45 protein-coding genes and 2 pseudogenes are annotated in these 41,433 nt (G+C 67.8%); 28 read left to right on the forward strand and 19 right to left on the reverse strand.

All coding sequences use genetic code 11. From position 1 onward, the window contains the following. Positions 1 to 50: 50 nt before the first annotated feature. The 3 genes from cysT to P3W75_RS01445 are packed head-to-tail and all read left to right on the forward strand — an operon-like array spanning position 51 to position 2,756. Positions 51 to 869 carry a sulfate ABC transporter permease subunit CysT gene (gene cysT / locus P3W75_RS01435; RefSeq protein WP_276225587.1) on the forward strand — a complete coding sequence of 273 codons (819 nt, stop codon included), beginning with the start codon at positions 51 to 53 and terminating at the stop codon, positions 867 to 869. A gap of 10 nt (positions 870 to 879) precedes the next feature. Then, a complete protein-coding gene (gene cysW / locus P3W75_RS01440) occupies positions 880 to 1,752 on the forward strand; it encodes a sulfate ABC transporter permease subunit CysW (protein WP_276225588.1) in 873 nt (290 codons plus the stop codon). A gap of 14 nt (positions 1,753 to 1,766) precedes the next feature. After that, positions 1,767 to 2,756 carry a sulfate/molybdate ABC transporter ATP-binding protein gene (locus P3W75_RS01445; protein ID WP_276225589.1) on the forward strand — a complete coding sequence of 330 codons (990 nt, stop codon included), beginning with the start codon at positions 1,767 to 1,769 and terminating at the stop codon, positions 2,754 to 2,756. A 116-nt stretch (positions 2,757 to 2,872) separates the two neighbouring features. Here the strand turns inward: P3W75_RS01445 and P3W75_RS01450 are convergent, their stop codons facing one another. Beyond that, positions 2,873 to 3,433 (reverse strand): TetR/AcrR family transcriptional regulator, encoded by a 561-nt coding sequence (locus P3W75_RS01450; RefSeq protein WP_276225590.1) that lies wholly within the window; start codon positions 3,431 to 3,433, stop codon positions 2,873 to 2,875. A gap of 99 nt (positions 3,434 to 3,532) precedes the next feature. Between P3W75_RS01450 and P3W75_RS01455 the strand changes: the two genes are divergently transcribed. Together P3W75_RS01455 and P3W75_RS01460 are read left to right on the forward strand one after the other, a co-directional pair. Next, entirely contained in the window at positions 3,533 to 4,276 is a 744-nt protein-coding gene (locus P3W75_RS01455) for an SDR family oxidoreductase (protein ID WP_276225591.1), read from the forward strand. A gap of 82 nt (positions 4,277 to 4,358) precedes the next feature. Continuing rightward, entirely contained in the window at positions 4,359 to 4,949 is a 591-nt protein-coding gene (locus P3W75_RS01460) for a 2-hydroxychromene-2-carboxylate isomerase (protein ID WP_276225592.1), read from the forward strand. Between the two features lie 35 nt (positions 4,950 to 4,984). On the opposite strand, the gene P3W75_RS01465 is transcribed toward P3W75_RS01460, so the two are convergent. Then, positions 4,985 to 5,386, reverse strand: a complete 402-nt coding sequence (locus P3W75_RS01465; protein WP_276225593.1) for a hypothetical protein — start codon at positions 5,384 to 5,386, stop codon at positions 4,985 to 4,987. A gap of 129 nt (positions 5,387 to 5,515) precedes the next feature. Here P3W75_RS01465 and P3W75_RS01470 point away from each other — a divergent pair, with 129 nt between their 5' ends. Then, positions 5,516 to 6,307, forward strand: coding sequence for a helix-turn-helix domain-containing protein (locus tag P3W75_RS01470; RefSeq protein WP_276225594.1), 792 nt, complete (start codon positions 5,516 to 5,518; stop codon positions 6,305 to 6,307). Positions 6,308 to 6,313: 6 nt separating this feature from the next. Here the strand turns inward: P3W75_RS01470 and P3W75_RS01475 are convergent, their stop codons facing one another. Continuing rightward, a complete protein-coding gene (locus P3W75_RS01475) occupies positions 6,314 to 6,838 on the reverse strand; it encodes a DUF962 domain-containing protein (RefSeq protein WP_276225595.1) in 525 nt (174 codons plus the stop codon). Positions 6,839 to 6,917: 79 nt separating this feature from the next. On the opposite strand from P3W75_RS01475, the gene P3W75_RS01480 reads away from it, so the two are divergent. Both P3W75_RS01480 and P3W75_RS01485 read left to right on the forward strand, forming a co-directional pair. Then, the gene (locus P3W75_RS01480; RefSeq protein ID WP_276225596.1) at positions 6,918 to 7,613 is read left to right on the forward strand and encodes a Crp/Fnr family transcriptional regulator; all 696 of its coding nucleotides are present in this window, start codon (positions 6,918 to 6,920) and stop codon (positions 7,611 to 7,613) included. Between the two features lie 198 nt (positions 7,614 to 7,811). After that, entirely contained in the window at positions 7,812 to 8,579 is a 768-nt protein-coding gene (locus tag P3W75_RS01485; RefSeq protein WP_276225597.1) for a hypothetical protein, read from the forward strand. Between the two features lie 30 nt (positions 8,580 to 8,609). Here the strand turns inward: P3W75_RS01485 and P3W75_RS01490 are convergent, their stop codons facing one another. Continuing rightward, on the reverse strand, positions 8,610 to 9,599 hold the full coding sequence (locus tag P3W75_RS01490) for a magnesium transporter CorA family protein (protein WP_276225598.1): 990 nt from the start codon (positions 9,597 to 9,599) through the stop codon (positions 8,610 to 8,612). Positions 9,600 to 9,681: 82 nt separating this feature from the next. Between P3W75_RS01490 and P3W75_RS01495 the strand changes: the two genes are divergently transcribed. The 3 genes from P3W75_RS01495 (at position 9,682) to P3W75_RS01505 (ending at position 13,233) form a co-directional block, all read left to right on the forward strand. Continuing rightward, positions 9,682 to 9,954: a hypothetical protein gene (locus P3W75_RS01495; RefSeq protein WP_276225599.1), complete on the forward strand. Its 273-nt coding sequence runs from the start codon at positions 9,682 to 9,684 to the stop codon at positions 9,952 to 9,954. Positions 9,955 to 10,015: 61 nt separating this feature from the next. Beyond that, positions 10,016 to 10,252 carry a TIGR02647 family protein gene (locus P3W75_RS01500; protein WP_276225600.1) on the forward strand — a complete coding sequence of 79 codons (237 nt, stop codon included), beginning with the start codon at positions 10,016 to 10,018 and terminating at the stop codon, positions 10,250 to 10,252. Positions 10,253 to 10,386: 134 nt separating this feature from the next. Continuing rightward, positions 10,387 to 13,233, forward strand: a complete 2,847-nt coding sequence (locus P3W75_RS01505) for a class I adenylate cyclase (protein WP_276225601.1) — start codon at positions 10,387 to 10,389, stop codon at positions 13,231 to 13,233. A 3-nt stretch (positions 13,234 to 13,236) separates the two neighbouring features. Here the strand turns inward: P3W75_RS01505 and rnk are convergent, their stop codons facing one another. From rnk to P3W75_RS01525, 4 genes are all read right to left on the reverse strand, one after another. Continuing rightward, positions 13,237 to 13,641 carry a nucleoside diphosphate kinase regulator gene (rnk, locus tag P3W75_RS01510; protein ID WP_276225602.1) on the reverse strand — a complete coding sequence of 135 codons (405 nt, stop codon included), beginning with the start codon at positions 13,639 to 13,641 and terminating at the stop codon, positions 13,237 to 13,239. Positions 13,642 to 13,749: 108 nt separating this feature from the next. Then, positions 13,750 to 13,950: a DUF1289 domain-containing protein gene (locus tag P3W75_RS01515; RefSeq protein ID WP_276225603.1), complete on the reverse strand. Its 201-nt coding sequence runs from the start codon at positions 13,948 to 13,950 to the stop codon at positions 13,750 to 13,752. Next, on the reverse strand, positions 13,928 to 14,263 hold the full coding sequence (gene cyaY / locus P3W75_RS01520; protein ID WP_276225604.1) for an iron donor protein CyaY: 336 nt from the start codon (positions 14,261 to 14,263) through the stop codon (positions 13,928 to 13,930). The genes P3W75_RS01515 and cyaY overlap by 23 nt, the downstream gene beginning before the upstream one ends. 9 nt (positions 14,264 to 14,272) lie before the next feature. Beyond that, positions 14,273 to 15,322 carry an AraC family transcriptional regulator gene (locus tag P3W75_RS01525; protein WP_276225605.1) on the reverse strand — a complete coding sequence of 350 codons (1,050 nt, stop codon included), beginning with the start codon at positions 15,320 to 15,322 and terminating at the stop codon, positions 14,273 to 14,275. 128 nt (positions 15,323 to 15,450) lie between these two features. On the opposite strand from P3W75_RS01525, the gene lptM reads away from it, so the two are divergent. From lptM to P3W75_RS01555, 6 genes are read left to right on the forward strand one after another with little or no spacing between them, the layout of a single operon-like run. Beyond that, positions 15,451 to 15,591, forward strand: a complete 141-nt coding sequence (gene lptM / locus P3W75_RS01530) for an LPS translocon maturation chaperone LptM (RefSeq protein ID WP_009614052.1) — start codon at positions 15,451 to 15,453, stop codon at positions 15,589 to 15,591. 11 nt (positions 15,592 to 15,602) lie between these two features. Further along, positions 15,603 to 16,850 (forward strand): diaminopimelate decarboxylase, encoded by a 1,248-nt coding sequence (gene lysA / locus P3W75_RS01535; protein WP_276225606.1) that lies wholly within the window; start codon positions 15,603 to 15,605, stop codon positions 16,848 to 16,850. 10 nt (positions 16,851 to 16,860) lie between these two features. After that, positions 16,861 to 17,691, forward strand: a complete 831-nt coding sequence (gene dapF / locus P3W75_RS01540) for a diaminopimelate epimerase (RefSeq protein ID WP_276225607.1) — start codon at positions 16,861 to 16,863, stop codon at positions 17,689 to 17,691. An 11-nt stretch (positions 17,692 to 17,702) separates the two neighbouring features. Continuing rightward, a complete protein-coding gene (locus tag P3W75_RS01545) occupies positions 17,703 to 18,404 on the forward strand; it encodes a DUF484 family protein (protein WP_276225608.1) in 702 nt (233 codons plus the stop codon). A 60-nt stretch (positions 18,405 to 18,464) separates the two neighbouring features. Then, a complete protein-coding gene (gene xerC, locus P3W75_RS01550) occupies positions 18,465 to 19,385 on the forward strand; it encodes a tyrosine recombinase XerC (protein ID WP_276225609.1) in 921 nt (306 codons plus the stop codon). After that, positions 19,382 to 20,074 (forward strand): HAD family hydrolase, encoded by a 693-nt coding sequence (locus tag P3W75_RS01555; protein ID WP_276225610.1) that lies wholly within the window; start codon positions 19,382 to 19,384, stop codon positions 20,072 to 20,074. The genes xerC and P3W75_RS01555 overlap by 4 nt, the downstream gene beginning before the upstream one ends. Positions 20,075 to 20,153: 79 nt before the next feature. Here P3W75_RS01555 and sutA read toward each other — a convergent pair whose 3' ends face one another. The 4 genes from sutA to glnK all read right to left on the reverse strand — a co-directional run bounded on the left by sutA (position 20,154) and on the right by glnK (position 22,795). Beyond that, complete coding sequence (gene sutA, locus P3W75_RS01560) at positions 20,154 to 20,477, reverse strand: transcriptional regulator SutA (protein WP_276225611.1); 324 nt, start codon at positions 20,475 to 20,477, stop codon at positions 20,154 to 20,156. 77 nt (positions 20,478 to 20,554) lie between these two features. After that, positions 20,555 to 20,980 (reverse strand): secondary thiamine-phosphate synthase enzyme YjbQ, encoded by a 426-nt coding sequence (locus P3W75_RS01565; protein WP_276225612.1) that lies wholly within the window; start codon positions 20,978 to 20,980, stop codon positions 20,555 to 20,557. A gap of 100 nt (positions 20,981 to 21,080) precedes the next feature. Beyond that, positions 21,081 to 22,415, reverse strand: a complete 1,335-nt coding sequence (locus tag P3W75_RS01570; protein ID WP_276225613.1) for an ammonium transporter — start codon at positions 22,413 to 22,415, stop codon at positions 21,081 to 21,083. Positions 22,416 to 22,456: 41 nt separating this feature from the next. Beyond that, on the reverse strand, positions 22,457 to 22,795 hold the full coding sequence (gene glnK, locus P3W75_RS01575; RefSeq protein WP_003457590.1) for a P-II family nitrogen regulator: 339 nt from the start codon (positions 22,793 to 22,795) through the stop codon (positions 22,457 to 22,459). A gap of 423 nt (positions 22,796 to 23,218) precedes the next feature. Here glnK and P3W75_RS01580 point away from each other — a divergent pair, with 423 nt between their 5' ends. Together P3W75_RS01580 and P3W75_RS01585 are read left to right on the forward strand one after the other, a co-directional pair. Next, positions 23,219 to 23,482: an accessory factor UbiK family protein gene (locus P3W75_RS01580; protein ID WP_276225614.1), complete on the forward strand. Its 264-nt coding sequence runs from the start codon at positions 23,219 to 23,221 to the stop codon at positions 23,480 to 23,482. A 36-nt stretch (positions 23,483 to 23,518) separates the two neighbouring features. Continuing rightward, positions 23,519 to 25,006 carry a YifB family Mg chelatase-like AAA ATPase gene (locus tag P3W75_RS01585; RefSeq protein ID WP_276225615.1) on the forward strand — a complete coding sequence of 496 codons (1,488 nt, stop codon included), beginning with the start codon at positions 23,519 to 23,521 and terminating at the stop codon, positions 25,004 to 25,006. Positions 25,007 to 25,009: 3 nt separating this feature from the next. Here the strand turns inward: P3W75_RS01585 and P3W75_RS01590 are convergent, their stop codons facing one another. Beyond that, positions 25,010 to 25,240 carry a DUF1127 domain-containing protein gene (locus P3W75_RS01590; RefSeq protein ID WP_276225616.1) on the reverse strand — a complete coding sequence of 77 codons (231 nt, stop codon included), beginning with the start codon at positions 25,238 to 25,240 and terminating at the stop codon, positions 25,010 to 25,012. Between the two features lie 174 nt (positions 25,241 to 25,414). Here P3W75_RS01590 and P3W75_RS01595 point away from each other — a divergent pair, with 174 nt between their 5' ends. Together P3W75_RS01595 and P3W75_RS01600 are read left to right on the forward strand one after the other, a co-directional pair. Further along, entirely contained in the window at positions 25,415 to 26,866 is a 1,452-nt protein-coding gene (locus P3W75_RS01595) for a PLP-dependent aminotransferase family protein (protein WP_276225617.1), read from the forward strand. Positions 26,867 to 27,031: 165 nt separating this feature from the next. Beyond that, complete coding sequence (locus tag P3W75_RS01600) at positions 27,032 to 27,835, forward strand: TlpA disulfide reductase family protein (protein ID WP_276225618.1); 804 nt, start codon at positions 27,032 to 27,034, stop codon at positions 27,833 to 27,835. 6 nt (positions 27,836 to 27,841) lie between these two features. Here the strand turns inward: P3W75_RS01600 and P3W75_RS31855 are convergent, their stop codons facing one another. Together P3W75_RS31855 and P3W75_RS31860 are read right to left on the reverse strand one after the other, a co-directional pair. Next, positions 27,842 to 28,702 (reverse strand): methyl-accepting chemotaxis protein, encoded by an 861-nt coding sequence (locus P3W75_RS31855; RefSeq protein ID WP_430765326.1) that lies wholly within the window; start codon positions 28,700 to 28,702, stop codon positions 27,842 to 27,844. Next, positions 28,700 to 29,818 (reverse strand): annotated as a pseudogene (locus tag P3W75_RS31860) (Cache 3/Cache 2 fusion domain-containing protein); the annotation flags it as partial. The gene P3W75_RS31855 and the pseudogene P3W75_RS31860, both read right to left, overlap by 3 nt. Here P3W75_RS31860 and P3W75_RS01610 point away from each other — a divergent pair. From P3W75_RS01610 to P3W75_RS01625, 4 genes and pseudogenes are all read left to right on the forward strand, one after another. Then, the gene (locus P3W75_RS01610; protein ID WP_276225620.1) at positions 29,809 to 30,246 is read left to right on the forward strand and encodes a TlpA family protein disulfide reductase; all 438 of its coding nucleotides are present in this window, start codon (positions 29,809 to 29,811) and stop codon (positions 30,244 to 30,246) included. The pseudogene P3W75_RS31860 and the gene P3W75_RS01610 overlap by 10 nt on opposite strands. Positions 30,247 to 30,373: 127 nt before the next feature. After that, a pseudogene (locus P3W75_RS01615) lies at positions 30,374 to 30,568 on the forward strand (Com family DNA-binding transcriptional regulator); the annotation flags it as partial. A 404-nt stretch (positions 30,569 to 30,972) separates the two neighbouring features. Next, complete coding sequence (locus P3W75_RS01620; RefSeq protein ID WP_276225621.1) at positions 30,973 to 31,266, forward strand: hypothetical protein; 294 nt, start codon at positions 30,973 to 30,975, stop codon at positions 31,264 to 31,266. A 38-nt stretch (positions 31,267 to 31,304) separates the two neighbouring features. After that, on the forward strand, positions 31,305 to 31,619 hold the full coding sequence (locus P3W75_RS01625) for a hypothetical protein (protein WP_276225622.1): 315 nt from the start codon (positions 31,305 to 31,307) through the stop codon (positions 31,617 to 31,619). Between the two features lie 31 nt (positions 31,620 to 31,650). Here the strand turns inward: P3W75_RS01625 and P3W75_RS01630 are convergent, their stop codons facing one another. From P3W75_RS01630 to P3W75_RS01640, 3 genes are all read right to left on the reverse strand, one after another. Continuing rightward, the gene (locus P3W75_RS01630; RefSeq protein WP_430765325.1) at positions 31,651 to 32,703 is read right to left on the reverse strand and encodes a haloacid dehalogenase-like hydrolase; all 1,053 of its coding nucleotides are present in this window, start codon (positions 32,701 to 32,703) and stop codon (positions 31,651 to 31,653) included. 198 nt (positions 32,704 to 32,901) lie between these two features. Continuing rightward, positions 32,902 to 33,954, reverse strand: coding sequence for a haloacid dehalogenase-like hydrolase (locus P3W75_RS01635; RefSeq protein WP_276225623.1), 1,053 nt, complete (start codon positions 33,952 to 33,954; stop codon positions 32,902 to 32,904). 191 nt (positions 33,955 to 34,145) lie between these two features. After that, positions 34,146 to 35,066: a LysR substrate-binding domain-containing protein gene (locus P3W75_RS01640; RefSeq protein ID WP_276225624.1), complete on the reverse strand. Its 921-nt coding sequence runs from the start codon at positions 35,064 to 35,066 to the stop codon at positions 34,146 to 34,148. Positions 35,067 to 35,209: 143 nt separating this feature from the next. Here P3W75_RS01640 and P3W75_RS01645 point away from each other — a divergent pair, with 143 nt between their 5' ends. Further along, positions 35,210 to 36,607 carry a NorM family multidrug efflux MATE transporter gene (locus tag P3W75_RS01645; protein ID WP_276225625.1) on the forward strand — a complete coding sequence of 466 codons (1,398 nt, stop codon included), beginning with the start codon at positions 35,210 to 35,212 and terminating at the stop codon, positions 36,605 to 36,607. On the opposite strand, the gene P3W75_RS01650 is transcribed toward P3W75_RS01645, so the two are convergent. After that, complete coding sequence (locus P3W75_RS01650) at positions 36,579 to 38,258, reverse strand: putative bifunctional diguanylate cyclase/phosphodiesterase (protein WP_276225626.1); 1,680 nt, start codon at positions 38,256 to 38,258, stop codon at positions 36,579 to 36,581. The two genes, P3W75_RS01645 and P3W75_RS01650, sit on opposite strands and share 29 nt — an antisense overlap. A gap of 285 nt (positions 38,259 to 38,543) precedes the next feature. Here P3W75_RS01650 and rep point away from each other — a divergent pair, with 285 nt between their 5' ends. Both rep and P3W75_RS01660 read left to right on the forward strand, forming a co-directional pair. After that, positions 38,544 to 40,553, forward strand: coding sequence for a DNA helicase Rep (gene rep / locus P3W75_RS01655; protein ID WP_276225627.1), 2,010 nt, complete (start codon positions 38,544 to 38,546; stop codon positions 40,551 to 40,553). Between the two features lie 227 nt (positions 40,554 to 40,780). Further along, positions 40,781 to 41,353 carry a xanthine phosphoribosyltransferase gene (locus P3W75_RS01660; protein ID WP_276225628.1) on the forward strand — a complete coding sequence of 191 codons (573 nt, stop codon included), beginning with the start codon at positions 40,781 to 40,783 and terminating at the stop codon, positions 41,351 to 41,353. The last annotated feature ends 80 nt before the right edge of the window (positions 41,354 to 41,433 follow it).

Here is a 41,433-nt window from a genome sequence, read left to right on the forward strand (position 1 = left end):
ACCCCCGCCCCATGGCGGGGGCTCAACGCGTTCATGAGAAAGGACAGACGATGTCACGACGCATCTCCCCGGTCATACCCGGCTTCGGGCTGACTCTGGGCTACACCCTGGTGTATCTCAGCCTGTTGGTGCTGATTCCGCTGGGGGCCATGTTCCTCAAGACGACCCAGCTCTCCTGGGACCAGTTCTGGACCATCATCACCGCGCCGCGCGTGCTCGCCGCGCTCAAGCTGAGCTTCGGCACCGCGCTGATCGCCGCCATCATCAACGGCGTGATCGGCACCCTGCTGGCCTGGGTGCTGGTGCGCTACCGCTTCCCCGGGCGCAAGATCATCGACGCGATGATCGACCTGCCCTTCGCCCTGCCCACCGCCGTCGCCGGCATCGCCCTCACCGCGCTCTACGCGCCGAACGGGATGGTCGGCCGCTTCGCCACCGAGCTCGGTTTCAAGATCGCCTACACCCCCCTGGGCATCACCCTGGCGCTGACCTTCGTGGTCCTGCCGTTCGTGGTGCGCACGGTGCAGCCGGTGCTGGCGGACATCCCCCGCGAAGTCGAGGAAGCCGCCGCCTGCCTGGGCGCCAAGCCGCTGCAGGTGTTCCGCCACGTGCTCCTGCCGGCGCTGCTGCCGGCCTGGCTGACCGGCTTCGCCCTGGCTTTCGCCCGCGGCGTCGGCGAGTACGGCTCGGTGATCTTCATCGCCGGCAACATGCCGATGAAGACCGAGATCCTGCCGCTGCTGATCATGGTCAAGCTGGACCAGTACGACTACACCGGCGCCACCGCCATCGGCGTGCTGATGCTGGTGGTGGCCTTCATCCTGCTGCTGCTGATCAACCTGCTGCAACGCCGCATCGAAACCCCGTAAGGAGCGCGCCATGAGTTCCGCAACGCTTTCCACCGCTCAAGCGGCGAACGCCGCCCGGCGCGGTAATCCCTGGGGTCGCCGGGCGCTGATCGGCCTGGCCTGGCTGGCCTTCGCGCTGTTCCTGCTGCTGCCGCTGTTCGTGGTCCTGAGCGAGGCGCTGAAGCAGGGCTTCGGCACCTTCTTCGAGGCCATCCTCGAACCCGACGCCCTCGCCGCGCTGCGGCTGACGCTGCTCGCCGTGGCCATCTCGGTGCCGCTGAACCTGGTGTTCGGCGTGGCCGCCGCCTGGTGCGTGAGCAAGTTCGAGTTCCCCGGCAAGAGCATCCTCGTGACCCTGATCGACCTGCCGTTCTCGGTCTCGCCGGTGATCGCCGGCCTGATCTACGTACTGCTGTTCGGCGCCCAGGGTTACTTCGGCCAGTGGCTCAGCGACCACGACATCCAGATCGTCTTCGCCGTGCCCGGCATCGTCCTGGCGACCATCTTCGTGACCTTCCCCTTCGTCGCTCGCGAACTGATCCCGCTGATGCAGGAACAGGGCACCCAGGAGGAAGAGGCCGCGCGCCTGCTCGGCGCCAACGGCTGGCAGATGTTCTGGCACGTGACCCTGCCGAACATCAAATGGGGCCTGATCTACGGCGTGGTGCTGTGCACCGCGCGGGCGATGGGCGAGTTCGGCGCGGTGTCGGTGGTTTCCGGGCACATCCGCGGCGTCACCAACACCCTGCCGCTGCACGTCGAGATCCTCTACAACGAATACAACCACGTCGCCGCGTTCAGCGTCGCCACCCTGCTGCTGCTGATGGCCCTGGTCATCCTGCTGCTGAAGCAGTGGAGCGAGTCGCGCCTGTCCCGTACCAAAGTCAAAGCTGACGATGAATAAGTGAGAGCCACGCCATGAGCATCGAGATCCGTAACGTCAGCAAGAACTTCAACGCCTTCAAGGCGCTGAACGACATCAACCTAGACATCCACAGCGGCGAGCTGGTGGCCCTGCTCGGCCCCTCCGGCTGCGGCAAGACCACCCTGCTGCGCATCATCGCCGGCCTGGAAACCCCGGACGCCGGCAACATCGTGTTCCACGGCGAGGACGTCTCGCAGCACGACGTGCGCGATCGCAACGTCGGCTTCGTGTTCCAGCACTACGCGCTGTTCCGCCACATGACGGTGTTCGACAACGTCGCCTTCGGCCTGCGCATGAAACCGAAGAAAGAGCGCCCGAGCGAGTCGCGCATCGCCGAGAAGGTTCACGAGTTGCTGAACATGGTGCAGCTGGACTGGCTCGCCGACCGCTACCCGGAACAACTTTCCGGCGGCCAGCGCCAACGTATCGCCCTGGCCCGCGCGTTGGCGGTGGAGCCGAAGATCCTGCTGCTAGACGAACCCTTCGGCGCCCTCGACGCCAAGGTGCGCAAGGAGCTGCGTCGCTGGCTGGCGCGCCTGCACGAGGAGATCAACCTGACCTCCGTGTTCGTCACCCACGACCAGGAAGAAGCGATGGAGGTCGCCGACCGCATCGTGGTGATGAACAAGGGCGTGATCGAGCAGATCGGCTCGCCAGGCGAGGTCTACGAGAAGCCGGCCAGCGACTTCGTCTACCACTTCCTCGGCGACTCCAACCGCCTGCACCTGGGCAACGACGAGCACCTGCTGTTCCGCCCGCACGAGGTCTCGCTGTCGCGCCAGGAGGTCGAGGAACACCGCGCCGCCGAAGTCCGCGACATCCGTCCGCTGGGCGCGATCACCCGGGTGACGCTGAAGGTCGATGGCCAGGACGAGCTGATCGAGGCCGAAGTGGTCAAGGACCACGACAGCCTGGTCGGCCTGGCCCGCGGCGAAACCCTGTACTTCAAGCCCAAGGCCTACCAGCAGGTGGCGAACATCTGAGCCGCCGGAACCAGCGGCGGATAACCGCGAACGGTTATCCGCCCTACGTCCCACCGCAGGGTGCATAACGCCTACGGCGTTATCCGCCGTCAGCCCCGTACCAGAGCACGAATGGCCTAGTCCTCCAGCTGGCGCAGGAGGAACGCCTTGCTCGATTCGACGATCGCCCGCTGGGTCTCCTCGCTGGTGGTCATACGCGCCAGCACCAGGGCGCCGACACACTGGCTGATCATCGCCCAGGCGTCCTCGGCATTGCCCAGCTCCTCCGCCCAGGCGCGCTGCAACTCGACCAGCGCCGTTTCCACGCGGCCGCGCAGCGCTTCATCGGCGCGGGCGATCTCGGCGCCCAAGGCGGGAATCGCGCAGCCGCCGTCCACGTTCTGCACGTGCGCCAAGGTCAGGTAGCGCTGCAGGCAGCGCTCCAGGCGCTGGCGGCCACGGCTGTCGCCGCCCCGGCCGAGGCGCTCGGCGCTGCGCGTCAGCTCGCGCTCGACGATGGCGGCGAACAGCGCATCCTTGGACGGGAAGTGGTTGTAGAAGGCGCCGCCGCTCAGCCCCACCGCCTTCATCAGCGCGTCCACACCGACGCTGGCGAAACCCTCGCGCTTGGCGATGGCGCCGCTGCTTTCCAGCAGGCGCTGGCGGGTTTCTTCCTTGTGGCTGGCTGAGTAGCGCATGGCGTGGGCTCCGCAAATGGCTTGACGACGACGGGAAGCATAACATAACGTCCGTTTACCAAACGATCGTTTACCCATAACAACCAGAGGAAACGAAGCATGAGCGCTGCCTCCCCCAACGAGAAGAAAGTGGTGCTGGTGATCGGCGCCGGCGACGCCACCGGTGGCGCCATCGCCCGCCGTTTCGCCCGCGAGGGCTACGTCGCCTGCGTTACCCGGCGCTCGGCGGACAAGCTGCAGCCGCTGGTCGACGCCATCCGCGCCGAAGGCGGCGAGGCCCACGGCTTCGCCTCGGACGCGCGCAAGGAAGAGGACGTACTCAGCCTGGTGGAGAGCATCGAACGCGACATCGGCCCCATCGAGGCCTTCGTCTTCAACATCGGCGCCAACGTGCCCTGCAGCATCCTCGACGAGACCGCGCGCAAGTATTTCAAGATCTGGGAAATGGCCTGCTTCTCCGGCTTCCTCACCAGCCAGGCAGTGGCCAGGCGCATGGTCACCCGCAAGCGCGGCACCCTGCTGTTCACCGGCGCCACCGCCGGCCTGCGCGGCGCGGCCGGGTTCGCCGCCTTCGCCGGGGCCAAGCACGGCATCCGCGCCCTGGCCCAGAGCATGGCCCGCGAGCTGGGGCCCATGGGCCTGCATGTGGCCCACGTGGTGGTCGACGGCGCCATCGACACCGACTTCATCCGCGACAACTTCCCCGAACGCTACGCGCTGAAGGACCAGGACGGCATCCTCGACCCCGAGCACATCGCCGAGAATTACTGGTACCTGCACAGCCAACCGCGCGACGCCTGGACCTTCGAGCTGGATCTGCGCCCCTGGATCGAACGCTGGTAAGAAATCGACAGACGCGCGGTTGGTCGTATGTCGATTTTGTGAATCCACAAAACGAACACAAAACAAAAAAGAGAGCCCCTTCATGAGCAAGAGCGTCGAGTTCTACTTCGACTTCGGCAGCCCCGCCTCCTACCTGGCCTACACCCAGCTGCCGGGCCTGTGCGCCGAGGCCGGCGCCGCGCTGGTGTACCGCCCGGTCCTGCTGGGCGGCGTGTTCCAGGCCACCGGTAACGCCTCGCCCGCCGCGGTGCCCGCCAAGGGCCGCCACTCCACCATCGACCTGGCGCGTTTCGCCCGGCGCTACGGTGTGCCGCTGAGAATGAACCCGCATTTCCCGATCAACACCCTGCTGCTGATGCGCGCCGCCACCGGCGTGCAGCTGCGCCAGCCGGAGCGCTTCGAGGCGCTGCTGGCCTGCGTGTTCAAGGGCATGTGGGTGGACGGCCTGAACCTGGGCGACCCGGCGGTGCTGGGCCCATTGCTGGCAGGCGCCGGCTTCGACCCGCAGGCGCTGCTGGCGCTGACGGCGGACCAGGACGTGAAGGACACGCTCAAGGCCAACACTGAAGCAGCCGTCAAGCGCGGCATGTTCGGCGCGCCGACCCTGTTCGTCGGCGACGAGATGTTCTTCGGCCAGGACCGCCTGGACTTCGTCCGCGAAGCGCTGGCCTGAGATAAATGGCGGCCCCATGGGGCCGCCCTTGTCGATCACAGACTGAGCGCGGCGGAGCGGCGCAGGCCGAAGAACTCCAGCTCCGCGAGCACCCCGACCGCCAGCGCCTGGCCGATCACGAAGACGCAGCCGGCCACGGTCGGCTGCACCCAGCCGCTGAGCAGCAGGAGCAGACTTTCCACCACCCACAGCAGATTGGCGGCGATCACCACCCAGACGCCGGCGCGCGACAGCGGGTCGCCGTTGGCCATCCAGGCCAGCACCAGGGCGAAGGGCAACAGCACGATGCCGGCCACCATCAGCAGTGGCATCGGCAGGCCGAGCAGCCCGCTCAAGGGTTGCGCGGCCAGCGCCAGCAGCAGGCCGGTGGCGCCGCTGGCCAGGGCGTCGAGTTGCAGGGCGCGGCGAAGCAGCGGGGACGGTTGCAGCAGAGTCATGGCGAATCCTCCTGAACGAAGCGCCATCGGTTGGCGGCGCCTGGCAGCAGAATCCGCCGGGCCCGGCGGCGCGTCGATTACCTGCCAGGTAATGGCCGCGCCGCGCGCGCGGGTCTATCGTTCGATCCCATGAACAGCCCGACGACCCAACCCGTCGGCGCCCTGCTCCGCCAATGGCGCCAGCGCCGCCGACTCAGCCAGCTCGACCTCGCCTGCGACGCGGAGATTTCCACGCGCCACCTGAGCTTCGTCGAGAACGGCCGCGCCCTGCCCAGCCGCGAGATGCTCCTGCACCTGGCCGACCAGCTCGACATCCCGCTGCGCGAGCGCAACCGCCTGCTCAGCGCCGCCGGCTACGCGCCGGTGTACACCGAACTGCCGCTGGACGACCCGGAGCTGACCGTGGCCCGCCAGGCCATCGACCAGCTCCTCAAGGCCCACGAGCCCAACCCGGCGATGGTGGTGGACCGCCACTGGAACCTGCTGGCCTCCAACCACGCGGTGAGCGTATTCCTCACCGGCGTGGACGCGGAACTGCTGAAGCCGCCGGTGAACGTGCTGCGCATGAGCCTGCACCCCAAGGGGCTGGCGCCGCGCATCCTCAACCTGGCGCCGTGGAAGGTGCACGTGATGGCGCGCCTGCAAAGGGACATCGAGGCCAGCGGTGACGCGGCCCTGCAGGCGCTGCGCGATGAGTTGGCGAAGTACCCGGCGCCGCCCTGCGAGGAGCCGGGCGTCGACGACCGGGTGCTGATTCCGGTGCAACTGCAGACCGAACTGGGCGTGGTCAGCCTGATCGGCACCATCACCGTGTTCGGCACCCCGGTGGATGTGACCCTGTCGGAACTGGCGCTGGAGACCTTCTTCCCGGCCGACCCGGACAGCGCGCGGCTGCTGCGCGCGCTGGTCGGCGCGGACTGACGCGGCTCAGGCGGCGGCTTTCTTGTCGCGGATGCAGGTTGGCCCGGCGCGTTCTTCCACGGCGCGGCGCACATCGTCGCGCAGGCCGAGCAGGAAGGCCGCCTCGGCGGCGACGAACAGCGGGCCGACGATCAGCCCCACCAGGTCGTCGACGAAGGCCGGCTTGCGCCCCTCGTAGTAGTGGCCGACGAACTGGATCACCCAGCCCACCAGGAACAGCCCGAGGCCCCAGACCAGCCAGCTGCCGGTGGAACCTGCGGCCAGCGCGGCGCCGCACCACAGCGACAGCGCCAGCAGCGCGGTCATCAGCAGGCCGAAGCGCAGGTCCAGGCGCAGGTAGAACACCGCCGAAGCCGCCGCCACCAGGGTCGCCGGCGCCAGCAGCAGGCCACCGACCTCCACGCCCGGGCGCGACAGCAGTACAGCGATGGACAGGACGATCATGGGGATGCCGATGAAGTGGCTGAGGATGTTGCGGCGGTCGCGGTGATAAGCGGCGTACTGCGCCAGGTGGTCAACGAGGGTTTTCATTGTTGTGTCGTTTCCAGGCAAGGTGCTGGCATCATGGCTTGGACTGCCGTACCACTCTGTCAACTAGCCGACAAAGCCCATGCCCGACACCGCCGCCTGCCTGCACCGCATCGCCTCCGGACGCTGGTTCCAGCACCTGCCCGCCGACCTGCGCGAAGCCCTCGGCCACGCCGCCGTGGTCCGCCGCCTGCCCGCCGGGCAGCGCCTGTTCGCCCGCGGCGACGCGCCCTGCGGGCTGTACTGCGTGGTCGAAGGGCGGATGCGCGTCGGCGCGGTCGGCGCCAGCGGCAAGGAGGCGCTGCTGGCGCTGGTCGAGGCGCCCAACTGGTTCGGCGAGATCTGCCTGTTCGACGGCCAGCCGCGCACCCACGACGCCTACGCCGAAGGCCCGACCACCCTGCTGCAGGTGCCGCAGCCGGCGCTGCACGCGCTGCTCGCGGAAAAGCCGCAGTACTGGCGCGAGTTCGCCCTGCTGATGAGCCACAAGCTGCGCCTGGCGTTCACCGTGCTGGAGGAACAGGCCCTGCTGCCAGCCGCCCAGCGCCTGGCGCGGCGCCTGCTGATGCTGGCCGCCAGCTACGGCGAGGCGCAGGCCAGCCAGCGCGAGTTGCACCTGCCGCAGGAACAGCTGGCGGCGATGCTCGGCCTGTCGCGGCAGACCACCAACCACCTGCTCAAGGAGCTGGAGGCCGCCGGCGTGCTGCGGCTGAGCTACGCCGGCATCGAAATCCTCGATCCGCATGGCCTGCGCGCCGCCGCCGGGGTCGAAGCATGACGCGGTTGGCGAATCACTCTTTCGGATGGTTGCAGCGGCCGGCTTAGTCGCTAGCCTGTTGCGAACCCCGCGACGGCGGGGCACGGTTTCCCGCGCAGGGGGCCGGCCGGCCAAGCCGGTGCTGTTCGCGAAACCATCCACGCCCGGCGAAGCCGGCGTGGCCAGGCGGCCAACAAGAACAACAGGGAAACTCCCGCCATGAACCGCAAATACGTCCTGCTGTACGTGTTTCTGTGTCTTTTCGCGATCCTCTCCCCCGCGGCCCGGGCCAACCTGCCCAGCGAGGAACTGCAGCTGCAGAGCATGCAGGTCAACGCCTGCCGCGCCCTCGACAGCCTGATGCTGCTGCGCGGCGAGGGCTTCCAGGAGGTCCACGCCACCCAGCTGAAGGCCGACCTGGCCGCCCTCGACGGCGCGGTCAAGGGCTACGCCAAGGCCGATGCCGACCTCAAGAAGGCCTACCAGGAGCTGGTCACCCAGGTGCACGCCGGCACCACCTACGGGCCCAAGGAAGACGACCTGCCGTGGACCTACTCCAAGGACCTCAGCCACGCCCTGCGCGACTTCCTCGGCCAGGTCGAACGCTTCGTGCCGCCACCGGCCAAGCCCGGCGAGCTGGCCCTGTGGCAATTGCCGGTACGGGTCGAGTACCTCTCCGTGCAGTACCTCGGGCGCGCCTACCTGGGCGGCCTGGAGATCGCCCGCGAGGCGCCGCAGCAGTACCTGGGCCAGGACGAGAGCGTGCTGCTGCCGCTGCTCGACCAGCAGATCGCCCAGTTGCCCGCCGGCGACACGAGCAAGAAGCTGCAGGTGCGCTGGGAGTACCTGAGCGCCGCCCTGCGCGACATGAACAGCAAGAGCAACTCGCTGGTCAGCGCCTCCGGGCGGCCTTGGGCGCCGATCATCGTCGAGCGCCACGCGCGCCAGGTGGCCGGCGAGCTGATGCAACTCAGCCAGGCGCAGTGACGCCGGGCGCCCGCCGTCCGGCGGCGGGCGCTACAGCCAGCCTTTGTACTTGAACCAGAGGTACGGCAGGATCGCCGAGACCACCATGGCCACCAGCGCCAGGGGGTAGCCGGCGATCCAGGCCAGCTCGGGCATGTGCTGGAAGTTCATGCCGTACACCGTGCCCACCAGGGTTGGCGGCAGGAACAACACGGCGGCGATCGAGAACACCTTGATGATGCTGTTCTGCTCGATGTTGATGAAGCCCAGGGTGGCGTCGAGCAGGAAGGTGATCTCGTTGCTCATCTTCGACAGGTACTCGCCCAGCGAGCGCACGTCGCGCTCCACCGACTTCATGCCCAGGCGCGCGTCCTCGCTGACCCAGGCGTTGCCGTTGCCGCCCTGGCGGAAGTAGGCCAGCGGCCGGCTGACGCTGAGCAGGCTCTCGTTGAGCTTGGACAGCAGCGAGTTGCCACGGCCCAGCTGCTTGACCACCTGCTGCAGGTCGGCCTTGGGCGCGCGCGCCTTGCCCGGCGCGCCGTCGTTCTCGGCGAAGATGTCCCGCGACAGCGCGTCGAGCTGGCCCTGCACCGACTCCAGCACGTCGGCGATGCGGTCGACCACGGCGTCCATCAGGCTGACGAAGAGCAGGTCGCTGCTGCCCTTGCAGCCGCCGCGCTGGGCCCGCGTCTCGAAGGTGCGGAACGGCAGCAGGTCGGCGTAGCGCACGGTCACCAGCCATTGCGGGGTGAGCACGCAGGTCACCTCGGCGGTGCTCGGGCGGTGCTCGCGGATGCCGCTGACCACCGAGGTGGTCATGTACAGCGCGCCGTTGCTCTCGTAGAAGCGCGAGGAATCCTCGATCTCGGCCATTTCCTCGCGGGTCGGCACGTTCACTTCGATGAACGACTCCAGCACGCGCTCTTCCTCGGCGGTCGGGTGCAACAGGTCGATCCACAAGGTGCCCGCCGGCATGGCCGCGCCGACCTCACCGGTGTGGCGCTGGAGACGGTCGCCGTCGAGGGTGTAATAGGTAATCATGTCGCACTTGGGTCCTTCTGCGGTGTCAGCGCAGGTTGGACAACTTCCACCGGCTGCACAAGCCCGCACGGAGCCATCCGACATGAGCGAAAACGACGAAAGCGAAGAGTCCTTCGCCGAGGACACCCTGATCCAGGCGATCGAGAACCAGATCGAGAGCGAACAGCCGCCGGCCGCCCGCGCGGTGTTCAACAAGCTGACCCTGGTCGGCTACGAGCGCGACGACGCGCTGCACCTGATGGCCCTGGTGCTGGCCCACGAGATCGAGGCGATGCTCGCCGCGGACCGCGCCTTCGACGGCGTCTGGTACGAACAGGCCCTGCGCGCTTTGCCGCAACTGCCCGGCGAGGAATGAGCTTGCCGGCGGCGGGGTGGCTGTGGCTAAACTGGAGCCTCACTGCCCCCGAGGAGTCGCCATGGCCTTCACCCATGATCTGGTAGCGGAACTGGAATTGCTTGCCCTGTTCGATCTCGAGAACAGCCAGGCGGGCCTGAAGATCCACACTGACGCATCCCCCACCGCCGTGGCGGCCGCCGGAAGGCTGCACGCCAAGGGCCTGATCGACCAACCCGACGGCGGCTACCTGACCAGCCTGGGGCTGGACGCCGCCGAACACGCCCAGGTGCTGCTGGGCATCCTCAAGACCGCCTGAGGTCCGCGGGCCGCCATCCATCGGCGGCCCCTTCCCCGCGCTAAAGGACGGCGCCGCTCCGGTCGATATAAGCTGCACATCCACGGCGTAATGGCACCCTGCCACGAGCGCTCGACAGCTGACCCCGGCAGGCCATGACCTTCACCCACGAAATCCGCCCGGACATCGACGACGGCATCGACCGCAAGACCCTGGCGCGCCTGCGCCAGCGCTTCCTGGCGGTCAACCAGGGTCGCCTGGAGCGGGCCACCGCCGCCCTATCGAGCCGCCAGCAACTGGTGCTGCGCCTGCTGCCGCTGCTGTTCGACGTCAACCATCCGCTGCTGCCCGGCTACGTCTCTGGCGCCACCCCGGCCGGCCTGTGCGGCTTCGTGCCCGACGACGAGCTGCTCGCCGAAGCACAGCGCCTGACCCGCTCGTTCAGCTACAAGCCCCGCCGCGGCGAAGTCGACCTGCCGATCCATGGCCTGTTCCTGATGGGCAGCCTGGGCACCCTGGCCCAGGCCGAGCAGAGCGACCTCGACCTGTGGGTCTGCCACGCCCCCAACCTGGCGCCGGCGGCGGTGACCGAGCTGCGCCGCAAGTGCGAGCTGCTGGAAAGCTGGGCGGCCAGCCAGGGCGCCGAGGTGCACTGCTTCCTGATCGAGCCGAAGTCCTTCGTCAGCGGCGCGCGCAATGCCCGGCTGACCTCCGACGACTGCGGCACCAGCCAGCACTACCTGCTGCTCGACGAGTTCTACCGCACCGCCATCTGGATCGGCGGGCGCACGCCCTTGTGGTGGCTGGTGCCGGTGTACGAGGAAGGCCGCTACGGCGAATACGTCGACACCCTGCTGAACAAGCGCTTCATCCGCGCCGACGAGGTGCTCGACCTCGGCCACCTGGCGCACATCCCGCCGGGCGAGTTCGTCGGCTCGGGCATGTGGCAGCTGTTCAAGGGCATCTCCTCGCCGTACAAGGCGGTGCTCAAGCTGCTGCTCAGCGAGGTCTACGCCAGCGAGCACCCGCAGGTCGGCTGCCTGGCGCTGCGCTTCAAGGCCGAGGTCTACGCCGGGCGCCTGGCGCTGGACGACCTCGACCCCTACATCCTGCTGTACCGGCGCCTGGAGGAGTACCTCGGCGGGCGCGACGAGCAGGAACGCCTGGAGCTGGTGCGCCGCTGCCTCTATCTGAAGGTCGGCAAGAAGCTCAGCCGCCGTCCGCGCCAGGGCCGCAAGAGCTGGCAGCGCCTGCTGATGGAGCGCCTCGCCGAAGCCTGGGGCTGGGACGAACGCGTCCTCGGCCTGCTCGACGCGCGCAGCCAGTGGAAGGTCCGCCAGGTCAGCCTGGAACGCCGCGCGCTGGTCAACGAACTGACCCACAGCTACCGCTTCCTGTCGCTGTTCGCCCGCCAGCAGCAGGCCGCCAGCGACATCGCCCCGCAGGACCTGGGCGTACTCGGGCGGCGCCTGTACGCGGCCTTCGAGCGCAAGGCCGGCAAGGTGGAGCACATCAACCCGGGCATCGCCCCGGACCTGGGCGAGGACATCCTCACCCTCGCCCGCCTGCCCGCCGCCGGCGGTGCCGCCGAAGGTGGCTCCTGGGCATTGTTCCCGGGCAACCTGGCGGCGGCGGAGCTGGCCGACTACGCACCGCTCAAGCGCGCCCGCGAGCTGCTCGAACTGCTCGCCTGGAGCCACCGCAACGGGGTGATCGACGCCAGCACCCGGCTGTCCCTGCAGCCCGGCGACAGCGACCTTACCGACCACGAACTGGGCAACCTGCTGGGCAGCCTGCAGCAGGCCATGCCGATGCCCCTGCAGGACGTCGCGGAGAGCGCCCTGCTGCGCCCCAGCGCGCCGTCCAGCGTGCTGATCCTGGTCAACGTCGGCCTCGACCCGCTGCGCCAGCACAGCCAGGCCAACCTGCACATGACCACCGGGCGCACCGACTCCCTGGGCTACTCCGGGCTGCGCGACAACCTGGTGCTGACCCTCGACCAGGTCAGCCTGAACAGCTGGAACGAGTTGCTGGTCAGCCGCTACGCCGGGCCCGGCGCGCTGCTCGACTGCCTGCGCGACTTCCTCAATTCCCTCCCCGCCGAAGGCACGCCGCCGCGCCTGCTGGTGCGCTGCTTCTGCCGCAACCGCGCGGCAGCCATCGCCCAGCGCGTCGAAGAACTGTTCCGTGACGCCTACCTGCAGCTGATGAGCGGCAACGGCGGGCGCTACCTGCTGCAGATCCGCCAGCAGTACCACCTGCTGCGCCTGGCGCCGGGCCAGGTCAGCCACCAGAGCCTGGCCGACCTGCCGGCCCTGGTCGAGCACCTGGGCGAACGCCAGGAGGCCTACAGCCCGCTGCATCTGGACCGCCACGCCCTGGAAGGCGAGGACCTGGCGCTGCTGCTGCCGCTGGGCCGCCCGGACTGCATCCAGGTGTTCTTCCGCCTCGACGAAGGCCAGGCCGAGCTGTACCTGCTCGACGAGCGCAATTCGCTGTGGCGCGGGCGGCAGGGCTGCGACGACGAGCAGACCCTGCTGATCCCGCTGCAGCGTTTCCTCCAGGCGATGCTCTACCGGCGCAGCGCGCAGCTACCGTTGGGCGCCGCGCAGCCGATCCAGGAAATTCTTTATTACGAATTGCTACCGGCGGGTCGCGGCCGGGCGCGCAAGGTGGAGCGCCGGAGCCCCCCGCAGCAGCCGCAGGAGCGCCCGTACTACAACGTCCAGGCGATCGTCGAGCCGGGCGCCGGTCAGCGTCCGCGCATCACCCTGTACTGCAACCACCGCGAATTCTCCGAACTGGAGTACGGCGCCGGGCTGTTCCAGGCCGTGGCCCGGCACATCCTCGCCCAGCGTCGCGGGCAGGAGCGCTACCCCTGCTACATCACTGACCTCGACCTGTCGGCGATCGCCGCCGAGTCGGCGCTGCAGAGCATCCACTACCTGCGCTACAAGCAGCGCCTGGAGAGCGCGCTGAACCAGGCCCTGGCCAGCGCGTGAGGATTAACGATCGTAGTCGCCGGCAGCTTCCGGCTGATAGGTGATGTCCAGCAGGCTGAGCTTCAGGGTCTTGCCGCCGGGGGCCGGCCAATCGATGCTCTGGCCGATGGTCAGGCCCAGCAGCGCGGTGCCCACCGGGGCTAGGATCGACACCTTGCCCTCGCCGCCGGCGGCGTCCGGGTAGACCAGGGTCAGGCGGTACTCCTTGCCGCTGCCTTCCTCGCGGCAGAGCACGCTGGAATTCATCGTCACCACACCCGGCGGTACCTCGTCGTGGCCGACCACCTGGGCGCGGGACAGCTCGGCTTCCAGCGCTTCGGCGGCGGGGCCGTACTCATCCAGGCTGTCGAGCAGGCGCTCCAGACGTTGCAGGTCGAGACGGGTAACGGTGATGGGTGGCGTGGTCATGATGGCCGGCAGACTCCCTGGCAGTGGTTCGGAAAAAGAAAAACCCCGCCCAAGGCGGGGTTTTCAACGGACACTAACACAGTGCCGCGAATTAGCAAGACTGCCCAGTCAGGCCCCGGGCCACAGCGGCTTGCGGCGTTTCAGCGCAGCGTCGAGGATCTGCCGGCGACGTTCGCCGCCGGCTTCGTTCCACTCAAGGATCTCCGCCAGGCTGCGCCCGCACCCCATGCACACGTCCCGCTCATCCAGGCAGCAACGCCGGCAACAGGGCGAGGGAACGGGCGCCTCAGAGGCCGGGGAATTCGACATCCTCGCCCGCCTGTTCCAGGGCCACCCGGCTGAGCAGCGCGCCCAGCGGTTCGCGGGTGCTGTCGTTCAGCCACAGGCTGCCGGACTCGTCGAAGTCGAAATGGAAACCGCCCGAACGCGCCGCCACCCACAGCTGGCGCAGCGCCGGCTGACGGCTGAGGATCAGCTGGGTGCCGTTCTCGAAGCGCACGGTGAGCACGCCGCCGGAATTCTCCAGGTCCAGGTCCAGATCGCTGTCATCGAAGGCGTCTTCCACCGTGGTCTGCACCTCATCGACCAGGTCATGGAAACGGGCTTCGCTCATGCTGCTCATGCATCGTCCTCAAGAATCTGCCAAAGGCTGCAGTGTACGCCGGTATTCGCCAAGACTCTGCCCCGTCCAGCGACGGAACGCCCGCGCCAGCGAGCCGGCCTCGCTGAAGCCGACCAGGCTGGCGACGTCGGCCAGTTCCAGCGCCGGGTCGCGCAGGTGGTGCAGCACCAGCTGCTGGCGGGTCTCGTCCACCAGGCGGCTGAACGACAGGCCGCTGTCGCGCAGGCGGCGCTGCAGGGTGCGCGGGCTCAGGGCCAGCTCCGCGGCCAGCGCCTCCAGGTCGATGGCCTGCTCCGGCAGGCGCTCGGCCAGGCGCCGGCGCGCCCGTTCGAGCACCCCGTCGCCACGCCGGATGGCCTCCAGCAGGCGCCCGGCGTAGGCGTCGAGGGTGCGCTGGATCTGGCTGTCGGCCTGTTCCAGGGGCAGGTTCAGCAGGCGCCGGGGAAACACCAGGGCGTTGTCGGCCTGGTTGAACAGCACCGGGCAACGGAAGATGCGCTGGTGTTCGCGGGTGTCGTCCGGCGCCGGGTGGCGGAAGCGCACTTCCACCGGGGGCTGCTGCTGGCCGCTGATCCAGTGGCCGAAGCGCAGCCAGCAGGCCAGGGTTTCCTCCGCCAGCTGGCGCGGCAGGCGCGGCAGCAGCGGGTCCCAGCTGTGCCGCACGAGCGGTTCATGGCCGGCGCGCGGCGGCTCGTCGGCCAGTTCGACGCGGCCCAGGCTGCCGACCAGCTCGGCGTAGCGCGCCTGGCGGTGCAGGGCGTCGCCCAGGGTCGCGCAGCTCATCAGCAGGTAGCCGAGCACGCCGAAGTGCCCGGGGCGCACGCCTTCGCCCAGGTGCAGGCCGAGGTCGGCGTCGCCGCTGAGCTCCAGGCCCAGCTGCAGCAGGTCGACGTAGACGCTGGCGGCGATGCGCGCCTCGCGCTGGGCGAGGATCGCCGGGTCGAGCTGGACGCCGGCGAGCAACCGCCGCGGCGCCACGCCACGGCGTTCGAGGTGGTCAACCAGGCCCTGCACGTAGGCGATGGCGATGGAACCGGCGAGTGGGGCGGGGGCTTGCATGAGTCCTCCGATTTTTCCTTCAGATGCTACCCGGAAGGCCCGCCGGGCGGGAGTCCGCTTGCATAGGCAAGGCGCCGGGGGGTCGGTATACTCCGGCTCAATCACGCTTTGATTACAAGGATTCCGCCATGAAGCGACTGCTTCTTCCCTTCGTCGCGCTCGCCGTGCTCAGCGCCGCGCTCGCCGGTTGCGGCCAGAAAGGCCCGCTGTACCTGCCGGATGACCAGCAAGCCCAAAGCAAGCACAGCAAGGACCGCTACGGTCTGTAAGGGAGCAGCACATGGAGGCATTCAACGTCCGCGACGGGCAGCTGTTCGCGGAAGGCGTCGCGCTGTCGGCGCTCGCCGAGCGCTTCGGCACCCCCACCTACGTCTACTCGCGCGCTCACATCGAGCAGCAGTTCCGTTCCTACACCGACGCCCTGCAAGGCATGCCGCACCTGGTGTGCTTCGCGGTCAAGGCGAACTCCAACCTGGCCGTGCTGAACGTCCTGGCACGCCTGGGCTCGGGTTTCGACATCGTCTCCCGCGGTGAACTGGAACGCGTCCTGGCCGCCGGCGGCGACCCGGCCAAGGTGGTGTTCTCCGGCGTCGGCAAGTCCCGCGAGGACATGCGCCGCGCCCTGGAAGTCGGCGTGCACTGCTTCAACGTCGAATCCGCCGTGGAACTCGAGCGCCTGCAGGACGTGGCCGCGCAGCTCGGCGTGAAGGCGCCGGTCTCGCTGCGGGTAAACCCGGACGTGGACGCGCAGACCCACCCGTACATCTCCACCGGTCTGAAAGAGAACAAGTTCGGCGTCGACATCGACGCGGCCGAGGCCATCTACGCCCGCGCCGCCGAGCTGCCGAACCTGGACGTGAAGGGCGTGGACTGCCACATCGGCTCGCAGCTGACCCAGCTGGAGCCCTTCCTCGACGCCCTCGACCGCCTGCTGGCGCTGATCGACCGCCTGGCCGCGCGCGGCATCGCCATCCGCCACCTGGACCTGGGCGGCGGCCTCGGCGTGCGCTACCGCGACGAAACCCCGCCGCCGGCCAGCGACTACATCCGCGCCATCCGCGAGCGCCTGGGCAGCCGCCAGCTGACCCTGGTGTTCGAGCCGGGCCGTTACATCGTGGCCAACGCCGGCCTGCTGCTGACCCGCGTGGAGTACCTCAAGCACACCGCGCACAAGGACTTCGCCATCATCGACGCGGCGATGAACGACCTGATCCGCCCGGCCCTGTACCAGGCCTGGATGGACGTCACCCCGGTGCAGGCGCGCGCCGGCGAGAAGCGCAACTACGACCTGGTCGGGCCGATCTGCGAAACCGGCGACTTCCTCGCCAAGGACCGCGAGCTGGTCCTGGAGGAAGGCGACCTGCTGGCCGTGCGTTCGGCCGGCGCCTATGGTTTCGTCATGAGCTCCAACTACAACACCCGCGGCCGCGCCGCCGAGGTGCTGGTGGATGGCGAGCGGGCCTTCGAGGTGCGCCGCCGCGAGACCGTCCAGGAGCTTTACGCCGGCGAAAGCCTGCTGCCGGAGTGAGGCCGAGACCATGCTGCTGCGTTTCACCAAGATGCACGGGCTGGGCAATGACTTCATGGTCCTCGACCTGGTCAGCCAGCACGCCCACGTGCTGCCCCGCCACGTCAAGAGCTGGGGCGACCGCAACACCGGCGTCGGCTTCGACCAGCTGCTGATCGTCGAGCCGCCGGGCAGCCCCGACGTCGACTTCCGCTACCGCATCTTCAACGCCGACGGCAGCGAAGTGGAGCAGTGCGGCAACGGCGCGCGCTGCTTCGCCCGCTTCGTGCTGGACAAGCGCCTGACGGTGAAGAAATCCATCCGTGTCGAGACCAAGGGCGGAATCATCGAGCTCAACGTCGCCAACGACGGCCAGGTCACCGTGGACATGGGCGCGCCGCGCCTGGACCCGCTACAGGTGCCGTTCCAGGCCGACGCCGAGGCGCTGAGCTACCGCCTCGAGGTCGACGGGCAGAGCGTCGAGCTGGCCGCCATCTCCATGGGCAACCCGCACGGCGTGCTGCGCGTGGACGACGTCGACAGCGCCCCGGTGCGCACCCTCGGCCCGCAGCTGGAAGTGCACCCGCGCTTCCCGGCCAAGGCCAACATCGGCTTCCTCCAGGTGGTCGACGCCAACCATGCGCGCCTGCGCGTGTGGGAACGCGGGGTCGGCGAGACCCTGGCCTGCGGCACCGGCGCCTGCGCCGCCGCCGTGGCCGGCATCCGCCAGGGCTGGCTGAGTTCGCCGGTGGCCATCGACCTGCCCGGCGGGCGCCTGAACATCGAGTGGGCAGGCCCCGGCCAGCCGGTTATGATGACCGGGCCCGCCGTGCGTGTGTACGAAGGCCAGGTCCGCCTATAACCGAGACGCCCATGACCGAGAACAGCCCGGAAAACCGCCCGCCGCTGGATGCCGAACAGGTCGCCGAGTACCTGCGCCAGCATCCGGAATTCTTCGTCGAGCATGACGAGCTGATCCCGGAGATGCGTATCCCCCACGAGAGCGGCAGCGCCGTCTCGCTGGTGGAACGCCAGGTGCGCCTGCTGCGCGAGCGCAACATCGAGATGCGCCACCGCCTGGCGCAGCTGATGGATGTGGCCCGCGACAACGACCGGCTGTTCGACAAGACCCGCCGGCTGGTGCTCGACCTGCTCGACGCCACCAGCCTGGAAGACGTGGTCAGCACCGTGGAAGACAGCCTGCGCCACGAATTCCAGGTGCCCTTCGTCAGCCTGATCCTGTTCAGCGACAACAACCTGCCGGTGGGTCGCTCGGTGAGCAGCGCGGAAGCGCACCAGGCCATCGGCGGCCTGCTCTCCGGCGGCAAGACCGTCTGCGGCGTGCTGCGCCCCCACGAGCTGACCTTCCTGTTCGGCGAAGCCGAGCGCGACGGCGTCGGCTCGGCGGCGGTGGTCTCGCTGACCTACCAGGGCCTGCACGGCGTACTGGCGATCGGCAGCCCGGACCCGCAACACTACAAGAGCACCCTCGGCACCCTGTTCCTCGGCTACGTCGCCGAGGTCCTGGCCCGCGTCCTGCCGCGCTTCTCCACGCCGCTGCGTTCGGTACGCTGACGGCGGCAAGCCTCTGGCGGCAAGCGCGGGCAGACGAGCCTTCCACCTGGAGCTTGCAGTTTGACGCTTGCAGTTGATCTCGACGCCTACCTCGAACACCTGCGCAGCGAACGCCAGGTGTCCGCCCACACCCTCGCCGGCTACCAGCGCGACCTGCTCAAGGTCGTCGCCCTCTGCGACAAGCACGGTATCGCCGCCTGGGCCGACCTGCAGGTGCGCGAGCTGCGCGCCCAGGTCGCCCGCCTGCACGCCCAGGGCCTGTCCAGCCGCAGCCTGGCGCGGCTGCTCTCGGCGGTGCGCGGGCTCTACCAGTACCTGATCCGCGAAGGCCGCTGCCGGCACAACCCGGCCGACGGCCTGTCCGCGCCCAAGGCCGCGCGCAAGCTGCCGCGCACCCTCGACGCCGACCGCGCCGGCCAGTTGCTCGACGGCGCCCTGGAGGACGACTTCATCGCCCGCCGCGACCAGGCCATGCTGGAGCTGTTCTATTCCTCCGGCCTGCGCCTGTCCGAGTTGGTCGGCCTGGACCTCGACGGCCTCGACCTGTCCGCCGCGCTGGTACGCGTGCACGGCAAGGGCAACAAGGTCCGCGAGCTGCCGGTAGGCCGTGCCGCGCGCCAGGCCATCGAGGAATGGCTGCCGCTGCGCGAGCAGGCCCGCCCGGCCGACCGCGCGCTGTTCGTCGGCCACAGCGGCAAGCGCCTGACCCCGCGCGCCGTGCAGCTGCGCGTACGCCAGGCCGGCGTGCGCGAACTGGGCCAGCACCTGCATCCGCACATGCTGCGGCATTCCTTCGCCAGCCATATCCTGGAATCCTCCCAGGACCTGCGCGCGGTGCAGGAGCTGCTCGGCCACGCCGACATCGCCACCACGCAGATCTATACCCACCTGGACTTCCAGCACCTGGCCAAGGTCTACGACCAGGCCCACCCCCGCGCCCGACGCGGCAAACGAGACAGCGATACAGGAGCCGAGGAATGAGCATCCGGCTGGTCACCTTCGACCTCGACGACACCCTGTGGGACGTCGCCCCGGTCATGAACAGCGCCGAGGCCACCCTGCGCGAATGGCTGGCGGTGAACGCCGCGCAACTGGGCCCGGTACCCATCGAACACCTGTGGGCGATCCGCGCGCGACTGATGCAGGTGGACCCGATGCTCAGGCACCGCCTGAGCGAACTGCGCCGGCGCATCCTCCTGCACGCCCTGCTCGACGCCGATTACCCGCAGGCGCAAGCCGAGGAGCTGGCCGAGGCCGGCTTCCAGGTGTTCCTGCAGGCGCGCCACCAGGTCAGCCTGTTCCCCGAGGTGCACCCGACCCTAGAGGCCCTGGCCAACCGCTTCATCCTCGGCGTGCTCACCAACGGCAACGCCGACGTGCGCCGCCTGGGCCTGGCCGACTACTTCCAGTTCGCCCTGTGCGCGGAAGAGCTGGGTATCGGCAAGCCCGACCCGAAGCCCTTCCAGGAAGCGCTCAGGCGCGCCGGCGTGGCCCCGCAGCAGGCGGTGCACATCGGCGACCATCCCAGCGACGACATCGCCGGCGCGCGCCGCGCGGGCCTGCAGGCGATCTGGTTCAACCCGGCTCGCAAAACCTGGGAAGGCGAGGAAGCGCCCAGCGCGATCATCCACAGCCTGGCCGAGCTGCCGGCGGTGCTGGCGCGCCTGTAGGCGCCCGCCAGGCGGCGCAGGCAAGAAAAAGCCCGCCGCTCCCCTTCCGGGGAGGGCGGGCTTTTCCACGACATCGCCCTTAGATGGGGCGGCTGCCGTACTTGCTGTCGGGCTTCTTCGGCGGGTCGGCGACCACGTTGGGCTCGATTTCCTGCACCTTGCCGCCGCGAGAGAGGAAATCCTCCATCGCCTTGGCCAGGGCATCGCGCTCCTTGTTCTTGGCCGCCACCGAAGGCAGCTCCTCTTCCTCTACGGCAGCCTTGGCTTTCTTGCCGCCAGAGGAAGCAGCAGGGGCCTCGTCGGCGTCGCCATCGGCTTCGCCATCGTCAGCCGCGGCCAGCTCCTCGCCGTCGTCCTCGTCGCCAGCTTCCAGCTCGTCTTGTTCCAGTTCTTCGTCGCTCATTGCTCAACCTCGTGGTGCTGCAAAGCAGGTTAGTTATAGCCCAGCTGCGCGCTTTGACGAACGCCGCCGGAAAAAATTCACGGAGCCTCACCCTGCAGGGTCGCCAGCACCTTGCGCGGCCCGCCGTGATCGCGGTGCTCGCCCAGGTAAACGCCCTGCCAGGTGCCCAGCGCCAGGCGTCCGGCGCTGACCGGCAGGGTCAGCTGGCAGCCCAGCAGGCTGGCCTTGAAGTGCGCGGGCAAATCGTCCGGCCCCTCGTAATCATGTTCATAGCCACCCTCGCCCTGCGGTACCAGACGATCGAAGAATCGCTCGAAGTCCCGCCGCACCGAGGGGTCGGCATTCTCGTTCAGCGTCAGCGACGCCGACGTGTGCTGCAACAGCAGGTGCAGCAAGCCGATCCGGCAACGCGCCAGCTCCGGTAGCGCCGCCAGCAACTCATCGGTGACCAGGTGGAAACCGCGCGACCGGGGTCGCAGGGTGATCAAAGTCTGCTGCCACATGGCGGGCCTCCGATTGGCTACCGATGCGGGCGCATTCTAGCGAAAGGCGGGAAAAAACAAAGGGCGCCCGAGGGCGCCCTTCGTCGAACTCGCGCGAACCTTACAGGTTGTAGCCGCGCTCGTTGTGCAGGGCCAGGTCCAGACCCACGGTTTCCTCTTCCTCGCTGACGCGCAGGCCGATGACCATGTCCAGCACCTTGAGGATGATGAAGCTGACGATGCCGGTGTAGACGATGGTGAAGGCCACGCCCTTGAACTGGATGAACAGCTGGGCGCCGATGTCGGTGACGGTGCCGAAGCCACCCAGGGCCGGAGCGGCGAACACGCCGGTCAGCAGGGCGCCGACGATGCCGCCGACGGCGTGCACGCCGAAGGCGTCCAGGGAGTCGTCGTAGCCGATGGCGCGCTTGAGGGTGGTGGCGGCGAAGAAGCAGATCACGCCAGCGGCCAGGCCGAGGATGATCGCGCCCATCGGGCCGCAGGTGCCGGCGGCCGGGGTCACGGCTACCAGGCCGGCGACGACGCCGGAGGCGATGCCCAGGGCGCTCGGCTTACCGTGAGCGATCCACTCGGCGAACATCCAGCCCAGGGCGGCGGCGGCGGTGGCGATCTGGGTCACCAGCATGGCCATGCCGGCGGTGCCGTTGGCGGCGGCGGCGGAACCGGCGTTGAAGCCGAACCAGCCCACCCACAGCAGGGCAGCGCCAACCAGGGTGTAGCCCAGGTTGTGCGGAGCCATGGCGGCAGTCGGGTAGCCCTTGCGCTTGCCCATCACCAGGCAGGCCACCAGGCCGGCGACACCGGCGTTGATGTGCACCACGGTGCCACCGGCGAAGTCCAGCACGCCCCAGTCCCACAGCAGGCCGCCGTCACCGCTCCAGACCATGTGCGCGATCGGTGCGTAGACCAGGGTGAACCACAGCGCGGTGAAGATCAGCAGCGCGGAGAATTTCATGCGCTCGGCGAAGGCACCGACGATCAGCGCCGGGGTGATGATCGCGAAGGTCATCTGGAACATCACGAAGACGCTTTCCGGGAACAGCGCGGCGGCGGAGGTCAGGCCGGTGCTGGTCAGGCCGCTGAGGAAGGCCTTGTCGAAGCCGCCGACGAAGGAGGCGAAGTTGATCACGCCCTTTTCCATGCCGACGGTGTCGAAGGCCATGCTGTAGCCGTAGACGACCCAGAGGATGCTGACCAGCGCGGTGATCGCGAAGCACTGCATCATGATCGACAGGACGTTCTTGGCGCGCACCATGCCGCCGTAGAACAGGGCCAGGCCGGGAATGGTCATCATCAGCACCAGGGCGCTGGAAATCAGCATCCAGGCGGTGTCACCGCTGTTCAGGACCGGAGCCGCGGCCTCGTCGGCCATGGCCAGAGCGGGCATTGCGAGGGGCAATAGGGCGCCGAGCCCTGCGAACTTGCGCAGAGTCATTTTTGTTTCTCCTGGGGCGTGGGGTTCGGTGTGGGCTTGGCTTAGATCGCGTCGGTGCCGGTTTCGCCGGTACGGATACGAATGGCCTGTTCCAGATTTACGACAAAGATCTTGCCGTCACCGATCTTCCCGGTGTTGGCGGCCTTGGTGATGGCTTCGATAACACGATCCAGCTGGTCATCGGCGATGGCGACGTCGATCTTCACCTTGGGCAGGAAATCGACGACGTATTCCGCGCCACGGTACAGCTCGGTGTGACCCTTCTGCCGGCCGAAGCCCTTGACTTCGGTCACAGTGATGCCCTGCACGCCGATCTCGGACAGCGACTCGCGCACGTCGTCCAGCTTGAACGGCTTGATGATGGCTGTGACTAGCTTCATGTAACTCTCTCCCGTGTTTTGGTGGACCCGCCCCAGGAAGAACGAACCCGGAGACAAGTCTAAGCGCAGTGTCTGGCTTTTGTAATGCGCCGGCCGCCCTACCTCAGCACTCCGACTTCCTTCAGCCGCTTCCGCGAAGCGCTCGTCAGCTCCGCCAGCAGCACCGGACCTGCATCGGTGCACGCCATGCAAGCCCCAAAGCAGGAACCTTGCCAGCTCGCCGAAAACCCCGGTTATTCAGCCGTTTAGCGAAAAACCGCGACGTCCAGGGGATGGCCGCGTGCCATATGCCGCACCAGAACCGGGCAGTCATCCCGGTGCGCCTGCGCAAAAAGCGTGCAACGAATCGGCTCGGGCAGCGCCCTCCAGAGGCTCGGGCCCACGTGGTAGACTGCCGCCCCAGTTCATTCGGAAATCGCCGCCATGCTGCCGCCCAAAGCCTTCCTCGACGCCCTCGGCCAACAGGCCAGCCGCCTTTTCGGCGGTGAATCGCCGCTGCCCCGCGCCGAGCTGGAAGCGCAGTTCAAGGTCTTGCTGCAGAGCGCCTTCGGCAAGCTCGACCTGGTCAGCCGCGACGAATTCGACAGCCAGATGGTGGTGCTCGCCCGCACCCGCGCGCGCCTCGAGGCGCTGGAAGCCAAGGTCGCCGAAATGGAGGCCAAACTCACGCCGCCCGAGGCCGAATAAGCCCGCAGCGGGCGGCATGCGCTCAAGGAGAGAGGCATGTCCCTGGCGATCGTCCACAGCCGCGCCCAGGTCGGCGTGGAAGCCCCCGGCGTCACCGTCGAGGCGCACCTGGCCAACGGCCTGCCGTCGCTGACCCTGGTCGGCCTGCCGGAAACCGCGGTCAAGGAAAGCAAGGACCGCGTGCGCAGCGCCATCCTCAACTCGGGCTTCGAATTCCCCGCCCGGCGCATCACCCTCAACCTCGCCCCGGCCGACCTGCCCAAGGACGGCGGACGCTTCGACCTGGCCATCGCCCTGGGCATCCTGGCCGCAGGCAACCAGGTGCCCGGCGCCAACCTGGACGACCTCGAATGCCTCGGTGAACTGGCCCTTTCCGGCGCCCTGAGGCCCGTTCAGGGTGTGCTTCCTGCAGCCTTGGCGGCACGCGCGGCGGGAAGAAGTCTGGTAGTGCCGAGGGAAAACGCCGAAGAAGCCAGCCTGGCCAGCGGCCTGACGATCTACGCCATCGGCCACCTGCTGGAACTGGCCGCACACCTGAGCGGGCAGACCCCCCTGGCGCCCTACCAGGCCCGGGGCCTGCTGCGCGAGACGCCGCCCTACCCCGACCTCGCCGAAGTGCAGGGCCAGGCGGCGGCCAAGCGCGCCCTGCTGGTCGCCGCCGCTGGCTCGCACAACCTGTTGCTGAGCGGCCCCCCGGGCACCGGCAAGACCCTGCTGGCCAGCCGCCTGCCCGGCTTGTTGCCGCCGCTGAGCGAAGACGAAGCCTTACACGTGGCGGCCATCCACTCGGTGGCCGGGAGCGGCCCGCTGACCCACTGGCCGCAGCGCCCGTTCCGCCAGCCGCACCATAGCGCCTCGGCCGCCGCCCTGGTGGGTGGCGGCAGCCGACCGCAGCCGGGGGAGATCACCCTGGCCCACGCCGGCGTGCTGTTCCTCGACGAGCTGCCGGAATTCGATCGCAAGGTACTCGAGGTGCTGCGCGAGCCCCTGGAAAGCGGGGAAATCGTCATCGCCCGGGCCAACGGCCGGGTCCGCTTCCCGGCGCGCTTCCAGCTGGTGGCGGCGATGAACCCCTGCCCCTGCGGCTACCTGGGCGACCCCAGCGGGCGCTGCCGCTGCACGCCGGAGCAGATCCAGCGCTACCGCAACAAGCTCTCCGGCCCACTGCTGGACCGTATCGACCTGCACCTGACCGTGGGCCGCGAAAGCACCCGGCTGGCGCCGCAAGGCAGCAGCCTCGGCAGCGCCGAAGTCGCCGCGCAGGTCGCCGACGCCCGCGCGCGGCAACTGAAACGCCAGGGCTGCGCGAACGCCGTCCTCGACCTCAAGTCAATGCACCAAAACTGTGCACTGAGTTCCCAGGACCAGACCTGGCTGGAATCCGCCGGCGAGCGCCTGGACCTCTCCCTGCGCGCCCTGCACCGCGTGCTCAAGGTCGCCCGTACCCTGGCCGACCTGGAAGGTGCGGAACACATCGCCCGCCCGCAGCTGGCCGAAGCCCTGCAATACCGCGCCGGTCACTGAGCTTCAGCAGCGCCAGAACGGACGCATCGCCTCGATGCGCGCCTGTTCGCGGCTGATGCCGATATCGCGCAACTGCTCGTCGCTGAGTTCCAGCAACTGCCTGCGGGTGCGCACCCGCCGCCAGAACTGCTGCCAGCGGCTTTCCCGCGGGCCGCGCGGCGCCACGCGGGCGCCGTCGATGCCGAGCAGTTCCTGCTGGTACAAGGTCAGGCGTACATCGGTCAAACCGTTCATTGGGCAACTCCTCCTCCAAGCCTGGGGATAGAGTGGCGAACGGACGGTTTTCATTACAGATTCAAAGAATCCATATTTCCTCCATACAGACAGGCGAAAAAACCAACTGAATGGCGTATTTTGGCCAGATCTGTACTGGTCAGCGCCGCGATGTCGCGGCACGGGGCATCTGTGATGAAGCGATACGCACAACTGGCCGCCACCCTGGGCGAGCGCATCGAGCAGGGGCTGTACCGCCCCGGCGACCGTCTGCCCTCGGTACGCGCACTGAGCGAGGAGCACGGCGTCAGCATCAGCACCGTGCAACAGGCCTATCGCGTGCTGGAGGACGCCGGGCTGGTGGAGCCACGGCCCAAGTCTGGCTTCTTCGTTCCCGAACGCCGCCCGTTGCCGGCCATGCCACCGATGACCCGACCGGCGCAACGCCCGGTGGATGTCTCGCAGTGGGACCAGGTGCTGGAACAGGTGCGCCGGGCCCCCGGCGGCGACTTCGTCCAGCTCGGCCGCGGCACCCCGGACATCGCCAGCCCCTCGCTCAAGCCGCTGCAACGCGCCATGGCCAACGCGGCGCGCCGCACCGACCTGCAGAGCCTGGGCTACGAGGGCATCCAGGGCTCGCTGCCCCTGCGCGAGCAGATTTCCCGGCTGATGCTGGATTCCGGCTGCCAGGTGCCGCCCAGCGAGATCATCGTTACCACCGGCTGCCAGGAGGCCCTGGCCGTCACCCTGCGCGCCATCTGCCAGCCGGGCGATATCGTCGCCATCGACTCGCCGAGCTTCCACGGTGCCATGCAGGCGCTCAAGGCCCACGGCCTGAAGGCGCTGGAGATTCCCACCGACCCGCTCAACGGCGTCAGTCTGGAAGCCCTGGAGCTGGCCATGGAGCAGTGGCCGGTGAAGCTGATCCTGCTCACCCCCAACTGCAACAACCCGCTGGGCTACATCATGCCGGACGCCCGCAAGCGCGCCCTGCTCAGCCTGGCGCAGCGCTACGACGTGCCGATCCTCGAGGACGACGTCTACGGCGAGCTGGCCTACGCCTACCCGCGGCCACGCAGTATCAAGTCGTTCGATACCGACGACCGCGTGCTGCTCGCCAGCTCGTTCTCCAAGACGGTGGCGCCCGGGCTGCGCACCGGCTGGGTGGTGCCGGGGCGCTACCTGGAGCGCATCCTCCACTTCAAGTACATCGCCAGCGGCACCTGCGCGCCACAGCCGCAGATGGCCCTGGCCGAGTTCGTCGGCGGCGGCCATTACGAGCCGCACATCCGCCGCATGCGCGCGCAATATCAACGTCACCGCGACCTGATGACCGAGTGGGTGCGCCGCTATTTCCCCGAAGGCGCGCTGGTCAGCCGGCCCCAGGGCGGCTTCATGCTCTGGGTGGAGCTGGAAGCGCAGTTCGACAGCGTGCGCCTGAACCAGGCGCTGCTGGCCGAGCGCGTCCAGGTGGCGGCCGGCAGCATCTTTTCCGCCTCCGGCAAGTACCGCAACTGCCTGCGCATGAATTACTCCAGCCGCGACCTGCCGCGCATCGAGGAAGCCGTGCGCAAGGTCGGCGCCTGCGCCACGCGGCTGGTGGAGGCGTTGCACGCCGAGGCCATGGACGATATCGCCTTGGCTTGAGCACCTCCTTGCCCCCGTAGGAGCGCGCCACGCGCGCGATTCGCGGGCATGGCCCACTCCTACAAGCTACCGGGGAGTGCTGGGGTCGAAACATTTATCCACAGCACGCTTCCCGCCCGGCCGCGCCGGGCTGCGATACTCGGCGCCTGCCTCCCGGAGCCCATCATGACCAGCCTGATTCTCGGCCCCTTCGCCATCCCCATGCCGCAAGCCCTGCTGATGCTGGGCTTCATCTGCGCCCTGTTCGCCGGCTGGCTGGCCGCACGCAAGCACGGCGGCAACCCGGAAGGCACGCTGTTCGCCATGCTCCTGGCCGGGCTGTTGGCGGCACGCCTGGGGTTCGCCGCGCGCTACGCCGAGCAATACGCCGCCATGCCCTGGAGCCTGCTGGATATCCGCGACGGCGGCTTCCTGATGCTCCCCGGCGTACTCGCGGCGGCCACCGTCGGCGCCTGGCTGGCCTGGCGCCGCACGGGCCCGCGCCGGCCGCTGGTCATCGCCCTGGTGAGCGGCCTGTGCGTGTGGGGAGGCGCCAGCGCGGTGGTCGCCGCCCTGGACCGCAGCCAACAGCTGCCGGCGGTGGCGTTGACCGACCTGCAAGGCCGCCCGGTCGATCTCCAGCGCCTGGACGGCCGCCCGCTGGTGGTCAACCTCTGGGCCTCCTGGTGCCCGCCCTGCCGCCGCGAAATGCCGGTGCTGGAGGCGGCCCGGCAGGCCCGGACGGATGTGCGCTTCGTGCTGGTCAACCAGGGCGAGTCGGCCGAAGCCGTGGCCAGCTTCCTCGCCAGCCAGGGCCTGCAGCCCGCCGAAGTGCTGCTCGACAGCGGCAACCGCCTCGGCCAGGCCACCGGCTCGTACGGCATGCCGACCACGCTCTTCTATGCCGCGGACGGCAAGCTGCGCCACAGCCACATGGGCGAACTGTCGGCCGCCAGCCTGGAGCGTGGCCTGGAACAGCTGCAGCCCTGACGCGTTTCAGCGGAAGCGCCCGACCTCCTGGCGCAGCCCCTCCGCCAGCCCGTCGAGTTCCTTCACGGTGCGCGCCAGCTCGCCGATCACCTGGCGCTGCTCGCCGTTCACCTGGGCCACGCCCTGCAGGTTGCCGCTGAGCATCGTCGCGGTGCGGCTCTGCTCGTGGGTAGCGGTGGTGATGACTGTGAACTGCTCGCCTGCCGCGCGGCTCTGCGCGGCGATCTCCGCCAGCGCGGCGGCGACTCGGCCGTTGAGTTCCAGGCCATGCTGCATCAGCTGGTTGCCCTGCTCGATGGTTTCGATGGCGCCGGCGGTTTCCTGCTGGATGGTGGCGATCATCGCCGAGATTTCCGTGGTCGCCTCGCGGGTCCGCGCCGCCAGGCTGCGCACCTCATCGGCCACCACGGCGAAGCCGCGGCCCTGCTCGCCGGCACGCGCCGCTTCGATGGCCGCGTTGAGCGCCAGCAGGTTGGTCTGTTCGGCGATGGAGGTGATGACCCCGACGATGCTGCCGATTTCCTGGGAGCGCGCGCCCAGGGTGTTGACTCGTCCGACCGTCTCGCCCAGGGCCGCGGCGATCTGCGCCAGCGCCGCCGTGGCCTCGTCCATGGCCTGCTGGCCGATGCCGGTCTGGCGCGTGTTCTCCGCCGCCGTGCGCTCGGTGCGGCGCATGTTGTCGGCGATGTCGGCCGCGGTGGCACTGAATTCCTCGACCGCGCCGGCCATGCTGTTGATCTCGCCGGACTGCTGCTCCATCCCGGCGAAGGCGCCGCCGGACAGGCCCGACAGGCTGCCCGAGCAGCGTCCGACCGCCGCCGCCGAGCCGCGCACGCCTTCGACCATGCGCGCCAGCGCCTCGCCCATCTGATTGAAGCCCTGGGCCAGCTCGCCGATCTCGTCATGGCTGGTAATCCGCAGGCGCGCGCTGAGGTCGCCCTCGCCGAGGGCCCGCGCCTGGCGCACCAGGTCGCCCAGCGGGCGCAGCTTGCGCCGCAGCAGCCAGGCCGCGGCGACCACCGCCAGGGCCATGGCGATCAGGCTGCCGATCGCCAACTGGCTGCCGACCCGCCAGGTCACCGCGCGGATTTCCCGCTGCGGCATGCTCGCCAGCACCGTCCAGGGTCCGCCGGCGAAGGGCGCGGCGACACTGTAGAAGTCCTCTGCGCCGTCGCTCCAGGTGGCCCCCCTGCCCGCCTGCGCGGCAAGGCCGGCGAGGGTCGCGGCGACGCGCTCGGGCTCCCGTGCGCCGGCCGGCGGCACCAGCCAGTGGCCCTGCTCGTCGAGCAGCGCCAGGGAGCCGCCGACGCCCAGGCGGAAGCGCGCGAGGTTGGCGAACTGGTTGCGCTGCGCGTCGGTGTAGTCGAAGCCGACGAACAGAACGGCGATCACCCGCCCGCTGGCATCGCGCACCGGGCTGTACTGGGTCATGTAGAAACGCTCGAACAGTGCCGCGCGGCCCAGGTAGCCCTCGCCGCGCAGCAGTTTCTGGTACGCCGGGTGCTGGTGGTCGAGCACGGTGCCGAGGGCGCGGCTGCCGTCCTGCTTGGTCAGCGAGGTGGTGATGCGCACGAAATCGTCGCCGTCACGGACGAATACCGTGGCCACCCCGGCGGTCAGCCGGCGGAATTCGTCGACCAGCGTGAAGTCGCCGTTGAGCCGTGTCGCGCCCAGGTACAGCGCCGGCGCGGTGCGCCCGGCCAGCGTCACGGGTTCGTCCACGCGCAGCTGCATGCCCCCGCTGAAGCTCTGCTCGAACAATCCGGCCAGGCGCCCAGTGCTTTCCCGCAGGTTGCCGTGGAAGGTCTCCAGCTGGTCGGCCAGCAGGCGCGCCTCGCTGGCCAGGTGCTCCTCGCGGATGCTCAGGGTAGCGCTGTCTAGCGAACGCAAGGCAAACAGCGTGCTGCCGCTGATGAGCAGGATCAGAAGGATGGCGAGTGCACCGGCGAGCTGCCAGGCGATGCGCGAACGGGATGGATTCATGGTGTTTTCTACGGCAACGGTCGAGCCCCACCGGCGAAGGCGAAAGCGCGCAAGGAATGGAGTGGGACGGGCGGAATACGCCCTGCTACCGCGCTATCGGCGAACGCCGGGAGTACTTGAGTCTTTTGGACGGATATGGCGGACGAACGGTATCGCGGCCTCCCGCCGGCCGGCGGGAGGTCTTCGGCTCGTTCGGCGTGCCAAGCACGCTCTTCTATTCCGCGGACGGCAAGCTGCGCCATAACCACATGGGGAAACTGTCGGCCGCCAGCCTGAAGTTTGAGTGGAGAAAACTGGAAGTTCTGCCCACTAATCTTCTTCAAAATCTATTGAAGTGGCTGAAGGAACTAAGCTCCATCGAACAGAAAGCCAATATCATCCAAATAAAAAATCAGAACAGTCAAAGCCTTGGTATTCCTGAAAAATAAGAGCAGAAATTTCCTACAGAGCCTCACGAGCAGCTCGAAACATCGAATAACAACTAGCGATCTATACAAAACTCCGGTGCGCCATCAGTGTTTCCTGAAACACATAAAGCATATGGACGTGCATGCAATGGAACATACCTACCCACTCAAAGAACAGCGTTGCGGCACCTGCGGAAAGCTGCTTGCCAAAACAGGTAACTATACGGCACTCCAGATAAAGTGCCCCCGCTGTGGAACCCTTAACCATCTGAAGACCGAGAGTCTCGAACATTCGCCAGCGAGCGAGTTACCGAGGGCCACAGAGCCCAAATTAACTAACCCTGGAGAAAATATCGTGAAACTCTCTGACGAAGAAATCCAAGACCTCATGAGCTTAGTGGGCAGTATTTGGACACCGGCAATTGCCCAAAACATAAATTACAACACCGAGGTGCTCGTCGTTATCAACACAGCACTTGATGAACTGTTCAAATGCTCAAAAATACTCTTGGACCTACTTTCCACGCTGGCTGATTCAGCCATAGGGGCGTTATTCAGCCTACCCTGGCTAATTGCCAAAAGCGCATCAATTGCAGCGACACTTGCACAGATACAAAACAATCTGCAGGTGCGCGCGTGCATAAACCGTATCGCCGCTGTCTACCGAACACCGTTGGAGCTAGCGTCTAACGGCATTTGAAAAAGGCTGTATAGAGGGCCGCGAGCCCCTGAAAAAAGGCAAGAAGAATGCTCAAAATCGGAGCTCCGCTACTGATACTGCTGCTCCTCGCCCTCGCCTTCTCCGGCGGAACGACGCTACCGGAAGAGCGGGTAAAGTCTTTCGTACTCGCGAACCTGAGCCACCCGGAAACGGCGGAGTTCCGTAACCTGAAAGGTGCCTGCGGCGAGGTCCGTTATCTGGATTACTTCAGGCAGGATTCCGGCTTCAAGCGCTTCGTCGCGACCAGTGGCAGCAACGTGGTCATTGAGGTGATCGCGCAAGATCGACAGTTCCGCCGCGCCTGGTCCCACTCGTGTTGAGAGGCAAGGCTCGCGGCCCCCGGCTGAACATCCCGGCATTGTTCATTCTCGTGGCGCTCTGCTCCCTGGCGCTGCTCTGGTTTGCATTCCGTGAGTCTCCACAGCAGAGGACAGAGCGCGTCGGGCGTGAAGGTTCGGTCCGAGCCCTGTTGCTGGCTCAGTTGCATGATGCCCGTGACATCGAGTTTCGCAACCTTCGCGGAACCTGTGGCGAAGTGCGTTATATAACCGCCCAAGGTGTACAGGTCGGCTTCAAGCGGTTCGTGGTCATGTCCGATACCCGCGCCTGGATCGAACAGGCCGATTCGCGCCTGCCCTTCAGCGTGGTCTGGCAGGGTGAATGCCTGCGCTGAAGGGCCAGCGCAGGCTGTAGCGGCGTCGTATCTACTGAATCTGCTCGGGCGTCACTATCACCCAGTTCTTGTCCGCGGTGACCGGCTGGCCCAGCTTGGCCTGGGCTTCGGCGTTGCGCTTGATCATGCCGTTGAGCTGGTCCATGTACTTGGCCTTGCGGTTTATCCACAGGTGGACGCCGTTCTCCGCGGTGCCGTTGAACAGCATGTAGCCATCGCTGCTGGGGGTGTCGCCGCCGACCAGGATCGGCTTCTTCCACTGGTCGATGTAGGTGAGGATGGCGGCCTGCTTGCCGGCCATCCAGGTCGCCGGGGTCCACAGGTAGGGGGTGACTTCCAGGGCGAGGTTGGCCTTGGGGTCGTAGTTGCCGGCGGCGATCTGCTTGCGCGCGGTGGTCAGTTCGCCGGTCTTGCGGTCCTTCAGCAGGGTGGTGACGCCGATGACGTTCTCCGGCTTCACGTTGTAGCCGTACTTGGGGTCGGCGGCGACCATGCGTACCAACTCTTCGTGGGCGGCGGTCATCACGTAGACCTCGATGCCGTTCTCCATCAGCTTGTTGTACAGCTCCTGCTGGCCGGTGAAGACCTTCGGCGGCTGGATCTCGACGGTCTTCACCGCGTCGCCTTCGTAGTAGGTGCTGGGGATCGGCTTGCCGTACGCCATCAGTTCGTCGACGTAGCCTTTCAGCTCTTTCAGGGTGAAGCCAGAGAACACCTGGGCGACCCAGGGGTAGCAGACCAGGTCGTCGACCTCGCAAAGGCGGTAGTAGTAGCTGTTCAGGCTTTCCTTGTGGCCGCCGATGTCCTTGAAGGGGATCAGCTTGAGCGACGGGTCGAGCTTCTCGCGGGTCAGCACGCCCTTCATTTCCAGGAACGGCAGCAGCGCCTCTTCCAGGTCGTAGCGGTAGCTGGTGTTGTCCATGTCGAAGACGGCGAAGGCGCCCTTGTTGGCGTTGGCCGCGATCAGCGCGTCCAGTTGCTTCGCGGCCGGCTCCGGCCAGTGCTTGAGTTCGGTGGCGGCGAAGGCGCTGCTGGCGAGGCCGCCGAGCAAAAGCGCGGCGAGCAGGGTGCGCATGGGTTTCATCTGGTTTCCCCCGGGGTGTCTGCTGGCGGAGGAACCCGACGCGGGCCCTCCCTGGACTAGTCCAGGAAACCCTAGCAAAGCCGTGTTGCAGTCCGGCGATGAGGGCGACCTCGGGCGTCGCCTGCGCGCCAGGACATGGCCGGGAGCGACAGGCCATGCCTGGGAGCGGCGCCCGCCGGGGGCGGGCACCGCGATCGCTCAGAGGATTTCCTCGGGCGTGACCACCACCCAGTTCTTGTCCGCGCTGACCGGCAGCTTCAGTTCGGCCTGGGCCCCAGCGTTCTGCTTGATCATGCCGTCGAGCTGGTCCATGTACTTGGCCTTGCGGTTCACCCACAGGTGCACGCCGTCTTCCGCCGTAGCGTGGAACAGCATGTGGCCGTCGTTGCTGGGCGAATCGCCGCCGACCAGGATCGGCTTCTTCCACGGGTCGATGTAGGTCTGGATAGCCGCCGTCTTGCCGGCCATCCAGGTACCCGGGGTCCACAGGTAGGCGGTGAACTCCAGGCCGCGATTGGCGTCGGGGTCGTACTTGCTCTCGCTGATCTGCCGGCGCGCGGTGGTCACCGCGCCGGTCTTGCGGTCCTTGAGCAGGGTGCTGACACCGATGACGTTCTCCGGCTTCACGTTGTAGCCGTACTGCGGATCGCTGGCGACCATGCGTACCAGCTCTTCATGGGACGCGGTGAGGATGTAGACCTCGATGCCGTTCTCCATCAGCCGCTGGAACAGTTCCTGCTGGCCACGGAACATCTGCGGCGGCTGCACCTCGACCTTGTGCAGGGTATCGCCCTCGTAATAGTCGCTCTTGATCGGCTTGCCACTGGCCATCATCGCGTCGAGGTGGCCCTTCACCTCGCCCAGGGTCAGGCCGGACAGCGCCTGCGCGGCCCAGGGGTAGCAGACCCGATGATCGAATTCGCAGAGTCGCGTGTAGTAGCTGTTGAGGCTCTCCCTGGTTTTCCCGGCGTCCTTGAAGGGGATCAGCTTCAGCGCCGGGTCGAGCTTTTCGCGGGTCAGCACGCCCTTGTTCTCCAGGTACGGCAGCAACGCCTCGGCGACGTCGTAGCGATAGCTGGTGTTGTCCATGTCGAAGACGGCGTAGGCGCCCTTGTTGGCGTTGGCCGCGATCAGCGCGTCCAGTTGCTTCGCGGCCGGCTCCGGCCAGTGCTTGAGTTCGGTGGCGGCCAGCGCGCCGTGGGCCAGGCCGCAGGACAGCAGGCCGGTGAACAGCAGGTTGCGGATTTTCATTGGGTCTCCCCCCAGGATTGAAATACGGGGAAAGCCGCGACGGCAGAGCGGGACGTTTCAGCGGGAGACCAATGCCGGGCGCTTTCCAGACATTCTTCTTCTGACTTCTGAGCCGGAACCTACCAAGGGCAGCGCCGCTCAAGAACGCGGTGCAGCGCCACATGCGCACTTTCACCACAGGCGGCCCGGGGTCACTCCAGGCGTTCGACCGCCGGCAGGCGCATCGCGCGCAATTCGGCCAGCAGGAACTCGCGCAGCCGGCGCAGGCGTTCCTGCTGGCGGCGCGCCTTCGGCCATACCAGGTAGTAGCTCTCGCCGCTGGCCACGGCGCTCGGCCAGGGCAGCGCCAGGCGCCCGGCGGCGGCGTCCTCGGCGACCATCACCAGGTCGCCGATGGACAGGCCGTAACCCCGGGTCGCCGCGACTATGCCCAGCTCCAGGGTATCGAAGACCTGGCCGCCCTTGAGCGAGACGCGCTCCTCCAGGCCCATGCGCTGCAGCCAGCGGCGCCAGTCGCGGCGGTCCGGCGTCGGGTGCAGCAGTTCGGCGCCGGCCAGGCGCTCGGCGTCCCAGGGGCCATCGTCGAGCGACTGCGGCGCGCCCACCGGGATCAGCCACTCGGGGAACAGCAGGCAGCTTTCCCATTCCTCGGGGAAATGCCCTTCGCTGAGCAGCACCGCGCAGTCGAAGGGTTCCTGGGCGAAGTTGACCTCGTCGACATCCATCCAGGCGCTGGTCAGTTGCACCTCGATGTCGCTGTTGGCCATGCGGAACGCGCTCAGTCGCGCCAGCAGCCAGCGCATGGTCAGGGTCGAGGGCGCCTTCAGGCGCAGCACGTCTTCCTCGCTGCGCAGGCTGGAGCAGGCGCGCTCCAGGGCGTCGAAGCCGTCGCGCAGGCCGGGCAGCAGCAACCGCGCCGGCTCGGTGAGGCGCAGCTGGCGGCCCTGGCGCTGGAACAGCTGGCAGTCGAAGTGCTCCTCCAGGGTACGCACGTGGCGGCTGACCGCGCTCTGGGTGATGGCCAGCTCCTCGGCGGCGCGGGTGAAGGATGCGTGGCGGGCGGCGGCCTCGAAGGCGCGCAGGGCGTAGAGCGGTGGCAGGCGACGGGTCATGGGCGGCGATCATGCATGAGTCTGACTCATGCATTGCATCGCTTTTTTCCTTTTGTGGGAAGGCCCGCACGCCCACCAGAATAAGCCCATCGACGAACCTCGAGCGCTCGCCCACGGCGCCCAGCCCAACCCAGACTCATTCCATGCCTACCCCGTACCGCACCGAACTGCAGGCCATCCTGCGTCTCGCCGGGCCGCTGATCGCCGCCCAGCTGGCCTACGTCGCCATGGTGTTCACCGACACTCTGATGATGGGCAAGCTCGGCCCCCAGGCGCTGGCCGCCGGCGGCCTGGGCGCCTCCACCTACGCCTTCGTCTCCACCGTGTGCAGCGGCGTGGTGGCCGCCACCGGCAACCTGGTGGCGATTCGTCATGGCGCGCGCGACGCCGCCGGCGCCAGCCGCGCCACCCAGGCCGGGCTGTGGATCGGCATGGTCCTGGCGCTGCTGGCCGGCGGCCTGCTGTGGAACCTGGAAGGTGTGCTGCTGAGGCTGGGCCAGGCGCCGGAAACGGTGCACGGCACCATGAGTTTCCTGCACAGCATCGTCTTCGCCCTGCCCGGTTACCTGGCGTTCATGGTGCTGCGCGGCTTCACCAGCGCCATCGAGCGGCCGGGCCCGGTGATGGCCATCAGCGCGCTCGGCGCACTGGTCAACCTGGCGCTGAACTACGCCTTCCTCGACGGCTGGTTCGGCCTGCCGCGCCTGGGCCTGGCCGGCATCGGCCTGGTCACCGCGCTGGTGATGAACGCGCTGCCGCTGGCGCTCGCCCTGTACCTGCGCTGGCACCCGGCCTACGCCGCCTACTCGTTGCGGCGGGGCCTGCGCCGGGTGCGGCGCGCCGACCTCGGCGAAACCCTGCGCCTGGGCCTGCCGATCGGCGGCACCTACGCGGTGGAGTCCGGCATGTTCGCCGTGGCCACCCTGTGCATGGGCGCCATCGGCAGCACCGCGCTGGCCGCGCACCAGATCGCCATCCAGTCGGTGTACCTGGCCTTCATGGTGCCGGTGGGGATTTCCTACGCGGTGACCTTCCGCATCGGCCAGCACTATGGCGCCGGCCGCCTGTTCGAGGCGCGCCGCGCCGGGCGCGTGGGAATCGGCTTCGGCGCGCTGTGCATGTTCGCCTTCGCCGCGCTGTTCTGGCTGGCGCCGCGCCAGGTCATCGGCCTGTTCCTCGACCTCGACGCACCGGCCAACCAGGCGGTGGTGCAACTGGCGGTGAGCCTGCTGGCGATCGCCGCCTGGTTCGAATTGTTCGACGGCCTGCAGAGCATCGCCATGGGCGCCATTCGCGGCCTCAAGGACGCCCGCACCACCTTCCTGGTCGGCCTGGCCGGCTACTGGCTGGCCGGCGTGCCGCTGGCCTGGCTGCTGGCCTTCCCCTTCGGCTGGGGCGCGCACGGCGTCTGGTGGGGCCTGGCGACGGGGCTGGCGTGCACCGCGCTGGGGCTGCTGCTGGCTTTCGAATGGCGCACCGGCCGGCTGCTGCGACCGGCGTCCGGGGCGGGCCTCAGTTGCCTACCGGGTCCTGCTGCCTGAGCGCGCGGCCGGCGCCGAACACCAGGAAACGCGCCAGCTCGGCCAGCGGCAGAGGCCGGCTGATCCAGTAGCCCTGCACCTGGTCGCAGCCGAACTGGCGCAGCTGCAGCTGGTGCTCGGCGCTTTCCACGCCCTCGGCGACCACTTCCAGGTTGAGGTTGTGCGCCAGGTTGATCATCGCCCGTACCAGCTGGCGGTTCTCGGCGCGCTCGGACATGCCGCCGACGAAGCTCTTGTCGATCTTCAGCAGGGTGATCGGCAGGCTGTTGAGGTGCACGAAGGAGGAGAAACCGGTGCCGAAGTCGTCCAGCGAGAAGCGCACACCGAGCCGGCCAAGGGTCTGCATGGTCTGCAGTACCTGGTCGCTGCGGCGCATCACGGCGGTTTCGGTGAGTTCGAACTCCAGCCAGCGCGCATCCACCCCGCGTTCGGCGATCAGCCGTTGCAGGGTCGGCAGCAGCTGGCTGTCCTGGAACTGGCGGAACGACAGGTTGATCGCCATGTGCAGCGGCGGCAGGCCGCGCCCGAGCAGCCACTGCATGTCGCGCAGGGCGCGGGAGATCACCCAGTAGCCGAGCGGCACGATCAACCCGCTCTCCTCGGCCAGCGGCACGAAGTCGCCGGGGGTGAGCAGGCCGCGTTCGGGGTGGCGCCAGCGCACCAGGGCCTCGAGGCCGACGATGGCGCCGCTGGCCAGGTCCAGGCGCGGCTGGTAGTGCAGCTCCAGCTCGTCGCGGCGCAGGGCGCGGCGCAGCTCGCTTTCCAGGTCGGCCAGGCTGCGCGCGCCACGGTTGATGCGTTCGTCGAACAGGTGGAAGGTGCAGCCCTGGCGGATTTTCGCGTGCTGCATGGCGATGTGCGCGTGCCACATCAGCGCGTCGGCGCTGTCGCCGCTGCGGGCGTGGGCGACACCCAGGCTGCAACCCAGCAGCAGGCTTTCGCCTTCGACCCAGTAGGGCTCGCCGAGTACCTCGACCATGCGCTCGGCCAGGCGCTCGGCGCGACGCGGGTCGCGGCGGGTATCCAGGAGCAGGGCGAATTCGTCGCTGCCCAGCCGCGCCAGTCGGTCGCCGTGCTCCAGTTGCGCCTTCAGGCGCGCCACCACTTGCAGGATCAGGCGGTCGCCGGCCTGGTGGCCGAGGGCGTCGTTGACGTGGCGGAAGTTGTCGAGGTCGAGGTGGCCGAGGGCCAGGCCGCGGCCCTGGAATTCGCTGAGCTGGGCCGCCAGCAGGGTCTGGAAGCCCTGGCGGTTGGCGATGCCGGTCAGCGGGTCCTGCTCGGCCAGGCGCTGCAGGGTGGCCTCCAGGCCGCTGCGTTCGCGGGCGTAGCGCAGGGCGCGGCGCAGCACTTCGCTGCTCAGCTGCTGCGGCACGAGCCAGTCGGTGACGCCGGCGGGGGCTTCCGTGGGTTCCTTGTCCAGCAGCAGGATCAGCGGCAGGTGGCAGCTGTCGCGCGACGGCAGCATGCGCGGGGTGGCCAGCACCAGGCCGACCTGGTCCTCGTCGAACAGGCTGCAGGCGGATTCCCAGGACGGCGCGGTGATCAGGGAATAGGCGTTGCCCAGTGCGACGAGATGCTCGCGCAGCAGCTGGGCCCACTGCGGCGTTTCCGCCAGCAGGAGCAGGCGCGTGGACTCGACCGACGCAGCCAAGCGACCCCCATACAAAGGCAAGGAGACGACCCGCCGCCATCCCTGCGCCGGTCATCCGAATGGTGTTCCATCGCCCGACCGTGGTCGCTTGCCGGGGTGGAGCCGAGGAAACTCTTCAGAGTTTTCTTCAAGTATTGCTGCCACAAGCCTAATACAAGTATGAATTTATCCAAAACAATGAAGCTCGACGGCGTCACAGAACACCGCTTTTCCGCTCGCCGCCACAGCCCCCGGGCGGCCTGTTAGAATGGCCGTCCGCTTCGCCATTGAATCCCTTCCCGAATCATGTCCCGACTCAATCCCCGGCAGCAGGAAGCCGTGAACTACGTCGGCGGCCCCTTGCTGGTGCTGGCCGGCGCCGGCTCCGGCAAGACCAGCGTGATCACCCGCAAGATCGCCTACCTCGTCCAGCAGTGCGGCATCCGCGCGCAATACATCGTCGCGGTGACCTTCACCAACAAGGCCGCGCGCGAGATGAAAGAGCGCGTAAGCACCCTGTTACGTCCGGGCGAAGGCAAGGGCCTGACCGTCTCCACCTTCCACAACCTGGGCCTGAACATCATCCGCAAGGAATACGCCGCCCTGGGCTACAAGCCCGGCTTCTCGATCTTCGACGAGAGCGACGTGAAGGCGCTGATGACGGACATCATGCAGAAGGAGTACTCCGGCGACGACGGCCTGGACGAGATCAAGGGCCTGATCGGCAGCTGGAAGAACGACCTGATCCTGCCCGAAGAGGCCCTGGAGCAGGCGCGCAACCCCAAGGAAAAGACCGCCGCGATGGTCTACCTGCACTACCAGCGCACCCTGCGCGCGTACAACGCGGTGGACTTCGACGACCTCATCCTGCAGCCGGTGAAGCTGTTCCAGAACCACCCGGACATCCTCGAGAAGTGGCGCAACCGCGTGCGCTACATGCTGGTGGACGAATACCAGGACACCAACGCCAGCCAGTACCTGCTGGTGAAGCTGCTGGTGCAGCAGCGCGCGCACTTCACCGTGGTGGGCGACGACGACCAGTCGATCTACGCCTGGCGCGGCGCGCGCCCGGAAAACCTGATGCAGCTGAAAGAGGACTTCCCGTCGCTGAAGGTGGTGATGCTGGAGCAGAACTACCGCTCCACCAGCCGCATCCTCAAATGCGCCAACATCCTCATCGCCAACAACCCCCACGTGTTCGAGAAGCAGCTGTGGAGCGAGATGGGCGAAGGCGACCCGATCCGGGTGATCCGCTGCCGCAACGAGGAAGCCGAGGCCGAGCGGGTGGCGATGGAGATCCTCACCATCCACCTGAAGACCGAGCGCCCCTATAGCGAATTCGCCATCCTCTACCGGGGCAACTACCAGGCCAAGCTGATCGAGCTGAAGCTGCAGCACCACCAGATTCCCTACCGGCTCTCCGGCGGCACCAGCTTCTTCGGTCGCCAGGAAGTGAAGGACCTGATGTCCTACTTCCGCCTGCTGGTGAACCCGGACGACGACAACGCCTTCCTCCGGGTGATCAACGTGCCGCGCCGCGAGATCGGCTCGGCGACCCTGGAGAAACTCGGCAACTACGCCACCGAACGCGGCTGCTCGATGTTCGTCGCCGCCGGCGAGCTGGGCCTGTCCGAGCACCTGGACGCCCGCTACGTCGAGCGCCTGGCGCGCTTCAAGCGCTTCATCGACAAGGTCCGCGAGCAGTGCGCCGGCTCCGACCCGATCGGCGCGCTGCGCAGCATGGTGATGGACATCGACTACGAGAACTGGCTGCGGCAGAACGCGTCCAGCGACAAGGTCGCCGACTTCCGCATGGGCAACGTGTGGTTCCTCATCGAGGCACTGAAGAACACCCTGGAGCGCGACGAAGAAGGCGACATGACCATCGAGCAGGCCATCGCCAAGCTGGTCCTGCGCGACATGCTCGAACGCCAGCAGGAAGAAGAGGAAGGCGCCGACGGCGTGCAGATGATGACCCTGCACGCCTCCAAGGGCCTGGAGTTCCCCTACGTGTTCATCCTCGGCGTGGAGGAGGAAATCCTCCCGCACCGCTCCAGCATCGAGGCCGACACCATCGAGGAAGAGCGGCGCCTGGCCTACGTCGGCATCACCCGCGCCAAACGCAACCTGGCGATGACCTTCGCCGCCAAGCGCAAGCAGTACGGCGAGATCATCGACTGCTCGCCGAGCCGCTTCCTCGACGAACTGCCACCGGAAGACCTGGTCTGGGAAGGCCAGGAGGACGCGCCGGCGGAAGTGAAGGCGGCCAAGGGCAACGCCGCGCTGGCGGACATCCGCGCGCTGCTCAAGCGCTGAGCCCGAGCGCTTTCGTAGGAGCGGATTCATCCGCGATGGCGCCGGCATGGCCGGCCCACGGTATCGCGGACAGAGTCCGCTCCTACAAAAGCATGCCATGGCGATGGCTCTGGAAGCTGTCCATTCGATCAGCTTCTTCTTTTGTCGGAAGGTCGCGCAGGCCGGCGCTTCCGAGGTACAATTGCGCGCTTCATCAGCGGCCCCAGCTCCGCCAGGAAGCCCCCAAATTGAACACCCTCAAAGACAAGATTCGCAGCGAAGGCATTGTCCTCTCGGACCAGGTCCTCAAGGTAGACGCCTTCCTCAACCACCAGATCGACCCGCTGCTGATGAAGCAGATCGGCCATGAATTCGCCGAGCGCTTCAAGAACCAGGGCATCACCAAGATCGTCACCATCGAGGCCTCGGGCATCGCCCCGGCGGTGATGGCCGGCCTGGAGCTGGGCATTCCGGTGATCTTCGCCCGCAAGTTCCAGTCGCTGACGCTGAAGAACGACCTGCTGATCTCCAAGGTGTTCTCCTTCACCAAGCAGACCGAAAGCACCATCGCCATCTCGGCGCGGCACCTGACCGCCGCCGACCACGTGCTGGTGATCGACGACTTCCTCGCCAACGGCCACGCCGCCAAGGCGCTGATCGACCTGATCCAGCAAGCCGGGGCGAGCATCGCCGGCCTGGGCATCGTCATCGAGAAGTCCTTCCAGGACGGCCGCAAGCTGCTGGAAAGCGAAGGCTACCGGGTCGAGTCCCTGGCGCGGGTGAAATCCCTGGCCAGCGGCGAGGTCGAGTTCCTCGACTGATCCAGGCTGCGCGGTAAAAAAGGCGGGCGCCCGGCAAGGGTTCCCGCCTTTTTCGTGCCTGCTGCCGGAACGGCCGGCTC

It is taken from the genome of Pseudomonas citronellolis, from assembly GCF_029335315.1.
GTDB lineage: Bacteria > Pseudomonadota > Gammaproteobacteria > Pseudomonadales > Pseudomonadaceae > Pseudomonas > Pseudomonas citronellolis_A.

Bases quoted from the DNA above. Each gene is read 5' to 3' on its own strand.
- glnK (WP_003457590.1), bottom strand. From the start codon at position 22,795: ATGAAGCTAGTCACAGCCATCATCAAGCCGTTCAAGCTGGACGACGTG.
- P3W75_RS01580 (WP_276225614.1), top strand. From the start codon at position 23,219: ATGCTGCCGCCCAAAGCCTTCCTCGACGCCCTCGGCCAACAGGCCAGC.
- P3W75_RS01505 (WP_276225601.1), top strand. From the start codon at position 10,387: ATGACCTTCACCCACGAAATCCGCCCGGACATCGACGACGGCATCGAC.
- P3W75_RS01500 (WP_276225600.1), top strand. From the start codon at position 10,016: ATGGCCTTCACCCATGATCTGGTAGCGGAACTGGAATTGCTTGCCCTG.
- P3W75_RS01460 (WP_276225592.1), top strand. From the start codon at position 4,359: ATGAGCAAGAGCGTCGAGTTCTACTTCGACTTCGGCAGCCCCGCCTCC.
- P3W75_RS01590 (WP_276225616.1), bottom strand. From the start codon at position 25,240: ATGAACGGTTTGACCGATGTACGCCTGACCTTGTACCAGCAGGAACTG.
- P3W75_RS01480 (WP_276225596.1), top strand. From the start codon at position 6,918: ATGCCCGACACCGCCGCCTGCCTGCACCGCATCGCCTCCGGACGCTGG.
- P3W75_RS01545 (WP_276225608.1), top strand. From the start codon at position 17,703: ATGACCGAGAACAGCCCGGAAAACCGCCCGCCGCTGGATGCCGAACAG.
- P3W75_RS01455 (WP_276225591.1), top strand. From the start codon at position 3,533: ATGAGCGCTGCCTCCCCCAACGAGAAGAAAGTGGTGCTGGTGATCGGC.
- cyaY (WP_276225604.1), bottom strand. From the start codon at position 14,263: ATGAGCAGCATGAGCGAAGCCCGTTTCCATGACCTGGTCGATGAGGTG.
- cysT (WP_276225587.1), top strand. From the start codon at position 51: ATGTCACGACGCATCTCCCCGGTCATACCCGGCTTCGGGCTGACTCTG.
- P3W75_RS01630 (WP_430765325.1), bottom strand. From the start codon at position 32,703: ATGAAACCCATGCGCACCCTGCTCGCCGCGCTTTTGCTCGGCGGCCTC.
- P3W75_RS01610 (WP_276225620.1), top strand. From the start codon at position 29,809: ATGGATTCATGGTGTTTTCTACGGCAACGGTCGAGCCCCACCGGCGAA.
- rnk (WP_276225602.1), bottom strand. From the start codon at position 13,641: ATGACCACGCCACCCATCACCGTTACCCGTCTCGACCTGCAACGTCTG.
- cysW (WP_276225588.1), top strand. From the start codon at position 880: ATGAGTTCCGCAACGCTTTCCACCGCTCAAGCGGCGAACGCCGCCCGG.
- lptM (WP_009614052.1), top strand. From the start codon at position 15,451: ATGAAGCGACTGCTTCTTCCCTTCGTCGCGCTCGCCGTGCTCAGCGCC.
- P3W75_RS01450 (WP_276225590.1), bottom strand. From the start codon at position 3,433: ATGCGCTACTCAGCCAGCCACAAGGAAGAAACCCGCCAGCGCCTGCTG.
- P3W75_RS01495 (WP_276225599.1), top strand. From the start codon at position 9,682: ATGAGCGAAAACGACGAAAGCGAAGAGTCCTTCGCCGAGGACACCCTG.
- P3W75_RS01640 (WP_276225624.1), bottom strand. From the start codon at position 35,066: ATGACCCGTCGCCTGCCACCGCTCTACGCCCTGCGCGCCTTCGAGGCC.
- P3W75_RS01485 (WP_276225597.1), top strand. From the start codon at position 7,812: ATGAACCGCAAATACGTCCTGCTGTACGTGTTTCTGTGTCTTTTCGCG.
- P3W75_RS01555 (WP_276225610.1), top strand. From the start codon at position 19,382: ATGAGCATCCGGCTGGTCACCTTCGACCTCGACGACACCCTGTGGGAC.
- P3W75_RS01635 (WP_276225623.1), bottom strand. From the start codon at position 33,954: ATGAAAATCCGCAACCTGCTGTTCACCGGCCTGCTGTCCTGCGGCCTG.
- P3W75_RS01620 (WP_276225621.1), top strand. From the start codon at position 30,973: ATGCTCAAAATCGGAGCTCCGCTACTGATACTGCTGCTCCTCGCCCTC.
- P3W75_RS01445 (WP_276225589.1), top strand. From the start codon at position 1,767: ATGAGCATCGAGATCCGTAACGTCAGCAAGAACTTCAACGCCTTCAAG.
- sutA (WP_276225611.1), bottom strand. From the start codon at position 20,477: ATGAGCGACGAAGAACTGGAACAAGACGAGCTGGAAGCTGGCGACGAG.
- P3W75_RS01490 (WP_276225598.1), bottom strand. From the start codon at position 9,599: ATGATTACCTATTACACCCTCGACGGCGACCGTCTCCAGCGCCACACC.
- P3W75_RS01525 (WP_276225605.1), bottom strand. From the start codon at position 15,322: ATGCAAGCCCCCGCCCCACTCGCCGGTTCCATCGCCATCGCCTACGTG.
- P3W75_RS01465 (WP_276225593.1), bottom strand. From the start codon at position 5,386: ATGACTCTGCTGCAACCGTCCCCGCTGCTTCGCCGCGCCCTGCAACTC.
- P3W75_RS31855 (WP_430765326.1), bottom strand. From the start codon at position 28,702: ATGGGCGAGGCGCTGGCGCGCATGGTCGAAGGCGTGCGCGGCTCGGCG.
- P3W75_RS01515 (WP_276225603.1), bottom strand. From the start codon at position 13,950: ATGTCGAATTCCCCGGCCTCTGAGGCGCCCGTTCCCTCGCCCTGTTGC.
- dapF (WP_276225607.1), top strand. From the start codon at position 16,861: ATGCTGCTGCGTTTCACCAAGATGCACGGGCTGGGCAATGACTTCATG.
- P3W75_RS01565 (WP_276225612.1), bottom strand. From the start codon at position 20,980: ATGTGGCAGCAGACTTTGATCACCCTGCGACCCCGGTCGCGCGGTTTC.
- P3W75_RS01600 (WP_276225618.1), top strand. From the start codon at position 27,032: ATGACCAGCCTGATTCTCGGCCCCTTCGCCATCCCCATGCCGCAAGCC.
- P3W75_RS01470 (WP_276225594.1), top strand. From the start codon at position 5,516: ATGAACAGCCCGACGACCCAACCCGTCGGCGCCCTGCTCCGCCAATGG.
- P3W75_RS01595 (WP_276225617.1), top strand. From the start codon at position 25,415: ATGAAGCGATACGCACAACTGGCCGCCACCCTGGGCGAGCGCATCGAG.
- rep (WP_276225627.1), top strand. From the start codon at position 38,544: ATGTCCCGACTCAATCCCCGGCAGCAGGAAGCCGTGAACTACGTCGGC.
- P3W75_RS01645 (WP_276225625.1), top strand. From the start codon at position 35,210: ATGCCTACCCCGTACCGCACCGAACTGCAGGCCATCCTGCGTCTCGCC.
- P3W75_RS01475 (WP_276225595.1), bottom strand. From the start codon at position 6,838: ATGAAAACCCTCGTTGACCACCTGGCGCAGTACGCCGCTTATCACCGC.
- lysA (WP_276225606.1), top strand. From the start codon at position 15,603: ATGGAGGCATTCAACGTCCGCGACGGGCAGCTGTTCGCGGAAGGCGTC.
- P3W75_RS01585 (WP_276225615.1), top strand. From the start codon at position 23,519: ATGTCCCTGGCGATCGTCCACAGCCGCGCCCAGGTCGGCGTGGAAGCC.
- P3W75_RS01570 (WP_276225613.1), bottom strand. From the start codon at position 22,415: ATGACTCTGCGCAAGTTCGCAGGGCTCGGCGCCCTATTGCCCCTCGCA.